Genomic DNA, 52,207 nt, shown 5'->3' on the forward strand with positions numbered 1-52,207 from the left:
GCCGTCCAGGGAGCCACCACGGGTGACATTGGTGACGACGTACACGAGCGCCGGTACGGCCATGCCGCACAGGGCCGCCACCACGGGCAGCGCGGCTGCCTTGGGGTCGCGGAGGTCACCGGCGACGAGTTCGCGCTTGAGCTCGATGCCGGCGACGAAGAAGAAGATCGCGAGAAGGCCGTCGGCGGCCCAGTGGGCGATGGACAGATCGAGCCCGAGGGCCGCGGGCCCTATGTGGTAGTGGCTGACACTCTCGTAGCTGTCGTGCAAGGCAGGGACGTTTGCCCAGATCAGCGCGGTGACCGCGGCCAGGAGCAGCAGCACACCGCCGACTGTCTCGGTGCGCAGCGCGTCCGCGACGAAGGTGCGCTCGGGCAGGGAGAGACGTCCAAGAACCTTGCGGTTGGGGGCAGGGCGGGGCGCGGACAAGAGTGACCTCCGGTCGGGTAGGCAGCACGGAGTACATGCCGACCAGACTTCCCGGCACACCTGTTTGAGACAAAGTTTTGCTTAGTTTAGCTAAGGTGCGCCGGGAGGAATCAGGCGCATCTCACATTAGTCATAAAGAAGGCCGCCCGGCGTGTTCGCCGGGCGGCCCTTCGGCGGTCCGTGGACCCCCGATGGTCCTGCGGATCAGTCCTCGCTCGGCGCCGCCGGCAGCTTGGCCTGGATGAGGTCCATGACCGTGGAGTCGGTCAGCGTGGTGACGTCACCGAGCTCACGGTTCTCGGCGATGTCGCGCAGCAGACGGCGCATGATCTTGCCGGATCGGGTCTTCGGCAGCTCGGCCACCGGCATGATCCGCTTCGGCTTGGCGATCGGGCCGAGCGTGGCGCCCACGTGGTTGCGCAGCTCGGCGACCAGCGCCTCGGTCTCGGCCGCCGTACCGCGCAGGATCACGAACGCGACGATCGCCTGCCCGGTCGTCTCGTCGGCCGCGCCGACGACGGCCGCCTCGGCCACCGACGGGTGGGAGACGAGGGCGGACTCCACCTCGGTGGTGGAGATGTTGTGCCCGGACACGAGCATCACGTCGTCGACCCGGCCCAGCAGCCAGATGTCGCCGTCGTCGTCCTTCTTCGCCCCGTCACCGGCGAAGTACTTGCCCTCGAAGCGCGACCAGTAGGTGTCGATGAAGCGCTGGTCGTCGCCCCAGATCGTGCGGAGCATCGACGGCCACGGCTCGGTCAGCACCAGGTAGCCGCCACCGCCGTTCGGGACCTCGTTGGCCTCGTCGTCGACGACGGTCGCGGAGATGCCGGGCAGCGGGGTCTGCGCGGAGCCGGGCTTGGTCTCGGTCACGCCGGGCAGCGGCGAGATCATCATCGCGCCGGTCTCGGTCTGCCACCAGGTGTCCACGATCGGGGTGGCGTCCGCGCCGATGTGCTTGCGGTACCAGATCCAGGCCTCGGGGTTGATCGGCTCACCGACCGACCCGAGGACGCGCAGGCTGCTCAGATCGAACTTCGCGGGGATGTCGTCGCCCCACTTCATGAACGTACGGATGGCGGTCGGCGCCGTGTACAGGATGGTGACCCCGTACTTCTGCACGATCTCCCAGAAGCGGCCCTGGTGCGGGGTGTCCGGTGTGCCCTCGTACATCACCTGGGTGGCGCCGTTCGCGAGCGGACCGTAGACGATGTACGAGTGCCCGGTGACCCAGCCGACGTCGGCGGTGCACCAGTACACGTCGGTCTCCGGCTTGAGGTCGAAGACGGCGTGGTGGGTGTAGGCCGCCTGGGTGAGGTAGCCGCCGGAGGTGTGCAGGATGCCCTTGGGCTTACCCGTCGTACCGGACGTGTAGAGGATGAACAGCGGCTGCTCGGCGTGGAAGGCCTCGGGAGCGTGCTCGGCCGACTGCCGCTCGACGATCTCGTGCCACCACACGTCACGGCTGTCGTCCCAGGCGACCTCCTGGCCGGTACGGCGCACCACGAGCACGTGCTCGACGTTGTCGACCTTGGAGACCGCCTCGTCCACGGCCGGCTTGAGCGCGGAGGGCTTGCCGCGCCGGTAACCGCCGTCGGAGGTGATGACGACCTTGGCGTCGGCGTCCTGGATACGGGTGGCCAGCGCGTCCGCCGAGAAGCCGCCGAAGACGACCGAGTGGGCGGCGCCGATCCGGGCGCACGCGAGCATCGCGACGGCCGTCTCGGGGATCATCGGCATGTAGACGGCGACCCGGTCGCCCTTCCGGACGCCCAGCTCCAGCAGGGCGTTGGCGGCCTTGGAGACCTCGTCCTTGATCTCGGCGTAGGTGATCGCGCGGCTGTCGCCGGGCTCGCCCTCGAAGTGGATGGCGACCCGGTCGCCGTGTCCGGCCTCCACGTGCCGGTCCACGCAGTTGTACGCGACGTTCAGCTCGCCGTCCTTGAACCACTTGGCGAACGGCGGGTTCGACCAGTCCAGCGTCTCGGTCGGCTCCTTGGCCCAGGTCAGCCGGCGGGCCTGCTCGGCCCAGAAGCCGAGCCTGTCAGCCTTGGCCTGTTCATACGCCTCCGCCGTGACGTTGGCGTTCGCGGCCAGGTCGGCGGGGGGTGCGAACCTGCGCTCTTCCTTGAGCAGGTTGGCCAGGCTTTCGTTGCTCACGACATCTCCCTTTCCCAGGGTGTCCGTTGTGTCCCAGGCCACAGCTCATCAGACCCAGGGGCCCGATGACAAGGGCCGACGGGAAATTGGTTTAGACCTGTGTACGGCTCGGTGGTGACGTTGCTTTCGGCAGTCGGCGTCCCCCGTATCCACGGACGCTGACCTGGTGAAGTTCAGGGTTTGTTACCCCTCTCACACGAGAGGGGACCAGCAGGGGAAGGCATACGGGATCCGGGGCCCCGTCCAGCCGTTGCCGCCGCCCGGCGTGTCGCGGACGCGCAACGGTCGAGCTCACGCCCACGGCACCCTCCGCAACGCCGCCGCGCGCGCCGACCGCCGAACGCCTCGCGCTACGGCCCGCGCGACAGCCCGCGACCGGGCGCACCCCGGGGCACAGCGACTGCTGGAGCCGACGATTCCGTCACGCCCCGGAACGGCTCCCGGAAGGCGCACCGGGCCGTCATGCGGATGGCCGTGTCCGCGCCGGCCCCACCTCCGCCGCCGGGGCGGCAGCCGCCCCGGCCCCCTGCGGTGACGACCCGCGCACGCCCGCGCCGGGCTTGCATCCTCCCGCACCCGGAGACGCCGGTGCGCTGGAGCCCGGCGGACGCCGACGTCCCCGCGCGGGCGCCTGGGTGCCTGGGCACTGATGCGGGGGTGCCCGCCGACTGGCGACTCGCCGGAAGGCCCCGTCCGGCCGCTGCAAGCTGCCGCCGACGCCGACGCCGACGCCGACGCCGACGCCGACGCCGATGCCGGCCCGGCTTCTGCGGCGTCCGCGCCGAGACCGCCCCGCGCGGCCCCGTCGTCCGCTCCGGCGCGGACCCGCGTCTACGCCGGGCTGTGCAGTTCCTCCGTGTCGGTCACATGGTCGAACACCCCCGTGTCGGACGTCTCGGTGAGCAGATAGGCCTGGGCCTCGCCCACGTGGAAGTACATTCCGTGCAGCGCCAACTCCCCCTTCCGCAGAGCGCGGGCCACGGACTCGTGAGCCCGCAGATGCTCCAACTGCTGGACCACATTGGTCAGACAGAGCTGCTCGACCGCGTCCGCCGGCGCCCGCCCGGCGAGCCGCGCCCACGGCCGGCCGCCGTCGGCCATGCGCTCCAGGCTCGGCAACCCGTGCCGCAGCCACCGCTTGAGCGGGGTCTGAGCCCCTCCGGGCTCGGAGTTGAGCAGCGCCTGCATGGCCCCGCACCCGGAGTGCCCGCACACCGTGATGGACCGCACCTTCAGTACGTCCACCGCGTACTCGATCGCGGCCGCCACCGAGTCGTCCCCGCTCTCCTCGCCGGGCAGGGGCACGAGGTTGCCCACGTTGCGCACCACGAAGAGGTCACCGGGACCACTGGAGGTGATCATCGAGGTGACGAGACGCGAATCGGCGCAGGTGAGGAAGAGCTGGGAGGGCCGCTGTCCCTCACGGGCCAGCCGCGCCAGCTCGCCCCGCACCAGTGGAGCGGTGTTGCGCTGGAACGCGCTGATGCCGCGCGCCAGTTCGTGCCCGCTGGATCCGTGTACACCGATCCCACCGGCCCGACCGATGCCACCGGCCCCACCGGCCCCACTGGCCCGACCGGCCACACCGGAACCGTTGTCCGTGCCGGGGCCGGACGGGGACTCGGCGTGCTCGGACGGGGGCTGCGGGCGCTCGCACTGGTGGTTGCGCCAGGGCGTCCAGGGGCTGCAGCGGCAGCCGTGGGGAGCGGTCGCCTCGGCGGCCTCGGAGCCGGCGTGCGGGTCTGCGGCGGCCCCGGGTTCGGCGATGCGGACTCCGGCGCGGCGGCCGGTCAGCTCGACGGAGCCTCCTTGCGCGGTGTGCGTGTTCTGCCAGTCCTGCAAGGACTCGTACGCCGCGTGGTCCATGAACGACCCGTCCAACTCCACGACGGCCCGGGTCCCTTGGGGCACGAGGTGCAGGGCGCGACTGAGCCGCGGCACCGCGAGGAACGTCAACTGCCCTCTGACATGTACGTAATGGACTCCTTCCTTCTCGTCGTGGGTGATGCGGGTGCGGGCGAGGCGGTGCAGGGAGACGGCGACGGCTACGGCGATCCCCAGCGTCACGCCTTCCAGGACGCCGAGGGAGACCACGCCGGCGAGGGTGACGGCGTAGACCAGCACCTCGCGGTGGCGGGTCACCGTGCGGATGTGGTGCAGGGACACCATCTGGATGCCGACGGCCATGACCAGGGCGGCGAGCGAGGCGAGCGGGATGAGCTCCAGGATCGGGACCATCAGCAGCGCGGCAACTACTACAAGAACGCCGTGCAGCATCGTGGAGTTCCGGCTCACGGCACCGGCTTGGACATTCGCGGAACTGCGCACGGCCACACCGGCGACGGGCAGCCCGCCGAGGCCGCCGGAGACGATGTTGGCGGCCCCCTGGCCGAGCAGTTCGCGGTCCAGTTCGGCGCGGCCCACGCGGAGGGGCAGGCCCGGGCGTGCGGCCACCAGCTTGTCCACGGCGACCGCGCCGAGCAGCGACTGCACGCTGCACACCAGGGTGGTGGTCAGTACCGCGGCGACCAGGCCGAGCACCGGGCCCTCGGGGAGCCCGGCCAGGGCATGGCTGCTCCAGGACGGCAGGTCGACCTTGGGCAGACGGAGCCCGGCGAGCGAGGCGGTCGCGGTGGCGCCGGCGACGGCGATCAGGGCGGCCGGGATCTTGCGCAGGAGGCGTCCGGCCCGGCCGGGGATCCGCGGCCAGAGCAGCAGCAGGGCGAGGGTCAGCGCGCTCGTCGACAGGGCCGCCGGGTGCAGGTCGGCCAACTGGGCGGGCAGGGCGCGCAGGTTGTCCGGGACGGAGCTCTGCGGCGTGCCGCCGAGGACGATGTGCAGCTGGGCGACGGCGATGGTGACGCCGATGCCGGCCAGCATGCCGTGCACGATGGCGGGGCTGACCGCGAGCGCGGTACGGGCCACGCGCAGGAAGCCCAGGCCCAGTTGGGCGAGTCCCGCGAGGACGGTGATGGCGCAGGTGGTCCGCCAGCCGTAGCGCTGGATGAGGTCGGCGGTGACCACCGTGAGACCGGCGGCAGGGCCGCTGACCTGGAGCGGGGCGCCGCCGAGCCGTCCGGCCACGAGTCCGCCGACGGCGGCGGCGACGAGACCCGCCTGGAGGGGGGCGCCGGTGGCCAGGGCGATGCCGAGGGACAGGGGGAGGGCGATCAGGAAGACCGCGATGGAAGCGGAGACATCGGCACCGGCGACACGCAGGCGGCGCCGGGGCGGGGGCGAACTGTGGGGTGTGCGGGTGCGCGGGGGCCGAGTGGGGTCGGTGGCGCGGGTGGGGACGCAGGCTGACATGGTTCCCGTCTCCTCCGGGGCGGCGCGGTCGCGGGTGGGGCGGTCCCCCGTCGGGTGACGGGGGTCGGGGTCGCGGCCGTGGGGCACGGCGTGCAGCGGCGGGATGGATCAACGCTCAGTAAATGGATCGTAATGGAGAGTAAAGGGCGAGCATAGATTTTCCAGGCAAATGGGTGAATACCTGGCCCGTAAGAGTGATGCGGATCTTTGATCGGCTTGTCGTACTAATTCCTTCTCGGTCCCGTGCGACCTTGGCGGCGCTGTCGGCACTTCCGGCAGATCACCAGAAAACGCCCTTGCCGGCGTTGGCCTGAGAGAAGGAAGAGGTGGGCGGAACATGGCCGCCACCCAGAGGATCGCCGCGGGCGCCGTGGTCGCCGCGGTCTGTGCCGCATCGCTCGCCGGCTGTGCCCTCGGCACCGACGGTTCCCACGAAGGGGCTCCCGGCCCGCAGAAGGCGAAGCCGGCCCAGGCGCCGCCCAAGAAGAGCCCGGTCCGCCTGATCGGGGACGGCTCGACCTCGTACACCGGCGCCCAGCCGCACCTGCCCAGACCCGAACGGCTGAAGCCCGGTCAGAAGCCGCCGCAGTTCGTGGTGTTCTCCTGGGACGGCGCGGGCGAGGACGGCCAGCGGCTGTTCTCGCACTTCCGCAAGGTCGCCAAGGCCAACAACGCGACGATGACGTACTTCCTGAGCGGCGTGTACATGCTGCCGGAGCACAAGCGCGACCTGTACCGGCCGCCGCAGCACTCCCCGGGCCGCTCCGACATCGGCTTCAACGACGAGCAGGGGATCGCCGACACCGTCGAGCAACTGCGCGGGGCGTGGCTGGAGGGCAACGAGATCGGCACCCACTTCAACGGCCACTTCTGCGGCAAGGGCGGCGGCGTCGGCGAGTGGTCGGTGCAGGACTGGAAGGACGAGATCGCCCAGGCGAAGCAGTTCGTGAAGTCCTGGAAGACCAACACCGGCCTGACGAAGGCGTCCCCGCTGCCCTTCGACTACGACAAGGAGCTCATCGGCGCCCGCACGCCGTGCCTGGAGGGGCAGAAGAACTTCATGCAGGCGGCCCGCGAACTGGGCTTCCGCTACGACACCAGCGGCGTCAACAACCAGGTCTGGCCGAAGAAGAAGGAAGGCCTGTGGGACCTGTCCATGCAGCTCGTGCCGTTCCCCGGCCACTCCTACGAGCAACTGACCATGGACTACAACTTCATGGTCAACCAGTCCGGCACCACCAGCCAGGGCGACCCGGACAAGTACGAGTTCTGGGGCGACCAGATGCGTGACGGACTGCTCGGGGGCTTCCACCGCGCCTACGACGGCAACCGCGCGCCCCTGATCATCGGCAACCACTTCGAGTCCTGGAACGGCGGCACCTACATGCGGGCCGTCGAGGAGGTCATCGAGCGGGTGTGCACCAAGGCCGAGGTGCGCTGTGTGTCGTTCCGGCAGCTCGCCGACTGGCTGGACGCCCAGGACCCGAAGGTCCTGGCGAAGCTCACCACCCTGAAGGTGGGCGAGGCCCCGCAGGAGGGCTGGGCGTCCTTCCTGGCGGGCCGCCCCGCCCCGGCGCCGAAGGGCGTGCCCGGGGCGCCGGCGGCGAAGCCCTGACCGTCACGCCAGGGCGGTGACGCTCTCCCCGAGGACGAAGGAGGGGTCGACCTGCGCGGCCAGGTCGGCCCCCGTCCGCTCGTTGCCCCACGACTGCGCGTTCTTCAGGTGGAAGTGCACCATCTGGCGGGTGTAGCGCTCCCAGTCCCGTACCTCGTACGTGGCGTCGGCGGCCGACTGCAACTCCCGCAGGGCGCGGCGGTTGGCGTCCTCCAGGCGGTCGAACCGGGGCGGGCGGCCCTTCTCCATGGCGCGCACCCAGTCCGAGTGCCCGACCGTCACGAGCAGGTCGTCCCCGACCTCGGCGCGGAGGAAGTCGAGATCGTCCCGGCCCTGCACCTTGTTGCCGACGACCTTCAGGGTGACGCCGAAGTCGCGGGCGTACTCCTTGTACTGGCGATAGACGGAGACCCCCTTCCGGGTCGGCTCGGCGACGAGGAACGTGATGTCGAAGCGGGTGAACATGCCGGAGGCGAAGGAGTCCGAGCCCGCGGTCATGTCCACCACGACGTACTCGTCACGACCGTCCACCAGGTGGTTCAGGCACAGCTCCACCGCTCCCGTCTTGGAGTGGTAGCAGGCGACCCCCAGGTCGGCGTCCGTGAAGGGCCCGGTGACCATCAAACGGACGGCGCCGCCGTCGAGTTCCACCGGCCGGGCGCAGGCCTCGTAGACCGGGTTGTCCTCGCGCACCCGCAGCAGGCGGGAGCCCTCGCCGGGCGGGGTCGTCTTGATCATCGTCTCGGCGGACGCGATGCGGGGGTTGGAGCCGCGCAGGTAGTCCTTGATCAACGGCAGCCGGTCGCCCATCGCGGGCAGCGCCGCCGCTTCGCGCTCGTCGAGGCCGAGTGCCGCTCCGAGGTGCTGGTTGATGTCGGCGTCGACCGCGACCACCGGCGCTCCGGCTGCCGCGAGATGCCGGATGAACAGGGAGGACAGGGCCGTCTTGCCGCTGCCGCCCTTCCCGACGAAAGCAATTTTCATGTTCACCAAGCGTAGTGGCGCGGTGGCTGTGGGTGCTGTGCGGACGTGAAGAAGGCCACTCGATCGTGGGGCGGAGGCCCGGGGTGCGTAATGTCGTACTCATGAGTACGACAGGTGCTGACGCCGATCCGCTCGCGGCGCTGGGTTCGCTGCCCGGGGTGGCCGAGTCCGTGGAGTCCGTGCGCAAGGCCGTGGACCGGGTCTACGGGCACCGGATCATGCGGCGCCGCAGCAACGAGATCACCTCCGAGGCGGCGCTGCGCGGCGCCCGTGGTTCCGGGGCGCTGTCCGGTGCCGACTGGGCCCTCGAAGAGGTGCGCCGACGTACCGACTTCAGCGGCGACGACGAGGCGCGGGTCATGGGCGCGGCCCTGCGGCTGACCGCCGAGGCGGGCCAGCTGCTGTCCATCTGGCGGCAGTCGCCGCTGCGGGTGCTGGCGCGCCTGCACCTGGTGGCGGCGGCGTCCGACGGTCCCGAGGTCGGGCGGCCGCGGCAGGCGGGCGAGCCGGTCGACGAGCCGTTGGTCGAGCTGCCGCTGCCGGGCGCGTCGGAGGTGCACGGCCGGCTGGAGGGCCTGTCCGAGCTGATCATCGCGGGGGGTTCCGCCCCGGCGCTGGTGACGGCCGCCGTCGTGCACGGCGAGCTGCTCGCGCTGCGGCCCTTCACGTCCCACAACGGCCTCGTCGCGCGCGCGGCCGAACGCATCGTCCTGGTGGGCAGCGGCCTCGACCCCAAGTCCGTCTGTCCGGCGGAGGTCGGCCACGCCGAACTCGGCCGGGCGGCCTATCTCGCGGCGCTCGACGGGTACGCCTCCGGCACGCCGGAGGGCATGGCGGCCTGGATCGAGCACTGCGGCAAGGCGGTCGGGCTCGGTGCGCGCGAGTCCACGGCGGTGTGCGAAGCGCTCCAGCGGGGCGCGGCCTAGAACGAAACGGCCCCCTCCGAGGAGGGGGCGCAACGGGCTGCGGCGGTACGAGACTCCGTACCGCCGCTGGCATGTCCACCGGGTTACCAAGCGTCCTCGATATGTTGCCCATCAGGTCGGGAACTTTGCCCGTCACCTGGTGCGGCTGGCCCGTAATCGACGGGTCGACGTCGCGTGGGTGCCCAGTGTTCATGCTCGGTCCGTGGGGCCAACATGCGTTTTAAGGTGATCCTCTCGGATGTCCTTGGTCTCGCGGGCCGTTGAATCCTTTGTACTCCAGGTGTGGAGCAAGCGGAAGTCCTGGCTGCAGTTCTTTACTTTTAGGTTCAAACAGGATGTAAACGGACGCCGATACTTCGAACACCCTGGGCGCGGTGGCGAACGCGCAGCTCACACCAGTGCGGCGCGACGGCGGCTGGCGTACCAGACGAGCCCCGCGGTGGCCGCCGCGGCCCCTATGGCCGCCGCCGCGACGAGCGCCGGACGGGTCGGTACGGAGAGCGCGGGCAGCCGCTGCTTGAGCCGCACCGGCCGGTGGAAGTCCAGAATCGGCCACCCGCGCGCGAGTGCCTCGCGGCGCAGTGCGCGGTCCGGGTTCACGGCGTGCGGATGGCCGACCGACTGGAGCATCGGCACGTCGGTCGCCGAGTCGCTGTAGGCGTAGCACCGGGAGAGGTCGTAGCCCTCGGACTCGGCCAGCTCCTTGATCGCCTCGGCCTTCGTCGGACCGTACGCGTAGTACTCCACCTCGCCGGTGAAGCAGCCGTCGTCGCCCACGACCATGCGGGTGGCCACCACCCGGTCCGCGCCGAGCAGTTCGCCGATCGGCTCGACCACCTCGGCGCCGGACGTGGACACGATCACCACGTCGCGGCCGGCGGTGTGGTGCTCCTCGATGAGGGAGGCGGCCTCGTCGTAGATGATCGGGTCGATCAGGTCGTGCAGGGTCTCGGCGACGAGTTCCTTGACCTGCTGGACGTTCCAGCCGCGGCACAGCGCGGACAGGTACTCGCGCATGCGCTCCATCTGGTCGTGGTCGGCGCCGCCCGCGAGGAAGACGAACTGGGCGTACGCGGTCCGCAGGACGGCCCGGCGGTTGATCAGTCCGCCTTGGTAGAACGACTTGCTGAACGTGAGCGTGCTCGACTTCGCAATGACCGTCTTGTCCAGGTCAAAGAAGGCAGCTGTGCGGGGCAAGGAGTGGTTTTCCACAACCCCGAGCATAGGCGCAGCCCATTCGGCGTAAGGTGGGGCGCGTGGGTTTGCCTGAGAGGGCTCTCGGGTACACCATGGAAGTCACGGATCGTTCGCGACCGTGCTAACCCGGCCCGGCTCCTCCCCCCCCGAGTCGGCCGTGGAGACGACCCCCGCTCTCCCCCCCGGCGGGGGTCGTCGCATGTCCGGGTGGGTTTTTCCGTTCTGTACGCGACCGCGAGGTCGCATCGAGGCGGCTGCGGCCGCCTCTTCTGCATGCCCATGATCCGTCACTCTCGGTAGTCGGCGCGCTGCGCTGCGGAAGTCGTACGGAGACCAGTACAGGGGTCACCGGTATGGGTGACGGCGATATTCACAACCGCCGAGTTGTCCACAGTTTTCGACCAAGATCCACACGATTTCCGGCATCGCTGCACTGTGATTCCCACGCGCCCCGCCGGCTTCGAGTTCATGGCCGGTTCCGGTTAGTCGGGCGTGTTTGGCCGGTTCGTATCGGCCGCCCATATGGAGACCGGTCGCCCGGTTCTCCACACCTTTGGGAATCGCGGGGCCGCAGTGGCTGCGCGAGAGACGCAGCGAAGGGGGACCCGAGCCGTGACCGCAGCCGTCACACACGATCCGCAGCCCGCCGCCTCCGGGCGGCCGAGCGCACCACTGATCGTCACCGAGGACGCCGAACTCCTGGACGACCTGCTGCGCCTGTGCGCGGCCGCAGGTGCCACCCCCGAGGTCCACCACGGAATTCCACGGCCCAGAGGAAGCTGGGAGGCCGCGCCGCTCGTCCTGGTCGGCGACGACGCCGCACGCCGTGTGCGCGGGGCCGCCCGCAGGGGCGGAGTGGTGCTGGTCGGCCGGGACCAGGACGACTCCGGGGTCTGGCGCCGGGCCGTCGAGATCGGCGCCGAGCACGTCCTGATGCTCCCCGACGGGGAGCAGTGGCTGGTCGACCGGATCGCCGACGTGGCCGAGGGAGTGGGCCGGCCCGCCCTCACCGTGGGCGTCATCGGCGGCCGCGGCGGGGCCGGCGCGTCCACGCTGGCCTGTGCCCTTGCCGTCACCTCCGCGCGTGAGGGACTGCGCACCCTGCTCGTAGACGCCGATCCCCTGGGAGGCGGACTCGACGTACTCCTCGGCGGCGAGACGGCGGAGGGGCTGCGCTGGCCCGCGTTCGCCGCCTCGCGCGGGCGGGTCGGCGGCGGCGCCCTGGAGGAGTCGCTGCCCCGGCTGCACTCCCTGCGGGTGCTCAGCTGGGACCGCGGGGACTGCGTCGCCGTACCCCCGCAGGCCGTACGGGCGGTGCTGGCCGCCGCCCGCCGCCGTGGCGGCACCGTCGTGGTCGACCTGCCGCGCCGTCTCGACGACGGGGTCGCCGAGGTGCTCGCCCAGCTCGACCTCGGCCTCCTCGTGGTCCCCGCCGAGCTGCGTGCCGTCGCGGCAGCGGGGCGCGTCGCCTCCGCGGTCGGGATGGTCCTGGGCGATCTGAGGGTCGCGGTGCGCGGCCCGTACGCGCCCGGGCTCGACGACCGTGAAGTGGCCCGGCTCCTCGGACTGCCGCTGGCCGGCGAGGTGCCCGTCGAGCCCGGACTGCTGCGGCCCCGGGGGAGCAAGTCCCCTCCGGCCGCGGCCGGCCGCGGAGCACTGGCCCGCTTCTGCAAGGAGTTCTGGGAGCGTGCACTGACCGAGGCGAGGACGTCGTGAGCGCCCAGCCGGGTGCGGAGATGCCTGCCGCGCTGCTCGACGGGGTCCGGCGCAGGCTCGCGGAGAGCGGGGCCGAGCCGACACCCGCGCGCGTGGCGCAGGCCCTGCGCGAGCAGGGGCGGGTGCTCGGCGACACCGAGGTCCTCGGGGCCGCCGACCGGCTGAGGTCGGAGCTCATCGGCAGCGGACCGCTGGAACCGCTGCTCGCCGACCCCTCGGTGACCGACGTACTGGTGTCCGCCCCGGACCGGGTCTGGGTGGACCGCGGCCGCGGACTGGAGCTGACCGGCGTCTCCTTCCGTGACGCGGCGGCCGTACGACGCCTTGCGCAGCGCCTGGCCGCGGTGGCCGGACGCCGGCTCGACGACGCGCGGCCCTGGGCCGACGCCCGCCTGCCCGACGGAACCCGCCTGCATGCCGTGCTGCCCCCGGTGGCCATCGGCTGCACCTGCCTGTCGCTGCGAGTGGTACGGCCGCGCGCGTTCACCCTCGACGAGCTGGTGGACGCGGGCACGGTGCCGCCGGGCGGGGACCGCGTCCTGCGGGCGCTCGTCGAGGCGCGGCTGTCCTTCCTCATCAGCGGCGGGACGGGCAGCGGCAACCCCAATATATGACTGAGACACCACTACAGTGATCTTGCTCGGAGAGGCTTCGGGGGTGGCGAAGAAACACCTCTGACCTGGGGCTTTACAGCGCACTTCCGCGTTCCTTCTGGGCGCCTTCGAATCGAAGGGGGCAGCAAAAAAAGCGGCCCCGGCCGGGACACAGGTACCGGCCAGGGCCGCGGTGGGCCGCCCACTCCCGGCGCTCAGCGGGCGCGGGAGCGGAGGGGGGCTCCTTGGTGAGGCTGCCGCTTGCAGGTGCTGCCCTTGTGGACGAACAGCACCAGCGGAGGGCCGCTCGCGCGGTCGTGGGTGTTCGTGTCGTAGGGCTCGCCGGGCAGGATGCCCTTCTGGCAGCGGCAGCAGATCCGGACACCTTCGTACATCAGTGCTCCCGCCCGTTGAGCTGCTCGTAGTGATCGCACAGCGCGTTCAGAACCCGGGCGAGACGGCGGGCGTGTCCGGGGAGCCCACCGAATCTGGCGGCCGGCCCCGCACGGAGCTTTTCGCGGGCCTCCCCGAGGCAGGCGAGCACGCAGTAGCGGGGAATGCAGTGCCGGGGCAGCTTCCGGGCCGCCTGTTCGACCTCGGGCACCAGCAGTTCGATGTGCCCGCGGAGTTGGAGAAACAGCGTCTCCATCTCGTCGGGTTCCAGCACAAGCAACTCGAACGCGACGTCCGGGTCGAGGAGCCGATCGATGACGTCCCGCATCGTAGCGATGTCCGGCGGCGCCTGGTCCTGGTCTTCGGCTGTGGGCGGGTGGGCTGTAGCTTGCCTCATGTCGGCGCTCCTCAGCAGCGTTGGCCGCGCCCCGGGAGACCACCATCTCGCCGGGGTCTTTTCGTAACTCCCGACGCTAGAAGCGCGGTGTGCAGCACAGCCAGCGATGTGCAGATGTTTGCAAGACTGGTTTCACGTAGGGGTGTTGGCGGGTCTGCGCCCTTGACGAGTGTCCCTCCCCGCGGAATGGTGCCGCAAAGAACTGCACAACTCGTGAATGGGGGTTGAGGTGTCGCTACTGTTCATCGGGATCGATCCCGACACCGGCAAGGCAGACAGCCCAACAGTGTGGGTCGACCAGGAGAAGAAGGAACTCGTCTTCCAGGGCTGGAAGCCAAGCGCCGAACTCGAAGCAGAATGCGCCGCATTCGAGGTAGAGGGGCACGCGAAGGGCATCCCGGACGGAGAAGCCGTGATCCGTGTTCCAGCGAGGATGGTCCACATGATCCGGGAGGCGTGCGATGCCGTCGAGCGTGCCGACCTTCGATGAGCTGATGGCCGGCTGCACGAGCTCCGCCGTGCACCTGGAGATGCGCGACCACTACGGCGTGGGCGAGGAGGCCGACGACTTCAGCACCTGGCTACGCACCGGACAGCGGGATACCGATCCGGCCTCGGAGTACTGGGCACCGTGGGTTGACCTGATCACCCGGGCCGTCGCCCGCGGTGTGGTCGTGCGACGCGCCCGGATCGTGTCCGAACCTGTCAGCGACTACATCCGGTACGAGCACGCCGGGACCGTCGTCAACGTGATGGCAGGGGAGCAAGTTCGCTGGCTTCCGCGTCGGCGTGCCTCCAGCATTGCCCTGCCGGGCAACGACTTCTGGCTGCTCGACGAGCGCCTGATCCGCTGGAATCACTTCACCGGAGACGGTGCCTCCGCGGGCCCCGAGATCTCAGAGGAACCCGCGGCCGTCAAACTGTGCGCGCAGGCCTTCGAGGCAGTGTGGGAGCGCGCCATCCCCCACGACCAGTACGAGATCCGCTAGCAGACACGCACCGGTAGGCCAGTTCATGTCAGTCTCCCCGTCCTCGTCCGCCCAAGCCGCGCGGGAGGCCGTCGCCAGACGCCTGCGCGACCTGCGCAAGGAAGCAGGGCTGACGATCGTCGAGCTGGCCTCCGCGTGCGGCTGGCACTACTCGAAGACCTCCCGCATCGAGAACGCTGTCACCGGTCCCACAGCCAAGGACATTCGCCGCTGGTGTGCCGCCACGGAGGCCGAGGGCCAGGCTCAGGACATCATCGTCCAGTCCCTCAACGCCGAGTCCATGTACCGGGAGTGGCGCGACCAGGTCCGTACTGGACTGAAGCACCTACAGGACAGCCGCGTGCAGTTTTACCGGGACACCGAATTGTTCCGCGTGTACTCGTCCACGCTCGTCCCGGGCCTGCTGCAGACAGAGGGCTACGCAGCCGCCGTGCTCGGCATCGCCGTCCGCACCGACGATCTCCCCATCGACGACAGCGCCGAGGCCGCACGTGCCCGGGTCGAACGCTCTCGCATCGTCCACGAGCCGCGTCGCCGCTTCGTCTTCCTCATTGAGGAAAGCGTCCTTCACTACCGGCTCGGCGACTCGGACGCGATGGCCGCACAACTCGGCCATCTACTGACCGCCGGCGCGCTGCCCACGGTTTCCCTCGGCATCATCCCGATGGCGGCGCCCGAGCGGACGCGATGGCCCGAAGAGACGTTCCACATCTACGACGAGAAGCTCGTAGCCGTGGAGCTTGTCTCCGCGCAGATCAATGTGACGCAGCCGTCCGAGATCGCCCTGTACGTGAAGGCGTTCGAGCAACTGCGGAGCATGGCTGTGTACGGTGCTGACGCGCGGGCCCTGATCCTGCGTGCCATCGAGGCTCTGCACTGACTCCGGGCATGGCGAATCGCCCCCTTGCACGGCCGTGGTGGCCGTGCAAGGGGGCGGGGGTGGGGTCAGGCTGCGTGTTCGGCGAGGTGGTCGTCGAACCGCTGCTTGAGCGCGCTCAGCTCCTGGGCGGTGTCGTCGACCTTCTGCTCGGTGCGGTGCACCGTGTCCTTGATCGAGCCGCCCCCGTTCGGCACGAGTTCCTTGACGGCCTCCGCGGTGAAGACGATACGGCGCAGTACCAGCCACACCCCGCGGGCCAGCGCCCCGAGAGCGAGCAGGGACCCGGCACCCACGCCGAACCATTCGAGCAGATCCACGGGCCGCTCACTCTCCTCTGTCGTCGGTGCGCAGCCAGGCGGGCAGCAGGGTCTGGACGCCCGGGACGGCCATCACACGGGCGAAGCCGCCCGCCACCGCGAGAGCGCCGGCCACCCACGGCAGGGCTTCCGGAATCCCGGAGGCGTCCACGACGGCCGGGAGCACCACGGCCACGCCGAGGGCGGTCTGGAGGATGGTGCGCAGGGTGCGCTTCGTCGAGTCCTTGAGCATGGGGGCCTCGCTGTCAGGTGTCGATGAGGATGAGGAAGGCGTGGCCGAGCCACGTAAGAACGGCAACGACCACACCCACGACCAGGGCGAGTTGGCCGTCGGCGGTCAGTGCCCAGGTGCCGCCGCCGGACAGGGCGGCGAGCACCAGGCCCAGGAGGAAGACGGGCATGGTTCAGTCCCCCGTCAGCTTGTCGCCGAGTTCGGCGAGCGCCGCGCGGGCGCCGGCTTCGGCGGCGGTCTGGATCTCGGCCGCGGTCAGCCCTCCGCCGGCGGCGAGCGCGGTCACCGCGGAGGAGAGGGCGCCGAGCTGCGCGGCCATCGCGGCGGTGGTCTTGTCAATGCGGCGGATGCGGGTGGTGTTGTCCTTGACGTGCGTGCCGAGCGACCAGTAGTGGCCAGGGTGGTCCGGATCCGGGTTGTAGTCGGCGGCGTCCTTGGGCGCCCTCCAGATGCCGTCCTTGCTGGCGAGCAGCTTGATGTCGTCGACGGTGAGAGCCACGGGGTCCTCCTCGGGGGTGGGGCGTGGGGCGCCGTTCTGCACCCACGCGTACAGGGCGGGGCCGGGGCAGGCGGTCGCATAGCCGTCCCGGTGGCCCTTGATGTCGGTTCCGGCGCCGTGCTTGCGCAGCAGCTCGATCCCGTCGCGGATTGCGTGCAGCATCTCGGGGGTCGGCTCGGTCAGGCCCTCGTCGCCGATCAGGCCGAGGATCGCGTAGTGGGCGCGGTTCAGTTCGGCGTTGCCGTTGGCGCCGGTGCGGCGGCCGAGGCCGCGGCCCTCCAGCAGGTAGCCGTGCGGGCAGGCGCCGTAGTTGTAGGCGATGTCGGAGTAGTTCTCCACCTTGTTCGCCAGGTGCGACTTGCGGATCGCCTTCCACTCGGCGATGCACGCGTCGTGGTCGGCGAGCAGCCGCGTGGAGACAGCCGTGCCTTCGTAGTGGACCTTCACGCCCCGGGTGGTGGCCTGCAGCGGGGCGGCCGAGGCAGGCCAGCCCAGTTGCGCGCGCGTGACGAGCTGCATCAGCTCGTCTCCTTCGGCGTCTTGTCCAGTGCGGCCCGCACCGCCGCGTCCTTGGCCTCCAGCAGCTTGCGGAGCGCGACCGTCAGCTCCGGCCCTTCGAGGTAGTCCTCCTCGAGGAGCGCCCATGCGAGGGCATGGAAGCGGCTGGAGACACCGCGCAGCAGAGGCGGCAGGTGGGTGTACTCGAAGTAGCGGAGGATGCCGCTCACGCTGGGATGGGGCATTGACATGGGGGCCTCCAGGGCATGAGAACGGCCCCGGCCAGCGGCGCGGGGCGGGCGGGCAGCGGGGCGGGTCAGGGTTCGAGGCGCAGGTAGCGGGCGTAGGTGGTGGCGGCGAGGGTGGTGGCGTTGGCGTTGCTGGTGTCCTGTGCGAAGCGGAGGGTGAGTTCACCGGAGCCGGTGACGGTGAGTTCCTCACGCATCGCGTTCGGGGACTGGGAGGTGAAGTGCTGCACGTTGCGGTCGGTGGTCATGCTGCTGCGGTGCATCTGCAGGGCCGTGGAGGTGAGCACGTCGCCGGTGGTGGCCTGGCCGTGGCCCCATACCCAGCGCCCGTCGGCGTCGGAGACGCTGCCCGCGGAGACGTTCCAGTCCCATTTGATGCCGCCGCCGAGGGATGTGTAGTGCAGGAACAGCTTGATCGAGGTGAGGCCCTCGACGGGGATGACGATCGCGCTGTCGATGAGGGTGGTGGAGCTGACGACCGGCTGGGCTGCGCCTTGTGAGACGCGGTGCCACTGGATGTTCATGAGGTCGTCGGGGTAGAGGATCTGCCCGGCGTAGAACGGCAGCGCCATCGAGGTCTCCTATAGGGCGAGGACGTGGGAGGCGGGGCCCGCGGGCACGCGGGTGGTGCCGCCGGTGACGGCGTAGGTCCAGCCCAGGGGCTTGGTGCCGCGCCAGGCGGTGGCGGTCAGGGTGATGGCGGTGCCGGTGTCGTGGACGGTGACGGTGCCGTACTGGCCGCGGGCCGGCCACATGCCGCCGTCGTACTGGGTGGTGTAGCTGCCGGGGGTGGCGTCCAGGGAGGCGCACACCATGTTGGGGAAGCCTCCGTAGGCCTCGCCTCCGGAGCCTGCACGGCCGGAGTCGATGGCGTTGACGTGCTTGTCGGCGGAGACCATGACCATGCGGTTCAGCCAGCCGTGCCCGTCGAGCATGGCGATGATGTCGGCCTGCTCGTCGGGGTACCCGCCCCACGTGTCGGAGCTGGGGCCGAGCCAGGGGTTGGGCATCAGCCACACCAGGGCGGCCGCCGTCGAGGAGCCGAGGAGGGTGTCGAGCCAGGCGAGTTGCGGGGCGCCGAGGAGCGTGGAGCCGGCCACCCGGTCCGAGCGGGAGTCCGAGGCGACGAACAGCACCCTGCCGATCTCGAACGAGTGGTAGATCGGGTTGTCCCCGGCCCCGGCGGGCAGCGGGTAGGAGGGGACGCGTTCGCGGTAGACGGTGCGCGCGTTCGCGCGGCCCGGGGCCGTGCTGTCGCTGTTGTTGGGGCCGTAGTCGTGGTCGTCCCACACGTACACCCAGGGCACTTCGCGGTAGAGCGCGGCCTGGTTCGGCTGGCCGTAGATGTCGTCCCACATGGTGCGGTACTGGGTGGCTGTCGCGGCGGCGGACAGGCCGTGGTTGCCGGAGCCGAGGTCGTAGTAGCAGATGTCCCCGATGTGGCAGAAGCGCCGCCAGCCCTCCGCGAGCGCGCGGGTGCGGATCGTGTCGTGGACGGGGTGGTTGGACAGCCGGGAGGGCGCGGACCCGGTGACGCCCGGGTACATGGGCGTCAGGCCTGCGTCCCCGCCCACACCGACGGTGAAACTGGCGGGCTGGCCGAGGGGCGGGTCGGTGAGGAACTGCCCGGTGACCGAGGCGTCGATGACGCCGTTGTCCTCGACCTGCCAGTAGTAGCGGGTGTCCGCCGTCAGGCCGGTCACGTCGACCACGGCGGTGCCGGTGGCGGTGACCGGCGTGGACGCGGTGTAGGCGGGGCTGGTCATGGCGGGGCTGGTGGACACGGCGATGCGGACCGGGCCGGTGGTCACCCGCACCGCGCACCGGGCGCTGGTGTCGGTGACCGCGCCGGCGCTCATCCAGATCATGCTCATCCGCCCACCGCCCGCCGCGCGTACTGCACCCGGGTACCGGCCGCATGGCTCTTGGTGACGCCATTGAGGGACCGGTTGACGGTGAACGTCTGCGGGGATGTGGAGCCGGTGATGGCGGTCACCTCGACTACCTCCCCTCCGAGCCGGGCGGCGAGCGGGAACATGGCCGCGTGGTCGGTCGAGTTGATCCACGGCTGCCGTCCGGTGTCGGTGGCGATCAGCAGCTCGGTATCCGTCTCTCCGGCGGGGGCGGCGAGTTCGGAGCCCTTGGTGTGCAGGCGGCCGCGGACCCGGTCGCCGAGGACGAACGTCTCCCAGGGGGAGGCGGGCACGCACACGAACGTGACCGGCCAGCCGTTGGAGTTGGCGGCGTCGGAGATTCCCACCACGAGGAGGTCGACGTCGTCGACGGAGTAGTCCGGGTCGAGGTTCGTGATGCGGATCTTGTCGCCGATGTCGGTGCGCAGGATCGCGTCGATGAGCTGGTGGACGCGGTCGCCTGCGAGGTTGAGGGTGATGGCCGGGTAGCGCATCTCGTCGACCGTGGCGACGTGCACCCGCCAGGACGCATGGTCGGGCAGGACGTCGTCGGAGGACAGCGACAGGTCCACGCTGGTGGTCTTGCGGCCGATGCCGTCCGGCGGATCCTGCACCGACTGCGGGCCCTCGGTGAGCTCGTAGGTGTATTCCGAGCCGTCGATGCGCTTGGCGGTCAGCACGTTGAACGGTGCCTTGTCGTCGTCGCGGGGGCGGATCGCGTCGAACAGGCCGGCCGAGAAGTCGAGCACCAGCGTGGGTTCTTGGTTGGTCAGCGAGGACGCCGACCGGTACGCCAGCTCGGGGGCGTCGCGGCGTTCGAACAGGATGCCCATGTCGGTGCGCTCGATCTCGGCAAGCAATGCCAGGAACGCGGCCGACTTCTGCACGCCGAGGCGCGGCTGGCGCAGGCCGTCCATGGCGACCGACAGCGGCACGCCCTCCTCGGCGGCCAGCCGCAGCAGCCGGTCGCGGGCCTTCTCCCCGTTCCAGCCGATGTTCGCGTTCCCCGAGTTGGCGTAGGCGGCGAGCGCGTTGGCGACGGCGAGGTGCCCCATGACGGTGCCGCCCAGGTCGCCGACGATCGAGCCCAGGGTGAGGGTGGTGCAGCGGCCGATGGACGTTCCCGCGAAGGTGTCGGTGTGGGAGACGCCGGGGACGGTGTCGTCGACGGTGAGACCGGGCTCGAAGCGGTTGGTGATGCACCTGATGGTGACGGTGCCCCCGCTGACCGACAGCTCCAGCACGACCGCCACGGTGCGACCGTTGACGTCGAAGGCGACCGTGTTGTCACTCAGGGTGGCGCCGTCGTCGTCGAACGCGGCGAACCGCAGGTCTCCGCCCGGGGTGATCCAGATGTCGACCTGGTGGGCGGTGCCGGTCAGGTAGGCGCGCAGCAGATGCACGGTCGCCGTCACCCCGCCCGCAGGCGCGGCGAGGAGGAACCGGAAGGCGCACTCGCCGGTGTCGGTGTAGGCGGGCACGGTGAAGTCCAGGCGGCCGATGGCGAACGTCGGCAGCGCATCGGAGGCGAGCCAGGCCGCCGAGTTCGCGGCCATGGACACCTTGCCGCGGACGGTGCCTGCGGGGCCGTTGGGCAGGCCGCTGGCCACGCGGAGGGCGGCGGAGGAGTCCTCGCAACTCCAGTAGCCGACGATGTTCTGCCGGGTGGGGCTGGACAGCTCGCGGAACAGCGGGGAGCGCAGCTTCTTCGTCCCCGACGACAGGCGGCGGGTGATGCCGGCGGGGGCGATGGCCAGGGTGCGCAGGCTGCCGGACTTGTCGCGCTCGGGCGTCCAGTCGGGCACCTCGCCGTGCAGACGCACATGCCGGTTGCTGAACGTTGTCTCGTGCGCCGTCCAGGTCAGGCCGGCCGCGTCCTGGAAGCTGCTGGCGCCGACGGAGGCGCGGGCGGTGTCGACGTCGAGCAGGACGGGCCCGTTGATGCCGTCGCGCAGCTGCAGCCGGTACAGGCGCCCGGCCACACCGGGGTTGGTCGAGGTGGGCCGGGCGCCGAACGCCACGGGGATCGGCGGGTTGTGGATGCTGGTGGGCACACTCGCCAGCAGCGGCTCACCCAGCAGCCGCCAGGCCGAGTCGTCGGTGGCGCCCGCGTCCAGGCCGGTGTAGAAGCGGGCCTCCAGTACGCCGTCGGCGTTGGCCACGTCCAGGGTGACGCGCACGGCCAGGCGCTGCCCGTTGTGCGCGGGCAGGCGCGCGCCCGGGGTGGCGAACAGCTGGGTGGTGCCGTCGTCGCTCCACAGCAGGGTGGGCGCCCCGGCCGAGGTGATCTGCAGGGACCAGCCGCGCTGGTTGGTGCTGTGGTCGTACCGGTTGGCGATGTTCGTGGAGACCCCGGTGTCCCACACATCGGGCGCGATCTCGGCGCGCAGGTCCAGGTCCCCGGCGAGGTCGAAGGCGGCCGAGGACGGGGTGGACAGGTAGGAGGAGACGGCGCCGGTGGTCTCCGCCCACACCGACCCGGCGTCGTAGCCGTAGCGGATCGGCGTGAACAGGCCGACCTCCCCGAACAGGGGGCTGCCCGGGTTGCGGCGGGAGAACATGCTGTTGGTGTTCAGCAGGGTCATCGTGCCCGCGCTGGGGCCGGCGGAGTCCCGCTCGCCGCTGCGCCCGCGGGTGGCGGTGAACCCGGCCGGCTCGCGCATGCTGAGCGGGTTCCAGGTGCCGGCGTAGTGCAGCTCGGCCCACATCGGCGGCGGAAGACTCGGCATGGCTGGCTCACCCTTCGTTGAGGTTCGTGACGTCTCCGTCGAAGTCGATGCGGATGCGCTCCTTGAGCCAGTCCAGGAACGGATCGTGGCCGTCGAGGCGGACCGTCATCACCGCGGGGCCGGCCATCGCGGCGGCCGGCACCGCCGAGCGGGTGGACAGCAGCCGGTCCAGCGCGGACAGCGGCATGACAGCCTCGTCCTCGCCGCCCTCACCGATCATCGCGAGGGTCGGGCGGGTGACGATGCCGCCCTCGGCGAGGAACGGAATGTCCGGCGTGTGCAGCGTGAACGAGGGGACGTCCACGCCCATGAAGCTGCCGCCGCCGATCGTGAACGACAGCCCGTTCCAGGCGCCGATCACACTGTTCAGGGCGCTGCGGAAACCGGACGGGATGGCGCTGAACATGCCGGACACCGCCTGCGAGACACGGCCCGGCAGGCCGCGCAGCCAGGCCACCAGCTCCAGCGCCTTGGCGATCGCCCAGTCCTTGGCCTGCCCGAACCAGCCGCCGATCCGGCCGGGCAGGGCGGCCATCCAGCCGACCGCGGCGAGGATGCCGTTCACGGCGCCCTCGATACCGGCACGCACCGCCGCCCACACCCCGAGCACGATCTCGCGGAACGTCTCCGACTTCTGCCACAGCGCGACGATCCACACGATCAGCGCGACGATCAGCAGCACCACGATCGTGATCGGGTTCGCCAACAGCGCCGAGTTCATCGCCCACTGCGCGATCGCGGCGACGGCCAGGGCCGCGGCCAGCGCGAGCACGACGGGGATCAGGATCTGCAGCAGCCCGGGATGCTCCTTGAGCAGCTCCGAGACGAAGCTGAGGACGGGCAGCAGCATCTCGCCCAGCGTCATGGACACCGTCCGCATGATCGAGTCGAACTGCTGGGCCGGGGAGTTCTCCAGCGCCGCGTTCGCCTCCGCGGCGGCTCCCGTGACGTTGTCCAGGCCGGTCCCCGCCAGCGCGGTCGCCGGGTCCATCGCCAGCAGCGCGGACGTGGCCTCGCCGGCCATGTCACCGAACAGGGCCACCCCGAGCTCGGCCTGCTTGGCCGGGTCCTTCACCCCGCGCAGCGCTTTCAGGGTCAGCCCGAGGGCGTCGGCGGCGGGCTTGCCGCCCTTGTGGATGTCCGCCAGCATGTCGCCGGCGTCCAGCTTCAGCGCCTTGAAGGCCTCCGCGGCGCGGTCGCTCTCCTCGGTAGTGATCCGGGCGAACTCGTGCAGCACGTCGCCGGCCTGGTCGATGTCCCTGCCGCCCGCAGCCACGAACTGCGACATCAGCCCGAAGCTGGTCTGCGCGTCCAGGCCGATCTGCTTGAAGTGCTTGCCGTACTCGGCGACCACCGCGGGGATGTCGCCGCGCATCGCCTCGGGGAACTCCCGCGCGGCGACCGTCATCACGTCGAAGGCCTCCGTGGCGTCGTCCGCCAGGCCCTGCTTGACGAGCTGCCCGGCCGCCTTCGCGGACTCCCCGACATCGACCTGCAGCCGGTCCGCCAGGCGCAGCGCGCTTTTGGACATCTCCTGCAGCTCGGCGTCGGCGAAGTCGCCCAGCTCGCCGAAGGAGGACGTCACCGCGCCGACGGCGTCCCCGACCTCGCCGAGGGACTGCCCCCACCCCTGGGCGAACACGTCCCCCGCCATCTGACCGGCCCGCGCCGCCTCGTCGGCGGTCAGCCCGAGCTGGTCCTGTAGCTGGGTCTCCACCGAGCTGATGTCCATCGCGGACTGAAGGCCCGCCACGAACGCTGCCCCGAGCCCGACCGCGGCGATCCCGCCCGCCGCAGACAGCCCCGTCAGCCGGTTCTCGATACCGGCCGCACCGCGGTCGATCTCCCCCTCGGCCTCCGACATATCGACGCCGAGCCGCACCAGAAGCTCATCCAGAACCGCCATGCGCCACCGCCTTCCTGCGTGTGCGCCTGATGCGCTGGGCACGCTGCTGGTCGTCCTGGTCGTACTGCCGCTGCAGGTCCTTGACGATGGCGAGCATTTCCCGGCCGGACTGGCGCGGCCGGTCCGCGTGCGACCACGTCATCAGGTGATCGCGCAGGACGGTGTGGCGTCCCTTGCGCAGGTGCGGCTTGATGAGATCCATGCCGAGCCGGGCCAGCAGTACGTCCGTGCGGCGCGGCGTGATGGGCCCGTAGAGGTTCTGGTAGGCGACCAGGTGCACGATCTGCTCGTCGCTGAACCGGGCCATCACCTCGTCCGGCGGCAGCTGGTAGGAGACGGACAGGTCGTACAGGAGCTTCAGCTCCGGTCGCCGCCGGAGTTTCCCTCGGCGTCCTTGACCTTCTGCTCGAAGTCCCGGTCCTCGCCCGAGAGGTGACGGCAGAGCTTGAACAGGCCGTCGACGGTGCCGCCCGACTTCTTCGAGAGGATGGCGATGCCCTCGGCCAGGTCGGGGAAGACCTTCTCCGCGGTGCCTGGCTCGTACAGGCACTTGGCGACGATCTCCGCGCGGTTGGACTTCACCGCCATCTCCGCACCGCCCCTGCCCTCAGAGAAGCGGAGCTTGTTCAGCTTGTTCTGGTAGGCCTCCCAGTCGCCCGAGGGCAGGCCCCACACATCGACGGTCACACCCCACTCGGGGATCTCCAGGCCTTCCTCGGTCTTGATGTCCTGCGCGGCGCGGATGGCTTCCTTGATGCTGCTCACGATGGGGTGCTCCTCCGCGCTGGTCAGACCCCGGTCGGGGTCAGGGTGGGCTTGCCGCTGATCTTGAAGGTGACCTCTCGGGCCATCTTGTCGTCGAGGGGGAACTCGTCCCCGATATCCGAGATGCCGGCGGAGAACTGCCAGGTGTGCTCGTCCGGATCGCCCGGCAGGATCACCAGCTGGTAGTCGCGCAGGTCGTCTTCCTCGAAGTCGGCGTCCAGGGCCTGGTGGGTGGTCTCCCCGGGCCGGTAGTTGATGGTGGCGGTGACCTCGCCGCCGTCCTTCATGCCCTTGACGAACTCCCGGTACTTGTCCGGGGAGTCGTGCGCGGAGACGTCGATCATGTTTCGGGTGCGGGACGGCCCCGACAGGGACTCCACCGAGGCGATCGTCACGAACACCCCGCCGCCCGTGCTGTCCCGCTTGAGCTGGGTCCCGGTTGCGTCCTCACCAGCCATCGCCGGTCACTTCCTCTCTTCTGCTGTCTGGTCTGCTCGCCGGTCAGGGCTGCACTTGGGTCAGCACCCGGAACGAGACGGGGATGTGCCGGATGTCGCCCGGCGGTTCGGGATCGGTCAGCGTCTGCTGCGACACGAAATACGTGGCCACGTGCCGGTGCCCGGCGATGCTCAGCGGCCGGTGCTCCAGCAGCGCCCGCAGCCGGTTGGCGATCGTGCGGGCCTGGTGGAAGCCGCGGTACTGGGACCACACATGCAGCGTGATCACGGTGTTCGAGCCGTGGCTGTCGTGGCTGTTGTCGGGGGTCTCGACGGCGTCACCGGTCTCGATGTACGGGAAGGTGTCCTTCTCCTCCACCCAGTCGGCGACCACCGGCACCAGGCTCATCAGCTCGACGTCGGCCCGCAGCAGCGCCAGCACCGCATCGTTCACCGGACCGGCCGCCGAGGCGGAGACGGGCATGCTCACCGGATGTGCCTCCTCACCTCGTCGCGCAGCCGCTGCACGAACTGCGTGCCCGCCCGCTCCAGCGCCGGAATCAGCGTCGGGTTCGCGGGCAGGCGGCGGGTGCCGCGCTCGTGGAAGACCGCATACAGGTCGTCCTGGTCGCGCCAGCCCACCGACGTCTGCAGGCCCTGTTTCTCGTAGGTGGCCCTGACGCTGGTCTGCAGGTTGCGGGAGTCGACGCGCACATGGCGGCGGACGTCTCCCACCATGAGGCCGGCGGAGTTCTCGTTCTCGGCGCGGGCGGCCTGCTTGAGCTGCTCGGGCAGTTCCCTCAGCCGCCGTTCAAGCCGCTCCAGGCCGACGATCTCCACGCGCGCCCTACGTCGGGCCATCACCGTCCCCCTGTCTCTCGACCGCGTCGGCTGCCTCACGCAGCAGGGCGGCGAACCGGGGGCAGTCCAGTTGCGTCTCACCGTCGTCGGGGGTGTAGGTGGCGATCGGGTAGTCCCGGCCGGCGATCCGCGCGAACAGCTCGATCTCCACACGCACAGTGAGGTCAGCCACCGCTCACCGCCGCTTGGCCAGCTGCATGCGGATCGCGTGCAGTTCACCCGCGACGGCCAGGAGGGCGAAGGCGACCGCACGCGGCACGTCCACGTCCTTCTCACCGAGGCCGAGGAACTCCTCCGCCCGGCGCCGGCACTCCTGCGGCTCGGCCTGGGGCAGTCCTGTCATGGGTCAGGCCCCCAGCTCGAACGCCGCGACGGTGACGAGGTTGACGCCGTCGTAGGTGATCGCGGCGCGGCCGTTGGCGCCGCGGTAGACACCTGCGAGAGGGAGGATGCCGTGGTCGCCGGCCGCCACCACCAGCGAGGCGTCGGCGACGGCCAGGCCCTTGACCGTGCCCGGCGTGGCCACGGTGACCGTGTGCGGGGCGGCGTCCCCGTTCGCCACGTACAGGAAGCGGCCCGGGCCGACGGGGGCGGTGTCCCCGCCCGCCGCGGCGTCGACCGCCTGGGCGGCGACATCGGCGATGCCGGTTGCCACCGGCACGGGGGTGAGGCTGAGGTCAGCCATGTCCTTCTCCTTCTGCCTGGATCAGCTCGACGAGAGCCTTGGAGTAGACGGGCGTGGACGGCTGCACCACCGACTGCACCCGGAACACCTGCGCATTGCCCAGGGCGTCGGTGCCGCGCAGTTCGTCGCCGCGGCGCACGTCCGCACGCGGCAGCAGGAAGACGTCGTGGGAGTGCCGGGACGTGGTCTGCGCGGCCACCAGGCGCTCGGTCGGGGACGGCTGGTCGACCTTCGCCCGCACGCTGCCCTGCAGCACGTACTCGACGACCTGCCCGCCGTGCCCGTCGTCGGTGGCCGTGGGCCGGTGCACCGTCAGCTGCCGGTTCAGATAGCGGCCGATACCGGCGCGGCCCCTCACCGGAACGTCACCATGGTCGCGCTGCCGCCGAAGCGGGCGGCCAGCCGCTCGCGTTCGTAGTCGGGCAGCTCCATCACGGTGATCAGGCCGTGGCTGCCGTAGGTGACGGAGTAGTCGCCGAGGCGCTCGGCGCGGATGTCCCCGGCGGCCAGGCCGGCGCCTTCGGTGTCGGCCCGGTAATCGGCCAGTGCCGCCGCAGCCATCCTGCACACCAGGTCGACGATGTCCGGCGGAACGGGGGTGAGGCCGTGGGTCTGGACGATGTCGACCTCGGACGGCTCGCAGCCGGGCGACCAGCCGCCCGCCCGCCACAGGCGGTGCGAGCGCAGCCGCCAGTCGGTGACCGTCTCGCCGTCGATGGCCACCGATGCCACGGACAGGATGGGCGGGCCGGGCAGAGTGAGCCACTGCCCGGCGGGCCCCTCGACGGAGAGCGTGGACGTGGTCTGCGAGATCGGCACACCGGCCGCCTCCCGCACGGCCGTGGACGCCACGTACAGGTAGGTGGTGGCGACCGTGGCCTCCTCGTCCGGCACGGTCAGGCCGCGGGCGGCGAGGTCCGCGGTGGTCGCCAGCGCTGCAAGCGCCACAGTGCCACCTCCTTCCCGGTCAGGACACCATCGCGATCAGGTCGTCCTTGGTGTATGCCTCGGCGTCCTCGCGGGACAGCAGGCCCTTCTTGACGATGTGGTCGATCCACTCGGGCTTGGGGGCGTCCTCGCCGGGCCGTCCGTCCGCGGCCGCCGGAGACGTGCCGGCTCCGGGCTGCTCGGGCAGTTCCTTCAGCGCGGCCAGCGTCATCGCCTCGGCGGTCTCCTCGGGAAGGGCGTGTGCGGACATGGCCCACAGCACCCAGTCCGCCTTGGAGGCGCGGCCGCCGGGCCGCGGCACCAGGCCCTCGGTCAGTGCGCTGCCCTGCACGAGCGCCGGGGCCGGGACGCCGTAGTAGGCGGAGCCGTCCGCGTTGACGCGCACCAGGTGGCCGCGCTCCAGGCGTTCCGCGATGGCTTCGGGCAGGGGCAGGTCCATCGTGAAGACGGCCCCGCCCTCCCCGCGCACATGAATCGTCTCGGCCATGTCAGGTGTTCCTCGGGATCTTGAAGGCGGTGATCGTGGCGTCGGCGGTCTCCGCCTCGATGAGCATCGAGCCGTCGGACTGGACGAACCGGCCCGACTCGAACGGGCCGATGAACTGCACACCGGTCGTCGCGGCGACGGTGACGACGAGGTCGCCCTGCCCGGCGGCGAGCGCGGGCGGGTGGTCGCCGGCCTTGATGGTGATGTCCTGCTCGACGCCGGTGTTGACCACGCGCAGCACGGTCAGCTCCGGGAAGGCGTTGGAGATCTGCATGTTGTCCGTCGGGGCGACGACCGTCGTGGTGCCCGCAGGCTGCGCCAGGTTCCCGTTGGGGACCAGGTTGGAGTAGGGGATCTGGGTGGTTGCCATCGGTCAGCTCTCCGATCAGGCGGCGGGGTTGATGAACGCGGCGGCCAGGTGGTCCGGGCGGATGACCTTCGCCCCGTACAGGGCCAGGCCCTTGACCGCGTCCTCGAAGGAGTTCTCCGGGCGGTACGCCTCGGTCTTGTTGATCTGCTCGGCGAACGTGACGGCCTCCTTCACACCGGCCTGCACGACGGTGGTGTCGCCGGTCGGCACGGGGCAGTTGTTCGACTCGTAGATGTCGAAGTTCGCGGCCCGGCCGACGAAGCCGTTGCGCAGGCCCTGGTCGGTAGCGGCCTTGTCAGCGGCGATGAACCGGTCGTCGAGCAGCAGGGAGGCGTAGAACTCGGGAGGCACGATGACGTACCGGCCCATCTTCGGCACGTCCGCCTTGGTGAGCTTCGTGCGCAGCGGCACGAGGACCTTGTCGTAGGCGTCGGTCGGCGTGGTGTACGTGTCGATCGGCGAGCCGACCACGTTCAGGAAGTTGCCCGCGGCGATCTGCGTGTACAGCCCGGCGACGTACTGGTCGATGGTGTCGGCCAGCGCGTAGGCGGCCTCGCTCATCGCCTGGGGGATCAGGTTGGACTTGGCCTGCCGCTTGTCGACGTCGTCGATAGAGAACGCCCAGTACTTCGACTGGTCCACGACCAGGGTGCGCTGACCGGTGGTCAGGCTCTCCGGCGTGATCGTCGTCGAGCCGGGCACGTAGGTGCCGATCGCCGGACGGGACACCGACGTGATGCGCACGGTGTCGCCCGCCTCGGCGATGTCGCCCTCGTAGTCACGGTTGACGACGGTGGGGCTGGCGTAGATGAGTTCCTTGCGGGTCGCGACGAGCAGCCGCGAGCTCCAGATCTCGGGAACGAAGTTCCGCACGGTCATGGGGGATTCCTCCTGGCTAGCTGCCGCCCATCAGGTCGTCCAGGCGGCCGTCGATGCGGGCCTGGTCGATCTGCTCGGGCGTCATGGATTTCAGGTCTGCTCGGGAGAGCTGCTTCGGCCGGGACGCCTTGCGCGCCGCTCCGCCGTCGCCGGAGCCCTGGAACCGCTGACGGCTTTGCGCTGCCAGGTAGGGCTTGTCCTTGAGGAGATCGGAGATGGCCTCCTCGATCTCCTCGGGGTCGATCTCGCCGTCCTCGCCGACCTCGAACTGGTCGAGGTCGAGGAAGGTCAGCGCGTCCTTGGGGTCCGCGAGACGGCCCTTGGCTGCGGCGCGGATCTCGGCCTTGAGGATGCGGGTGTTCGCCTTCGCCATCGCCTCGGTCTCCGCCTTGCGGCGGGCCTGCTCGGCATCGTCGACCCCGTCCTTCTCCGCGAGCTTCGCCTCCAGCTCGCGCCGCTTGTCGCGCTCGGTACGCCACTTGCCCTTCATGGAGGCCAGCGCCCGCCTGCCCTTGTCGCCGAGCTGGTCGGCACCCTCGGGGTCCGCGTCGTCGTCCCCGCCGCCGCCGTCGTCGTTCCCGCCGTCGGAGTCGTCTCTGTCGTCGGCTCCGGTGCCGTCCCCGTCGTCGTCGGCGCCGTCGTCCTGGCCGTCGTCATCGTCGTCGTCGGAGCCGGAGCCGCCTGCGCCCCCGCCGTCGGCGTACAGGCACGGGTCGAAAGGGCCCGTGGCGTAGGGGTGGGCCCAGCCTGCGGCGTGGCCACGGCGGGGCAGGGTCGATGCATGCATGTGTGTCTCCCGTTGCGGGGTGTGGGGCCGGGCGTTGCGCGCGGCCCAGGTCAGGCGATGAAGCCGTGCCGGGTCAACAGCCGCACCGCGTGGTCGCGGTCGTCGGCGAGCCGGTAGATCTCCTCCGGCATCAGCCGCGGAGTCTGCGAGACGCGGTAACGCTGGCCCTGCACCTTCTGCAGGTTCTTCAGCCGGGACCCGGCGAAGCCGCGCGAGGTGATGCCCTCCGAGGTGGCCTGCACGCGGCGGCCGAACACGGTCGCGGACGTCATGCCGCGGCGGGCGTTGACGACCTGCGCGATGTCCGCGCCGTCCTCGATCGCCTTCGCGCCGGCCTCACCGAACGTCTTGCGGCGCACCTCGGGCGACATGGCGTCGAAGGCGGCCTTCGGGCTGGTGGCGGTCGGCCGGTGGTCGGCGGTGACCGGGTCCATCGAGCACTTGCACTTCGGGTGGCGCTGGAACGCGCGCGACACCGACGACTCGATCCCGGCAAGGATCACGCACCTTGAGCAGGCGCCGCCCTCCACCACCCGCACATACGACTTGATGGCCGGCCTCGACACCATGGCGACCTGGTCCGCGGCGCGGCCAGCGTCCGCGACCGCGGTCTGCACAACCACATCGAGGAGGGCCTGGCCGCGGACCAGCGACTGAGCAACCGGCCGTCCGGCGGTGACCAGGCGCAGCGCCGTCCACATCGGCGCCATCAGCACGCTGGCGAGGGGCCGGCCGCCGCCGTCGACACCGACCAGCGCCGCAGGGACCAGGCGGCCGGACTCCGGCCGGTCCGGGTCGTCGCCGAGCAGCTCGTCGAGCCAGGGTTCGGCGCCGCGTGCGGCAGCAAGCTGCCCCGCCGCCACAATCGCCACCAGCCGGGCCAGCAGGGCCACCCAGGAGGTGTAGATGTTGTCCCGGTCGATGTCCCGCCACACACTGCGCGCCGCCCGCCCGGTCGCCTCCGCGAGACGCGCGCGGGCTTCCATGTGCGCGACCGCCTCCGGGGTCGGGCTCACGCCCCAGCCTCCGGCTCCTCGTCCTCGGCCGGCTCGTCCTCGTCCGCCTGGTCGTCGCCGGGCCCGGGCGCCCCGGCGGTCAGGGTGCGGGTGATCTCCGCGACCGGGTCCATCTCCATCTCCCGCTCCCGCATCGCCGCGACCTCGGCCACCTCGGTCGGGGTGAGCCCGTAGCGCAGGGCCAGCCACTCGAAGGGGAAGCCGAGCTGCTTCAGCTTCAGCAGCGCGTCCGCCATCTGCGCGTGGCTGCGGGATTCGGTGTCCGCCCACAGCACCCGGCCCGACCTGAGCGCCTCCGCCTTCGCGGTCTCGCCCTTGGCCAGGGCGATCAGCCGCGCGACTTCGCGCAGACCCTGGCCGTACCAGAGGATCTTCTCGTCGCACCGCTTCACCAGGCCTGTCTCCGCGGCGAGCAGGGCGCCCTCGGCGAGGTTGGCCATCTTCCCGATCAGATAGTGCTGCGGGGTCCGGGTCTGCGCGGCCAGGTGGCCGACGGCGACCTCCAGGATCCCGGTGTACATGGCGAGGTTCGCGGCCGGCCAGGAGTCGATCCGCGCATCCTTGCCGGTGATCCACGCCACCCGGTCGACCATGAACTTGTCCAGGTCCACGGGCTGCTTGCCGATGATCTCCCCGGCCGAGTTCATCTTCGGAATCGTCGGCCGCTCCGCGCCCATCACAACGCGCTGCGGGAACGAGGCCGCATCGCTCGCCGTGAACAGCTGAGCCCACACCAGGTTGATCGCGTCCTGCATCGCGACGACCCCGCCGATATCGCTGATCGGGTCCTCGACCAGCATCGGCTTGTTCGGCAGCTCCACCATCGGCACGACGCCCATCGGGTTGGGCTGCGGGTTCGGCTCATCCGCCATCTCCCGCGGCCGCCACCGCCTCAGCTCCTCGTCGACATCCGCCATCTGCGGCGACTTGTCCTGCTGCTGCAGCGGCCGGGAGAACTTCCACACCTCGTCCTTCAGGTACAGCGTGGCGAAGTCCCGGTTGCCGTCCTGCCACCGCTTCAGCGCGGCCCGGCGGTTGCGGCGCGAGCCGGGCTCGTAGACCACGACCGACTGCGAGGCGTCCTCGAACGTGACCACCGGCATGTCCGGATCGTCCGGGTCACCCCACACCAGCACGAAGCACCGCGCGGCCGTGACAGCACCCAAGAACCCCAGCTGGGAGTCGGCGTCGAGGCCGTTGACCTGCCACACCCGCCACAGATCCTTGTCCGCCTCCGTCTCCCCGTCGGCCAGGAAGCCCGTAACGGTCAGCCGCTCGACGGGACTGTCGGCGACGACCTGAGCCCAGTTGTCGGAGAAGTCCTTGTAGCGGGCACCGTGGAACTTCGCGAACTCCGGGGAGGCGAACTTCAGCGGATGCTTGCCCCGGTAGTAGTCGTTGTACAGGTCGATCTTCCCGCGCCTGCGGATCAGCTCGTTCTCCAGCAGCGCCACCAGCTGAAGGGCCTGCCCCTCCGTCGCCATCAGGCCCTCCTCAACTGCCGTAGTAGTAGGACGTCTCCGGCTCCGCCAGGCCCGCGGCGATCACGTCACCGAGCGCCTCATGAGCCAGGACCGAGGTGACCGTCACGTCGATCTTCTGCGCGGGGCCGGCCTTGCGCAGGACGTACCGGTCGGCCGGGCGCGCGGCCGCGCGCGTGTTGCCGATGTGGTCGTAGGTGATCGGACAGCCGTCGTGCGTGAACGCCGCGCCGTCGCTGTTGCGCTTGAGCACGTCCGTCTTCAGCCGCTCGCACGCGGCATGCATCGCGATGAGCCGCCGCGTGTGCCAGCGGATCACCCGCTCCTCCCCGTACTTGTCGACGAACTCGTCCATCTCCGTCTCCCAGTACGGCGGATCCCCGTACATGCGGACCACGTCGTAGCGGCGGAAGAGCTGGTCGACCGCCGCGCGCACCTCCGCGCGCGGCACCTGTCCGTCGTAGTCGGCCGGGTTCCAGATGGTCGGCTCATCGTTCGGCCCGTACAGCGGGGTGAACTGGTAGCCGTCCATCGTCTCGGCGCGGATCGCCGTCCAGTCGTCGACGTCGGAGCCGTCGAAGCCGAGGACGATGCGTGTGCCCGGCGGCACCCGCCGCTTCTTCGCCTTCGCCGCCCACTTCGCGACGTCCAGCCACGAGTCAGACCCGGCGACGCACCGGTTGCCGTAGAAGCGTTCGGCCTGAGCCGGATCCAGTTCCATGATCTCGGCGCACTCGGCCTCGATGGCGTCGAGGTCCACGTGAGCCGAACCCGCGTACACGTGGCGGAAGATCTTCCGCCGCTGCCGCTTGTCCTTGAAGGACAGGGACTTCGGGGCCTGCGGGTGGTACTTGAAGATGTCCCGCCGCTTCGACTCGCTCGTGGTCTGCGCCACCGACTTCTCGCCCGGGTCCCAGGCGTTGGTGGTCTCCATGGAGCGGCCGCCCATACCCGCGGCGCCGCGGCGCTGGGTCTCCGCGACCCGGCGCAGCTTGTTCTCCTTCGTGTACAGGCCGGTCTCGTCCTGCATCGCGAAGATGATCGGGTTGCCCAGGCGGGACATCGCCGAGGAGGTGACCGTGTCGATACGGCCGTCCTCGCCGATGCGGGTGAATTCCTCACCCACCCGCAGCCGCTCGGCGAGCGGCCCCTTCTTCACCATCGCCTGCAGCGGCCGGTACACGTTGGCGACCTGGTCCTCCGACGTCGCCGTGAGCTGGATCAGCGGTGTCGGCCACGGCGTCCCCATCGGCTCGCCCGGCTCGTACTCGTACCACCAGCCGCACCCGCAGCCGTTGTCCGTGCACAGGAACCGCTCACCGCCGCGCGCCCACCCGCTGAAGACGACCGGCCCGGCACCCTCGGCCAGGACGATCGTCGCCGACCACGGGCCCTTGCCGGTCTTCTGCGGAGCCACCACCTGCGAGCGCCGGTAGTGGAACGCCGGCGCCAGCTGCCCCAACCGTGCTTCCGGGCGCACGCGGTAGTGGTTGACCGTGCACCACAGCTGCCACGGGTACAGCTCCATGGTCTCGCCCGCGCGGAACCCGTCCGGGATCGGACAGTGCGCCTCGATCCAGTCCGGCACGACCCACAGGGTGGGGAAGTCGACGACGAACTCGGCGGCCTCCGGCTCACGCCCCCTGGCCACGGAACGGAACCACCTTCATGCGGTCACGCGCGGACTTCCGCCGCGGCCCCGGTTCTTCCGCCCCGCTCTCCACGACGGTCGGGACCGTACCGGGCTCACCCGGGGAGATCTTCCACCGGTTGCGCAGCATGCCCTGCACCGACAGCCCGAGACTGTCGAGGTACTGCCGCGCCAGCTTCCGGACGTCCACCTTGGCGTCCGGCTGCTCGGCCTCCGCCAGGCAGCGCACGAACAGCGCCACCTCGAACTCCTGGCTCAGCTCCTCCCACATCACCGCCTGCGGCCGCTCCCACAGCTCGTCCCACAGCCGCAGCTCACGGTCCGTCGGCTCGGTCAGCGGCCACTCGGGCGGCAGACCAGGGCGGCCCTCATAGGGCAACAGCGTCCAGCCGGCCTTGTCCGAGGGCCGGTTCCGGCGCAGCGCCATCGGGTCGGGGGCCGGACCGGAAACGACGCGGGCTCCTCCACGGGGCATGGTGATCACTCCTCCGAGCCGCGTTGCGCAGCGTCAGGGGCCGTCACCTTGCGTGACGGCAATGGACCCTTTGAACCTGACCGACCATCCAGAGCCCTCCCCCGCGCCTGACGGCCCCCAGCTGGTTGGGGGTCACCCCCCAGGGGCCGATCACAATCCGTGACTCAGGTTCCCCAGGTTTCGGCTGCGGTCTTGCGCGAGTGGTGGCGCTTGCTCATGGCCTGCCAGTTGCTGGGGTCGAAGCCTCGCGGTCCGAGGGGGCCGAGGCCGTCGATGTGGTCAACCTCGGTCGCCAGGTCCCGTTGGAGCATGGGCAGGGCTGAGCACTCGGTGCACTCGCACCAGGGGTGGTCTTGCAGGTACTCGGCGCTGGCTCTCTGCCATGCCCTGCCTCGGCCTGCGTTCCTGTGCTGTGGTCGCCTGGCTCGGGCTTTGGCCTGACAGGCAGGGCAGCGTCCGCCCGGGGTGAGAGCGGGACAGCCTGGTGTGGGGCAGACCTGCATGGCCTTGCGAGCCATCAGGTTCGTTCTCGCTCGCGCAGCAGGTGAGCCACGTTGAGCCACGAGTCGGCGAGGCCCTCCAGGCGCTCCATGAGCGGCAGGTTGGTCAGTTCGATCTCGGCGCGTTCGAGGAGGCGTGAGGCGTTGGCGATGGCCTGCTCTTCGGTCGGGATGGTCACGTACTGCACCTCCCGCGTGTGGGTTGGTCCGCGCAGGGCGTGCGCCAGCAGCAACCCGCATGGTGTGAGCGATGGGTTGGCCCTGCGCGGTGCCTGTGGGGTGGGGTCGTGGTGGCACCGGCGGGGCTCGAACCCGCGACCTCTGGGTTATGAGCCCAGCGAGCTACCGACTGCTCTACGGTGCTACGACGACGGCCCCGCTTGATGGCGGGGCCGTCGGTGTCTGTGGTGCCGCGTGTGGGCACAGTGGTGCACGGCGATCGTCACACAGGCTCTGACCTGCGGTCAAGCGGATGCGCGTTCCCGGCGTTTGGCGGCGATGGCGGCGACGTCGCGGGCGGCGTACCAGGGGTGTCGTTCGGTGCCGCCGGAGCGGGTGAGCTGTCCGCGGTAGACGAGGTTGCGCAGGGCGCCGGCGGTGATGCCGAGGGCGTGGCGGGTCTGTGGGGCGGTGAGGTGGCCGGGCGGGGCGTAGAGCTGCTCCATGACCCCATGATGCGGCAGCGGTGTCGGCTGCGGGCGGTGTCCGGGAGGCTGGTTGCGGTGGGATACGGGCCGTTCGGTGAGGGGCCCGAAACTCGAAACTGTGCAGGTGGGGTCCGATATCGGGGGCGAAACCGGTTTCGGATCAAGGTGAAACCGCTGGGGTGATCCGAAACCGGCTGACGGACTCCTATTCGCCGTCCTCGGCGGGCGGGATGTCTTCCCATCGGAGGCCTTTGGCGCCGCCGCAGCAGTCGCGGATGGTGAGCTGTCGGGTGGACACCTTGAACGGCTTCAGGGCGGCGGAGAGCGCTGTGGAGGCGCCTGCCGCGTCCATCTCCGTCCACGGCTTGTACAGGTCGGCCCGGTACGCGGCGAGGGCCTCCACGAGGCGGTGGGAGTGCACCGTCTCGACGCCGTCGGGCCAGATGGCCCGCAGGTGGTCGAGGACCGTCTCGACGTCCTGCTCGGCGACCTGGGCGCCGACGGACTGTCCGGACAGGGTGCCGGCCGCCATGCGGAGGGCGAGTGCGCGCTTGGCGATGTCGTCGGCTTCGGTCTGCTTGATGAACGCGGCGCGGACGGTGATGCCTTCGCGGCCGCGGGCGAGGATGCCGGTGCCCTGTTCGTCGATGCTGATGTCGGTGGCGCGCAGGCCGCGGTCGTAGGCGCCGGTGCCGAGGACGTTGTTGTTGGCGCGCCAGTCCATGACGGCGAGGCACAGCCGGGTGCCGACGGAGCTGGACACAGAGCTGGGCAGGGACGGGGCGTCGGGGTTCTGGGTGAGGAGGATGAGGATGATGCCGTAGGCGCGGGCCTTCTTGATCAGCCGTGTGGCGAGGGCTGCGGCCTCGTCCTTGTAGTCGTCGTGGGTGAAGAGTTCCTGTACCTCGTCGATGACGATGACGCGGGGGCCGAGCTGCTGCTCGGGGTACTTCTCGGCGAGCGCCCGGGTGACCTTGCGGCCCTCGGGGACCTCGGAGGCCGGGAGGGAGCGCACGAAGGCGGCCCTGCGCTGGTACTCGGCGATTCCGGCGCGCATGCCGGCGAGGGCGGCCTCCAGGTCCTCGTCCTCGTCGCCGGACACGTAGCGGTGGCAGATGGGCTTGACGGAGTCGAGGTCGCCGGAGCCCTTGAGCTCGTAGATCCACAGTTCGGCGGTGGGGTCGAGAGCGACGCCGAGGACGATGGCGAGGGCGCAGGAGGTCTTGCCGGATCCGGGGATGCCTCCGACGAGGAGGTTGGAGTACATGAGGGTGATCTCGACGAGGTTGCCGCGCGGGTCGAAGCCGAAGGGGAGCGGCTCGTAGACGTCGGCCTGGCCGTCCTTCATGAGGGGCCACAGCTTGCGGCCGGCCTTGGCGGGGTCGCGTTGGGCGACCCAGAGGACGAGGCGGCCGGGGTGGGCGGTGCGGTCGGCTTCGGGCCACACGGTGCTGATGGGTCGGCGCATGGCGGCGGCGAGGGCGGCCCGCTTCTCCAGGACGGCGGTGGCCTCGACGCCGGGCGGGAGGTCGACTTCGGCGCGCCAGCCGGGGCCGTCGCGCATGACTTCGGAGGCGAACTCGACGCCGCGCTTGCCTTTCTTGCCTTCGATGCCGATGGCGGCGAGGGCGTCGAAGACTTCGGTGGAGTCGAGGCGCCGCATGACGTTCGAAGCGACGTAGCGGGTGATGAGGGGCTTGTCGCCCTTCTTCCCGGCGACACCGACCAGGGCGGCGGCGGTGACGGCTGCTGTGAGGGTCCAGCCGGGCACGAGGAAGCCCGCGATGAGGGTGGTGATGCCGGTGGTGGTGGCGACGGCCAGGGAGGCGATGCGGCGGGGGCGGACGCGGCGGGAGTGCTCGCGGGAGAGGGCGAGCCAGGCCTCGACGTCGGCGGATGCGGCGGCCTTGGCCTCGACGGGGCGGGCTTCGGTGTCGGCTACCCACTTGCCCCAGCGCACGAGGAGGCGCCCGGCGCCGCGGGGGGAGCGCAGGAGGAGGCGGGTGAGGTAGACGGGTGCGCGGAGGGTGTGGAAGCCGGTGACGTGCGCGTAGTAGGAGATCGTCCAGCGGGCGGTGGTCTTGAAGACGTCCCAGCGGCGCAGGGCGGCGGGGACGACGGGTGGGGCGTCGGCGAGGTAGGCCTGCCGTTCGGCGATCCACGTGCCTTCCGGGGGCGCCTGCTCGGGCGGGTCGACGGGGCGGGGTTCGGCGTTGTGGACGACGTCGATGATGGTCTCGGTCAGGGTGTCCGGGGCGTGCGGGGGTGCGTCCTTGTGGAGTTGGACGACGTTGTTCGTCATGCTGGGGGCTCCGGTCGCTCTCTGGTGGTCCGGGGCCCGGGGACGGCCGTTGACCTGGACAGTTGGGGGCCGTCCCCGGGGCGCGGCTACTTGCTGTTCTTGCGGCGCTGCGCCTGCTTCTCGATGCGGGCGACGCGGTCCTGAAGGTCTTTCAGGACGCGGCCGGAGCCGTCGTCGGCCATGCCGCGCTTCGCCATGCGGGCGACGAGGCCGATGACGCGGAGCTTCTCGCCGGTGGTGAAGTCGGAGAAGGTGATGTCGTCGTCGGCCATGGTCAGTCCTCCTGCTCGTCGTCGGCCTCGGGCTGGGCCACGAACGGTCCGTCCAGGGCGCCGTTGGCGAGGCAGTTGGGGTCGTCGTCGCTGTGTCCGCAGTCCGGTGAGACGGTGTCGTCGCTGTATCGGAAGCGCATGAGGTTCCTCCTTGGTCGCGGGCCGGTCTGTCCGGCCCCACCGCGCCTCTGCGTGGGCTGCTGCACCACGCAGGGGACGGAAGGGCAGGTCAGCGGCCCTTGCGGTAGTCCTCGTACATGCCGCGCAGGATGAGGGCGACGATCGCCGCGGTGCCGCCGAGGATGGCGAGTGCGAGGGACGCGAAGGCGATGCCGATGCCGCCGACGCACACCGCGCAGGCGATGCCGAGCCACTCGCCCGCGCTGCGCCGCTGCCTGGGCTGCGGGTGCTGGCAGGTGTGCGCGGGGGCCTGCGCCTGCTGCTGGGTGAGCTTGGCCAGCTCCATGGCGGCCATGGCCAGCTGCACGGCCGCGGTGTCGGTCTCGGCGGCGCGCACCGCCTTCTCGGCCTTGTCGAGTGGGGTGGGCTCGCTCACCGCGCCCACCTCGGCCGGCGCAGGTGGGGGCGGGCGATGAGGCCGAGGGCGAAGGCGACGACGACCGGCTGCGAGGCCACGGCCGCGACGACCGTGGTCACGAGGGCGAGCAGGGACGGGAAGAGCAGCAGGAGCCCGAGGAGGGCGCCGAGGATGAGCCAGCGCATCACGCGTACCCCCCGTTGCCCTCGTCGCGCATCACGGTCGTATCAGGCTGCGGTGGCGGCTTCTTCGCGGCCCGGGACAGGGCGGTGCGCACATAGGGCTCGGTCACGACCAGGCGGCGCTGCTCGCGGAGCCGCTCGACGATCTCGCGGGCTGATGCGTCCGGACCGAGGGCTGATGCGGCTTCCTCGATCGCGCCCTGCAAGTCGAGCGGCTCCAGGGCGTTGACCTGCGGCGCATCAGGCGCATCAGGGCGATGCACCTCGTACTCGGCGGGCCGCTGACCGAGGACGAGGGCGACCTGGACGGCGTCGACCACTACCCCGTAGGAGACGAGGAGGGAGGCGAGGTCGGCCGGGGGCATGTCAGGCTGCGCATCATGGGCGATGCGGACCGCATCAGCGGGGTCCATCTCGGCGAACTTCCTGCGCAGGACGGTCTGCGCGGAGTGCCTGCCGGGCTCGGGCCTCACCGGCGGGGCGCCGCCGTGCTCGATGTGGTGGACGGCGCGCGCCTTCACGGTCTTGCCTGCCAGGGCGGGGGCGAGGGCCCAGGCCCAGCCGCCGAAGGCGGGCGGCCGGTACGGCTGGTCGCCGCGCTCGGCGCGGACGCGGGCGCGGGGCCCGGCCCACGCCATCTCCGAGACGGCGAGCAGGCCGATGGTGGGCACGGCGAACAGGGCGGCTGCGGGGACGCCGCCGCCGATCAGGTCGGCGTGGGTGATGTTCAGGTACACCGACACCGCGGCCATGAACAGGGCGGTGGCGCGGGCGCCGAACGCGGACCGGCCCTCGGCGGCGGCCTCGGAGGCGAGGTGGAGGCACATGTAGGCGATGCCGTCGAACACGGCGACCGCGGCGCCGGCGATGCCGGTGGGGGCGTTGTAGTGGCGGGCGACGGTGTAGAGGGACCAGCCGGTGGTGAGGACGGCGGCGAGGGAGACGACGCCCATGGCGAGGCGGCGGGCGGTGCTGTTCATGCGTCACCTCCGGCGAGGATCCGGGCGAGTTCGCGGCCGAGGGCGCGCAGCTGGTCGGCGGCTTCGACGAGGTCGGTGGCGAGCTGCTCGACCTCGTCGGGGGTGTACGTGAGCGGCTCGATGGTGGACTCGACGTACAGGCCGATGGTGCGGTCGATGCTGGAGAACGGGGCCTGGGTGAGCGAGGCGCGGAACACCTCGCGGCCGTCGGGGGCGATGACGTGTTCGGGCCCGTTGTGGGAGATGTCGACCTTGTATCCGGCGCGGGTGCTGGTGTGGCCGGTGCACCAGTCGGGTTCGTCGATCTCCAGGGGCTTGGTGACGAAGACGTTCACCACTGCGGTGCGGGGCTCGGTGCTCACTTGGCCTCACCACCGCGGGGCGGGTCGCAGACCGGGCAGGCGTGCGCGAAGTCCGTCGACTCGTGGCAGCGGTCCACACACCACCGGCACCACGGGGTCTCGCGGTGGCGGGCTTGCCCGTCATGCCGGGTGTCGGCCGGGTCGAAGGGGCGGTGGCAGCGGCGGCAGCGGTTCTTGGCGCGTTCGGCGGCCTCGGTTTCCTCGGCGGTGAGCTTGTGGCGGAGCCAGTCGGCGTTCCAGCCGATCCGGTCGGGGACGTCGAGGCCGTCACGGAGGACGACCTGGGCGAGGCCTGCACGCTCCTTGAGCCGCTCGTCGTGGTCGGGGACGCCGTAGTCGAGGGTGAGGGCGTCCCGGACGGCCTCCAGGAGTGCGCGCAGGTCGCGGGCCTCGGTGGACGCGGTGGGCTTCTTCGTCATCGCGCGTCCACCGCCTCGGCGTCGAGGGCGCGGAGCAGGAGGCGGAGGGCTTCGCGGGTGGCGCCGTAGGCCTGGGCGTAGGCGAAGACATCGGCGCGGTTGCTGCTGTCGTCGTAGGCGTCGAGCATGCGCTGGCCGATGCGCACGGCGACCTGGAGGTCGGCGGGCTCGCGCAGTTGATCGCGGATGCGGTTGGCGGCCTGGCTGTAGAGGGGCTCGTCGACGGGGATGTTGCTGCTGGGCGCAGCGGGCATGGGAAGATCCATGTCAGCCGTTCTCCTTGCTTGCATCAAGGGTTCGGTCAGGCCCTCGGTCGGTGTTGGTAGCACCGCCGGGGGTCGCTTGTTTCCACCGGTCAAGGTGGCTAGCCACCACCGTAGCAGGGCGGTAGACCGGTGGCTAGCCGCCATGCGAGGATGCGGTATGCCCTCAGTCCACAAGCACCCCGCCAAGGCATTCCGCCCCGACCCCGAGCTGTACGAGCGGGCCAAGGGCGCCGTGGCTGAGGTCGGGTCGGACATGCAGTCGCATCTCGTCGGCTTCCTCCGCTGGCTCACGCACGAGACCGACGAGCTGCCCGAGCGTCCCGCCAAACCGAAGTAGTAGCCCCCTCAAGCGCTCTCCCGCGGCTGGTAGTGCCACAGCAGCAGCAGGTCCTGCTCGGTCTGGTACTCCGTCCCGCACCACCGGCACCGCACCGGCTCACCGGGCAGCCGGGACAGTTCGGCGCCGCACACCGTGCCCGCGTCATCCGTCACCGCCACGCATGTACCGAGCCGCTGCCGTCGGGGCGGAGGGGCGCCGACGATGGCGAGCATGCCGCCCTCCAGCTCCCGCACCTCCCGCGCCAGATCGCCGGCCGCCGGGTAGTGGGCGGCGATCCACTCCAGCTCCATGCCGAGCCAGCGGCAGGCGGTCATCAGCCGCCGGTCCATGCCGCCCTCGACGGGCGGCGGGCTGTGGCGGGGCCAGCGCACCCGCTGGACGTCCGCCCGCCAGGACTCGACGATCAGGACGACGCCGCCCTGGCGGAGGTCGATCACGTCCTCGTTCACCGGGGAGCGAGGGCCGGCCGCGGCCTTGGTCGCCACGATCTCGCCCATGCTGGTGCGGCGCGGCACCAGGTGTTCGGCGAGCTCGGCGAACAGGGCGGGCAGCTGCTCAAGGCGTCCGGCGAGGGCGAGGGTGTGCCGGTGGCAGAGGTGCCCGTGCTCCAACTGCTCGCCGCACAGTCCGCAGGTCGCGTTCACAGTCCCTCCAGGGGCAGTTCGGCCTGACCGCCGTTGCGGGCGGCCTCGCGGGCGGTGCAGCGGCGGCAGATGTCCGGGTGGTGGATGCCGAACGAGCCCAGCAGCACGGCCCGCGTGAGCTTGATGTGCTCGGCGAGGGTGCCGTGGGCGGCCATGTCGTCGATCGCTTCGTCCGTCATCAGCGGCTCGTCGAGCGGCACGTGGCAGCCGCACGGACATCCGGCCTCTCCGCCGATGCCGAGCGCGGCCAGGTGTGCCCAGCACGAGCCGTGCAGGTGCCGGCGGCAGGCGGGGCAGATTGTCGTGTTCTCCCCGAACGGGACGACGACCTTGCCCGGCCGCAGTTCGGAGTCCTGGGGCCGGTAGCCGCGGCTGCGGCCCGCGCCTCGGGTCACCGCGCACCTCCCTCGGTCGGCGGGTACCGGTCGGGCCACAGCTGGTGGAGGTAGGCAGCCGCCTCCGGGGACAGGCCCGGCGAGCGGGTCCCGTCCGGCCACGCTCCCGGCCGTGACCGGGGCACCAGCGGCGTGACGGTCTTGGTGCGCTGCTTCGGTGCGGCCGCCGTGACGGGCACACCGGCCGCCATCAGCAGCAGCGCGGCCAGGTCGCCCTCGGCGCGGGCCGCGGCGATGTCCTGCTCAGTCAGGCCGTTCATGTCGCCGCCATGTCGACGACGGATCCGTAGTGCCCCTGGAAGGCCGCTGTGATCGTGGTCCGGCTTCCCGCGCGGTGCTTGTCGAGGATCAGGTCGATCTCTCCGGCCCGCGGGGACTCCGGCTCGTACATGTCCGGCCGGTGCAGGAGGATCACGATGTCCGCGTCCTGCTCGATCGAGCCGGACTCCCGGAGGTCCGCGATCGTGGGCCGCTTGTCCGCGCGCTGCTCGGAGGCCCGGTTCAGCTGGGCGAGGACGATCACCGTGATGCCGAACTCCTTCGCGAGGAGCTTCAGCCCGCGCGAGAGCGCGGACACCGCGACCTGCCGGTTCTCGGCCTTTGGTGCCTGCATTAGCTGGAGGTAGTCGACGATCAGGAGGCGGAGGCCGGCCGTGCGGATCAGGTGACGGACCTTCCCCCGGAGCGAGGCGAGGGTGACCTGTGTGGCGTCGTCGATGTGCAGCGGGGCCGTCTTGATGCGCTCGGCCGACTTCAGCATCCGGGCGACGCCGAGGTCGTCGACGGAGCCGGTGGTGATGTGGTGCAGCGGTACCCGGGCGTCCGCGGCGAGGATGGTGTTCATCACCTCGTCGCCGCCCATTTCCAGCGTGCAGAACAGCGTCGGGATCTTCGCGCGGATCGCGGCAGCGCGGGCGAGTCCCAGTCCGAACGTGGTCTTCCCGGCGCCGGGTCGGGCGCCGACGATCACCATGCGGCCGGGGGCGAAGCCGCCGCCGGTGACCGCGTCGAGGTCGACGATCCCGGTCGGGATCCGGTCCGCGAGGGTGGGCGGGGTGACGGCGCGTGCGAGCGCGGCGCCCAGGAGGTCAGCCGCGAGGACGGTTTCCGAGGAGGTGTTGCGGCTGAGCACGCTGTCCAGGGCGGTCTGGATGGCGGGGATGTCCTCGGCGGGGTCGAACGCTGCGGAGCGCGCGCGGACGGCAGCATCGCGGCCGACCGCGAGGAGGCGGCGGGCGACGGCGGCCTCGGCGGTCTGCTGGGCGTAGTACGCGGCGGCCGAGTACGACGGCTGCGCGTAGTCGTAGAGCACCGCCAGTTCGCTGACGCGGGGCGGGGCCACCGGCAGCTCTCCGGCCGCCTTCCATGCCTGGAGCTGCCGGTCGACGGCCTGCCAGCGGATCTCGCCGTCGGTCAGGGCTTGGCGGATCTCGTCGACGGCCTTCCACACCCACCGGTAGAGGGGGAACTCGAAGTCGTCCGGGCTGAACTCGTCGGCGAGTTCGTCGATCAGGTCGGGCCGGGCCATGACCGAGGCGGCGAGGATCTGTTCGGCCTCGGGTGCGGTGAGGCCGGGCGCGGCGGCCGTGGAGTTCGTCATCGGGTGCCGCCCTTGCGGCGGTCGTCGCCCTCGATCAGCACGACGTTGCCCCGGCACATCTCGGCGAGGCGGGAGGCGACCCGGGGGCCGATCACGTCGGTCAGGTGGCCGGGCAGCACGTCGGATGTGATGACGACGGGGCGGCGGTTGATGTACCGCTCGTCGAAGATCTCGAACAGGCGCTCGCGCGTCCAGTCGGAGGCGCGGGCGGCGGCGAGGTCGTCGATGAACAGCAGGTCGGCAGTCTGGCATTGCTCGACTAGGCGCCGGCCCTCGGCCTGGGCGTCGGGGCGCAGTCCGTCGAACAGTGACGTGGCCCGGGTCGTGGCGATCACCGGAGAGCCCTTCCACGGGGTGTCGGGGTCGTGGGCGTGCTCCAGCCACAGGCGGCATACGCGCCACGCGGTGTGGGTCTTGCCGACACCGATGGCACCGGTGAGGAACAGGCTTGTGGAGTCGGTCCGGTTGACGGCCCAGGAGCAGGCGGCTTGCTCGATGGCGATGTGGCCTTGGTATAGGGCCGGGATCTTGGTGTCGAAGCGGGCGAGGGACTCGTCGCGGCGCTCCTGGAGCCAGGAGTCGCGGGCGCTGGGGGTGTCGTCAGAACTGGAGTGCATCGCGCTTCTCCTCTTCGGTCAGGTGGCGGGGGGCCGTGGGCGGGCCGGACAGGGAGCCAGCGGGACTGGCCGGCTCGTCGTCGTAGCAGCCCTTGTTCAGCCATGTGGCCGGGTGCTTGGTGAACTTCGCGGGCTCGCCCTGGCGTTCGCGGGCGTAGTGCCGGGCGGCCTGGAGGATCCGCTCCGGGGGCACGCCGTCGCTGAGGGCCCGGTTCCAGGCGCGGACGGCGTCACGCTTCTCGGTGCGCCGGGGGTATGCCTTCCAGAAGTCGGCGAAGGCGTCGGGGTTCACGGGCTCGGCCGGGCGGCTGGCGGCAGGCCGTCGCGTCGGCGCCTTCGCGGCAGCAGCGGGTGCTGGTTCGTCGAAGAGCGCGCCGGTGGCGGAGCCGGTGTCTCCGGCTTCAGCCGGAGATGTAGTTGTAGTTACTGAGGTGGTTTGAGTGGTAGGGCCCCCCGGGCGGGGGACCTTTTGGCCCCGGGCGGGGGACCTTTCTGGGGGATTGGTCTCCCCAGTGGGGGAGCTTTCCTCGGGGTTGGTCCCCTGGGCGGGGGACCTTTCCGGGGTATTGGTCCCCTCAGTGGGGGACCTTTCTTCGGCTGGAAGGTCCCCCACTGAGGGGAGCTTCAAGGCGGGGCATTCACCCTCGTCCGGGATACGGAACGTCGTCTGGTGTCCGGCGCAGGCGAACAAGGTTCGCCCCGCTTTGTCCAGGATGGGTGCCCCGTCCAGGTCGGTGATCGGCTGGCGCAGTTCAATGCCCGCGGCGGACAGCTTGCCGAGCACCTTGCCGACCTGCTTCCAGCTGGACAGGCCGGTGCGTCGGACCACGGTCTCCATGAACTTCGGTCCGTAGGCGACCCTGGAGTCCTCGCGGGCCTGGTCGGCGATCTCCAGCGCGACCAGGCGTTCGCCGGAGGACAGGCCGGCCGGGAGCCGGTCGGCGAGCCAGCGGCGCAGTTCGTATCCCATCAGCGGCCTGCCGCAGGCAGGTAGGCCCGCGCGCTGTTCCCTGGCGCGATCGTCGGACCCATGTTGATCAAGGCTTGCTCTTTTCGTGCGTGGCCGACGGGTGACGTGTGGGGCTTGTGGGGCTCCAGGAGGCTGCTGGAGCCCCACAAGCGACCCGGGTTAGCCCGGAGGGTGCCCGGCGGGCTGTTCGGCCGCCTGGCGGGCGTGGTCGGCCGTGAACAGGCGCACGTAGCGGGCGACCTCGGCGTGGATGATCGGGCCGAGGACGTTCCCGGCGGGGGCGTGGACCTCGATGCGCCGGGCGGTCAGGAAGAACGCGGCGGCGATGGACCGGCCGAGGTCGATGTTGTGGCGGACGGCGTCGGCGCCGAGATGCACGATGACGGTGTCGCAGTCGAGGCTGCGGCGGGTCTGCTCGCGCAGGGCCTCGGCGACCTGGCGGTGGCTGTCGTAGCGGCCGGTGAGGTCCAGGTCGAGGACCAGGCGCACGGCGGCCTCGGTGTGCTGCGTGGTCACGCTGCCTCCCGGGTTCTCGCGGCGGGCTGGTGGAACGCGGTCCTGATCACGGCCCGCTGCTCGTCCGACAAAGGCGGCGCCTGGTCGACGATGCGGTCGATCCGTGCCCAGTAGGCGTCGTTCATGGCGTCGTCGTCGAAGCGGCGGGGACGGTCGAGGCGGGCCGGGCGGCCGGAGGTGCCTCCGGCCGCCGCGGCGTTCGTCGGCGCCGTCACGCGCACGCTCCGGACTTCTCGCCGCGCACCTGCTCCAGCAGCTCGACGTACTGCCTGGCGACTCCGGCCGGGTCCTGGGTGCGGTCGATGTCGTCGAACATGATCCCGATCGCGTCCCGGAGCGGGCTGCCGACCGGCTCGCCGTTGTACGTCTCCCGCAGCCGGTCGAGCTCCGGGCCCTCGGTGTACGTGGCGTAGATGCCGAGGAACTGCCGGGCCGCCATGGCGCGGGCCTGCTCGGAGTCGAAGGCGACCGGCGGCATCTGCTCCGGGTCATAGGCCATGCGGATCTTGTCGTCGAACTCGCGGAACACCATGGGGATGCCGGGGGACAGCTCGGCCTGCTCGACCATGAGCCGCTTCGCGGCGGTGGTCGTCATGCCGTCACCCCCGCCCCACGCCGCTCGGCGCGCACCTTGTGGATGATCTGCAGCACGCGCTTGGGGTCGACGGTGCACTCGCGGTCGCCTGCGACGAACCAAAGCTCGTCGGCCCTCCACTCCAAGCGCATGACGCGGCCGTCCACGACCTCGTCCATGAGCAGCTCCGGCTCGGGGGCCGTGATGGTCTGCTGCGTCATCGCCGCACCCCCTCGGGAGCCAACTGGCCGAGGTGCTCGGCGCGCAGGCGGACCAGGTCGGCGCGAGTACGCCGCAGGGCGTCCAGCTGTCTGGCCAGGACGTCGATGACCATGGCGAGGCTGTCCGGGTCGAGGCCGACGATGTGCTGGTCCTCGACGATCTCCAGGTTGACGTGCGGGAGCCGGTCCGCCATCGAGGTGGCCAGCGGCTTGACCTCGATGTGCGCGGACAGGACGCTGACGTCCTCCGGGAAACCTCGGGAGTCGACCGGCAGGCGGGGCGCCCCGTTGGGCCTGGTCCAGCACATGATGTCGTCCGGGTGCTTCTTCTGGTCCGCGTCGACGATGTCGTGCCGGATGACGCAGCCCGGCATACAGGTGAAGGAGAGCGGGTCCCCCGACTCCTTGTCGAGGAACGTCCAGGAGCGGGGCTGGGCGGGCGCGATGGTGTCGGTGGTCATCGGGCAACCCCGTTGATGCTGGTCTGCAGGTCGTAGTGACGGCCGAGTTCCTGCCAGGCCGTGTCGAAGAGGTCCCGGTCGCGCATCGTGTACACGGCGACGTCGCGGAACACGCCGTCGATCGGCCGCTTGATCTTCTGCGGGGCGTTGCCGTACCGGGCCCGATATAGGGCGGCGACGGTCCGGCCGAGCTTCACGCGCGCGGAGCGCAGGTCGGCCGCCGAGGAGACGCCGGCCTCCTTCAGGTACTCGTCGCAGGTGATGGTGATGTCCTGCGGGTCGACGTCCGGCTCCTCGCCGTTCATCCGCGCCAGCTCGGTACGAGCCATCGCCTCGACGTAGGAGGAGTTGACGAGACCGAACTGCTTCGCAACGCCCATCGCGGAGAGCCGCTCCTGGGCGATGCGGGCGCGCTCGACGCCGTCGAGCTGGGTACGGAGATGGTCGACCTGATCGAGGGTGGCAGTCGGGTTGATGGCGCCGCCCATGGTCCAGTAGTCGTTGACAGCCGTGGTGGTCTCGCGCTGGTAGGCGATGAGCGTCGGCCGGACCTCGGCGGCGACCTTCGCCTCGTTGACGGTCGCGAGCCACATGAGGAATGTGGGCACGTCGACCGCGGCCATCTGACGGGTCTTGCCGTCCTCGGCAACCGTGGGGATATCCCTACGGTTGGCCCACGAACGGTCTCGCAGCTTGCGGAGCTGCGTGGAGTAGTCGAGGCCGATCGCCTCGACGGCCGGGCGGAACACGATATGCGGCTGGCCGTCGACCATGACGGTCTCGACGGAGCCAGCGGACAGGTTGATCGTGGCGGGCGCGGTGGGGACGCGGCGCTGGTCACTCGGAGTCGACGGCAAGGCCGACGACATGGTTTTCTGGTGCATAGAGCTGTTCCGATCTCTTACTTCGCGGTAGGTGCGGATTGCTCGACAGGAGAGGCCGCCTCGCACGCGGCCTCTTCGTCGTTTCTGGCAGACGGCCCCGCCTCGCACGCGGGACCGGCACCGTGACTCGCCGTTGCAGCGAGCAGCTGTTGGTCAAACTCTTCGATCGAAGCTGCGGGGTAGAGGAACCGCCGTCCGACCTTCGTGCCCTTAGGGCCGTAGCCAATGTGCCGCCAGTACCGCACCGTGCTTGGTGCTGTGCGGTAGCGGGCCGCCACTTCGGCAGTGGTGAAGTACACCATGATCAACCTTCTCGGGGATGTGTATCAGGCACCTCTAGGGACGCCTGATACTCCTGAAGGATGCAGCGCAGTCCGAGTCGTGTCAACCTTCACCGGGGTGACGTGCTGTTGATACACCGCTACCATCCATCCCTATGGAGGATGAGCGCCAGCCAACGCCCCCCAGCGCATCAAGTGAGGACAACTGGTCTATCAACGAGCTTCGGACTGTCTTGGGTGCACGCCTGCGGAGAGCGAGGATGGCCAAGGGGCTGTCGCAGCAGGCCGTCGCTGACGCCATGAGCGCCTACGGCTTCAGTTGGCGCCAGACCACCGTGGCGAAAACGGAGGCTGCAGACCGCCCCGCCCTGTTCGTCGAGGTCGTGGCACTGTCCCGCATCTTGAACCGGGACCTGAGAAGCTTCCTGACCGACCGCACAGAATTGGACGACCTGAAAGACGAGTTGGCGCACGAGTCGGAGGAGATGCGGGAACGCGTTCTGTCCGCTGAATTCGCGGTTGAGGCCGCGCGTATGGAACAAGAGCGTGTGGCGGTTGAAGAAGGAGTTGCGCTAGCTATTAGCGAGTACACCTACAGTGGTGACTCGGGCCCTCTTCGCGCGTCAATCGACATCTTTGCGGAGTCTCGCTGTTTTGAAATGGAGACCTGCAGGAAAGCGCTAATCGCGGCCGGCGTGCCTGATGAGGTCATCAGGCACGCCGACTCGATCGCTCTGCATGAGGCGGCGACCGTAATTCATTCCTCCGGTCGAGTTTCCAGGGAAGAATACCTGTATGGTCACAAGCAGGAGGAGGTTGTCGAAGCAGCGGGAATGTTCCTCGACGGTCAAACTCTACACATGCGCTTCCTGGGGCTGCTGAAAGGTGAGCAGGTGTACAGATTCTATTTTGCGCAGTTGCTGGTGGATATTGTCGCCGAGTGGACGGAGCCGCGCGAAATTTAGCGGAGTCCTCGCAGCCAGCGGAACACCACGGCGTCGTAGTCGAAGTACCCGCCGTCTGGCATCCGTCCCGGCCGTGGCGTCTTCAGCGTCACCTCGACCAGCGACCGAAGCACCGTCCGCTGCCGCTCTAGCCCGAGCGCCTTCCACGCTTTCCGCACGTCCGGTGCCCCCACCAGATCCACCAGCGGATCCCGCGTCGCCGCGCGGGCCAGCTGCTGCGTGATCCCCTCCAACTGGGCGCGCGCAGTGTCCGTGCCCTCTGCGAACGCCATCTCGTCGATCTGCCCGCCGCCGTACATGCTCGCCAGGTTCCGCATCCGGCCGCGGATCTCCTCCGCCTCCGCCTGCAACGCGGACACGTCGACTCCGTCCGGAGCAGGCTCCAGCAGCTCGTGCGCGTCCTCGCGTGACAGCCGCTCGACGATCGTGTCCTCGACGTACTGGTCGACCTTCTCGGCCCGCCGGCCGCCGCCGTGACCGGTCGGGCACCGGTAGCTGGGGTACTGACGGCCGCCGGACTGGGTCACGGTCATACCCGTACCGCACCCCTCGCGACCGCACCGGTACAGCAGCGAGCCCACCCACTTCGGCTGCGCGCCGCGGTTCACCGCCCGCTCCGGGTTCCTCAGAATCGCCACGACGGCCCTGTACTTCGCCTCGTCGACGATCGGCTCCCACTGCCCACGCCCGACCTCCTCGCCCCTGTAGACGGCGATCCCGGCGTTCCTGGGGCGCAACAGCATGTCCCGCATGTCCTGGTGGGTGACAGGGTTCCCGCGGGTCGTCGTGACCCCCTTGTCGGCGCACCACTTCACCAGTGACCGGATCGACCCGCCGGACAGGATCTCGTCCGTCCAGAAGCGCAGCGCCTCGGCCTCCTCGGGCACGGACTTCAGCATGTCGAGCTCGGGCACCTCGACCTCGTCGCCGGTCTTCCGGTCGGTCTTCTTGCGGATCTCGCCGGTGGGTACACCCCAGCCGAACGGGCGGATGCCGCCCATCCACTCGCCCTTCAGCGCCTTCTGGCGGCGGGCACGGGCGACGCGCTCGCCCTTGTGCTCGGACTCCTGGCGGGCGACGGCGCCGAGGATCCGCGCGGTCATCCGGCCGGACGGCGTGGCGAGGTCGACGGTCCCGGCCTGGACGGTGTGGGTGGCGATGCCGCGGCGGTCGGACAGCTCGATGTACTCCTCCAGCTCGACGATGGAGCGGGTGAGCCGGTCCGTGTGCCAGACGATGACGATGGTGGCCTTGCCCTCGTCGAGGTCGGCGAGCATCCGGCGGTAGTCCTTGCGGAGCTTCCCGGAGAACGCGGACACGTCGTTGTCGACATACACCTCGACGACTTCCCAGCCCATGCGTTCCGCGAGGGCCTCGCAGTCCTCGCGCTGCCGGTCGACGCCGAGGCCGGCGCCGGTCCGGTCCTGCGAGATACGCACATAGATCACGGCGCGCGTGCGGGCTGTGCCTGCGGCAACGTCGGTTGCGCTGCGGAGATTCGGGCTCATGTCCGCCAGCATGCCAGTCCAGTGGTGTTGCTGTCTCAAGTTCGGGAAGACCACCCTGCTGAGCGCGCTGCTCGGGCTGGTCGGGCCGGGCGAGCGGATCGTCCTCGCGGAGGACTCGGCGGAGCTGCGGCCCGACCATCCGCACGTCGTACGCCTGGAGAGCAGACCCGCCAACCAGGAAGGCGCAGGCCTCGTCACCCTCCAGGACCTCGTGCGGCAGGCCCTGCGGATGCGTCCGGACCGGCTCGTCGTGGGCGAGGTGCGAGGGCCGGAGGTGGTCCATCTGCTGGCCGCGCTCAACACGGGCCACGAAGGCGGCTGCGGGACCGTCCACGCCAACGCGGCGGCCGACGTACCGGCCCGGCTGGAGGCGCTCGGCACCGCGGCCGGGCTCGACCGGGCCGCCCTGCACAGCCAGTTGGCGGCCGCGTTGTCGGTGGTCCTGCACCTCGCACGGGACCGGGCCGGGCAGCGGCGGGTCGCCGAGGTCCATGTACTCGAACGGGAGCCGTCGGGGCTGGTGCGCACGGTACCGGCACTGCGGTGGGGCGAAGGGGCGTTCGTTCCCGAGCGGGGGTGGGAGCGGCTGCGGGGGCTGCTTCGCGGGGGTGGCGGGTGCGGGGTCGATGGGGAGGGCGGGGGTGGATCGGACTCAGGGGGTGCGGTGGTGATCGGGAGACGTGAGGTGGCGACGGGGTGTCGGTCGGTGGGGCGTGGTGGTGAGGGCGGTGGGTGAGGCAGTGGTGGGTGCGCAGTCGGTGTGTGGGGGCCGTGGTGGCGGGGCCGTCGGGGGTGCGGTGGTGGGTGTGGTGCTGGGGGCGTGGGCCGGGGCCAGGGCCGGGGCCGAGGGCTGTGTGGTGTCGGTGGCGAAGGGGGTGCAGGGGTGATCGGGACGGGTGACGCAGTGGCCGGTGCGGTGCTGGTGTGCGCGGCCGTGACCGCGTGGGGGCTGGGTGAACGGCGTTCGCAGGCTCGGCGGGCTCAACTGCTG

68 protein-coding genes, 1 tRNA gene and 3 pseudogenes (2 of these 72 cut by a window edge) are annotated in these 52,207 nt (G+C 70.7%); 11 read left to right on the forward strand and 61 right to left on the reverse strand.

Going from position 1 to position 52,207, the window contains the following annotated elements:
• From nhaA to ICC28_RS08615, 3 genes are all read right to left on the reverse strand, one after another.
• A protein-coding gene (gene nhaA / locus ICC28_RS08605; protein WP_188287833.1) for a Na+/H+ antiporter NhaA crosses the window boundary here: on the reverse strand, positions 1–429 show its beginning. Its footprint begins 1,008 nt before the window's first position; the window shows 429 of its 1,437 coding nt (coding positions 1–429); it begins with the start codon at positions 427–429; its stop codon lies beyond the left edge, outside the window.
• A 204-nt stretch (positions 430–633) separates the two neighbouring features.
• Entirely contained in the window at positions 634–2,589 is a 1,956-nt protein-coding gene (gene acs, locus ICC28_RS08610) for an acetate--CoA ligase (protein ID WP_188287834.1), read from the reverse strand.
• A gap of 831 nt (positions 2,590–3,420) precedes the next feature.
• Positions 3,421–5,898: a bifunctional SulP family inorganic anion transporter/carbonic anhydrase gene (locus ICC28_RS08615; RefSeq protein ID WP_188287835.1), complete on the reverse strand. Its 2,478-nt coding sequence runs from the start codon at positions 5,896–5,898 to the stop codon at positions 3,421–3,423.
• 337 nt (positions 5,899–6,235) lie between these two features.
• Between ICC28_RS08615 and ICC28_RS08620 the strand changes: the two genes are divergently transcribed.
• Positions 6,236–7,513 (forward strand): hypothetical protein, encoded by a 1,278-nt coding sequence (locus ICC28_RS08620; RefSeq protein ID WP_188287836.1) that lies wholly within the window; start codon positions 6,236–6,238, stop codon positions 7,511–7,513.
• 3 nt (positions 7,514–7,516) lie between these two features.
• Here the strand turns inward: ICC28_RS08620 and ICC28_RS08625 are convergent, their stop codons facing one another.
• On the reverse strand, positions 7,517–8,497 hold the full coding sequence (locus ICC28_RS08625) for an ATP-binding protein (protein WP_188287837.1): 981 nt from the start codon (positions 8,495–8,497) through the stop codon (positions 7,517–7,519).
• Positions 8,498–8,598: 101 nt separating this feature from the next.
• On the opposite strand from ICC28_RS08625, the gene ICC28_RS08630 reads away from it, so the two are divergent.
• A complete protein-coding gene (locus tag ICC28_RS08630; protein WP_188287838.1) occupies positions 8,599–9,423 on the forward strand; it encodes an oxidoreductase in 825 nt (274 codons plus the stop codon).
• A 390-nt stretch (positions 9,424–9,813) separates the two neighbouring features.
• Here the strand turns inward: ICC28_RS08630 and ICC28_RS08635 are convergent, their stop codons facing one another.
• Positions 9,814–10,647, reverse strand: a complete 834-nt coding sequence (locus ICC28_RS08635) for an HAD family hydrolase (RefSeq protein WP_188287839.1) — start codon at positions 10,645–10,647, stop codon at positions 9,814–9,816.
• 585 nt (positions 10,648–11,232) lie between these two features.
• Here ICC28_RS08635 and ssd point away from each other — a divergent pair.
• Together ssd and ICC28_RS08645 are read left to right on the forward strand one after the other, a co-directional pair.
• A complete protein-coding gene (gene ssd / locus ICC28_RS08640) occupies positions 11,233–12,336 on the forward strand; it encodes a septum site-determining protein Ssd (RefSeq protein ID WP_188287840.1) in 1,104 nt (367 codons plus the stop codon).
• Positions 12,337–12,356: 20 nt separating this feature from the next.
• Positions 12,357–12,947, forward strand: a pseudogene (locus ICC28_RS08645) (ATPase, T2SS/T4P/T4SS family); the annotation flags it as partial.
• Positions 12,948–13,144: 197 nt separating this feature from the next.
• On the opposite strand, the gene ICC28_RS08650 reads toward ICC28_RS08645, so the two are convergent.
• Positions 13,145–13,324 carry a hypothetical protein gene (locus tag ICC28_RS08650; RefSeq protein ID WP_188287841.1) on the reverse strand — a complete coding sequence of 60 codons (180 nt, stop codon included), beginning with the start codon at positions 13,322–13,324 and terminating at the stop codon, positions 13,145–13,147.
• Positions 13,324–13,719: a DUF6415 family natural product biosynthesis protein gene (locus ICC28_RS08655; RefSeq protein WP_188287842.1), complete on the reverse strand. Its 396-nt coding sequence runs from the start codon at positions 13,717–13,719 to the stop codon at positions 13,324–13,326. Before ICC28_RS08655 ends, ICC28_RS08650 begins: the two co-directional genes overlap by 1 nt.
• 229 nt (positions 13,720–13,948) lie before the next feature.
• Here ICC28_RS08655 and ICC28_RS08660 point away from each other — a divergent pair, with 229 nt between their 5' ends.
• From ICC28_RS08660 to ICC28_RS08670, 3 genes are read left to right on the forward strand one after another with little or no spacing between them, the layout of a single operon-like run.
• On the forward strand, positions 13,949–14,209 hold the full coding sequence (locus tag ICC28_RS08660; protein ID WP_188288055.1) for a hypothetical protein: 261 nt from the start codon (positions 13,949–13,951) through the stop codon (positions 14,207–14,209).
• Positions 14,181–14,708, forward strand: a complete 528-nt coding sequence (locus ICC28_RS08665) for a DUF6879 family protein (RefSeq protein WP_188287843.1) — start codon at positions 14,181–14,183, stop codon at positions 14,706–14,708. Before ICC28_RS08660 ends, ICC28_RS08665 begins: the two co-directional genes overlap by 29 nt.
• 25 nt (positions 14,709–14,733) lie before the next feature.
• Entirely contained in the window at positions 14,734–15,588 is an 855-nt protein-coding gene (locus tag ICC28_RS08670) for a helix-turn-helix domain-containing protein (protein ID WP_188287844.1), read from the forward strand.
• 65 nt (positions 15,589–15,653) lie between these two features.
• Here ICC28_RS08670 and ICC28_RS08675 read toward each other — a convergent pair whose 3' ends face one another.
• The 40 genes from ICC28_RS08675 to ICC28_RS08870 all read right to left on the reverse strand — a co-directional run bounded on the left by ICC28_RS08675 (position 15,654) and on the right by ICC28_RS08870 (position 41,240).
• Positions 15,654–15,905, reverse strand: coding sequence for a hypothetical protein (locus ICC28_RS08675; protein WP_188287845.1), 252 nt, complete (start codon positions 15,903–15,905; stop codon positions 15,654–15,656).
• A gap of 7 nt (positions 15,906–15,912) precedes the next feature.
• Positions 15,913–16,137 carry a hypothetical protein gene (locus tag ICC28_RS08680; RefSeq protein WP_188287846.1) on the reverse strand — a complete coding sequence of 75 codons (225 nt, stop codon included), beginning with the start codon at positions 16,135–16,137 and terminating at the stop codon, positions 15,913–15,915.
• A 13-nt stretch (positions 16,138–16,150) separates the two neighbouring features.
• Positions 16,151–16,306, reverse strand: coding sequence for a hypothetical protein (locus tag ICC28_RS08685; protein ID WP_188287847.1), 156 nt, complete (start codon positions 16,304–16,306; stop codon positions 16,151–16,153).
• A gap of 3 nt (positions 16,307–16,309) precedes the next feature.
• The gene (locus ICC28_RS08690) at positions 16,310–17,155 is read right to left on the reverse strand and encodes a peptidoglycan recognition family protein (protein WP_223188548.1); all 846 of its coding nucleotides are present in this window, start codon (positions 17,153–17,155) and stop codon (positions 16,310–16,312) included.
• Complete coding sequence (locus ICC28_RS08695) at positions 17,155–17,364, reverse strand: hypothetical protein (RefSeq protein ID WP_317453982.1); 210 nt, start codon at positions 17,362–17,364, stop codon at positions 17,155–17,157. Before ICC28_RS08695 ends, ICC28_RS08690 begins: the two co-directional genes overlap by 1 nt.
• 86 nt (positions 17,365–17,450) lie before the next feature.
• Positions 17,451–17,954 carry a hypothetical protein gene (locus ICC28_RS08700; protein WP_188287848.1) on the reverse strand — a complete coding sequence of 168 codons (504 nt, stop codon included), beginning with the start codon at positions 17,952–17,954 and terminating at the stop codon, positions 17,451–17,453.
• Positions 17,955–17,963: 9 nt separating this feature from the next.
• Positions 17,964–19,256, reverse strand: coding sequence for an alkaline phosphatase D family protein (locus tag ICC28_RS41070; protein WP_188287849.1), 1,293 nt, complete (start codon positions 19,254–19,256; stop codon positions 17,964–17,966).
• A complete protein-coding gene (locus ICC28_RS08710) occupies positions 19,253–22,024 on the reverse strand; it encodes a hypothetical protein (RefSeq protein ID WP_188287850.1) in 2,772 nt (923 codons plus the stop codon). Before ICC28_RS08710 ends, ICC28_RS41070 begins: the two co-directional genes overlap by 4 nt.
• 7 nt (positions 22,025–22,031) lie before the next feature.
• Positions 22,032–23,930, reverse strand: coding sequence for a phage tail tape measure protein (locus ICC28_RS08715; protein WP_188287851.1), 1,899 nt, complete (start codon positions 23,928–23,930; stop codon positions 22,032–22,034).
• Positions 23,914–24,237: a hypothetical protein gene (locus ICC28_RS08720; RefSeq protein ID WP_188287852.1), complete on the reverse strand. Its 324-nt coding sequence runs from the start codon at positions 24,235–24,237 to the stop codon at positions 23,914–23,916. Before ICC28_RS08720 ends, ICC28_RS08715 begins: the two co-directional genes overlap by 17 nt.
• A 50-nt stretch (positions 24,238–24,287) precedes the next feature.
• Entirely contained in the window at positions 24,288–24,695 is a 408-nt protein-coding gene (locus ICC28_RS08725; RefSeq protein WP_188287853.1) for a hypothetical protein, read from the reverse strand.
• Positions 24,696–24,718: 23 nt separating this feature from the next.
• Complete coding sequence (locus ICC28_RS08730) at positions 24,719–25,153, reverse strand: phage tail tube protein (protein ID WP_188287854.1); 435 nt, start codon at positions 25,151–25,153, stop codon at positions 24,719–24,721.
• 43 nt (positions 25,154–25,196) lie between these two features.
• Entirely contained in the window at positions 25,197–25,616 is a 420-nt protein-coding gene (locus ICC28_RS08735; protein WP_223188601.1) for a DUF3168 domain-containing protein, read from the reverse strand.
• Between the two features lie 2 nt (positions 25,617–25,618).
• Complete coding sequence (locus ICC28_RS08740) at positions 25,619–25,993, reverse strand: hypothetical protein (protein ID WP_188287856.1); 375 nt, start codon at positions 25,991–25,993, stop codon at positions 25,619–25,621.
• Positions 25,980–26,165 (reverse strand): hypothetical protein, encoded by a 186-nt coding sequence (locus ICC28_RS08745; protein ID WP_188287857.1) that lies wholly within the window; start codon positions 26,163–26,165, stop codon positions 25,980–25,982. The genes ICC28_RS08740 and ICC28_RS08745 overlap by 14 nt, the downstream gene beginning before the upstream one ends.
• Before the next feature lie 3 nt (positions 26,166–26,168).
• Entirely contained in the window at positions 26,169–26,336 is a 168-nt protein-coding gene (locus tag ICC28_RS08750; RefSeq protein WP_188287858.1) for a hypothetical protein, read from the reverse strand.
• Positions 26,337–26,339: 3 nt separating this feature from the next.
• A complete protein-coding gene (locus ICC28_RS08755) occupies positions 26,340–26,678 on the reverse strand; it encodes a hypothetical protein (RefSeq protein WP_188287859.1) in 339 nt (112 codons plus the stop codon).
• Positions 26,671–27,036, reverse strand: a complete 366-nt coding sequence (locus ICC28_RS08760; RefSeq protein ID WP_188287860.1) for a head-tail adaptor protein — start codon at positions 27,034–27,036, stop codon at positions 26,671–26,673. The genes ICC28_RS08755 and ICC28_RS08760 overlap by 8 nt, the downstream gene beginning before the upstream one ends.
• Positions 27,033–27,626, reverse strand: coding sequence for a hypothetical protein (locus ICC28_RS08765; RefSeq protein WP_188287861.1), 594 nt, complete (start codon positions 27,624–27,626; stop codon positions 27,033–27,035). The genes ICC28_RS08760 and ICC28_RS08765 overlap by 4 nt, the downstream gene beginning before the upstream one ends.
• Positions 27,627–27,645: 19 nt before the next feature.
• Positions 27,646–28,113: a hypothetical protein gene (locus ICC28_RS08770; RefSeq protein WP_188288070.1), complete on the reverse strand. Its 468-nt coding sequence runs from the start codon at positions 28,111–28,113 to the stop codon at positions 27,646–27,648.
• 1 nt (position 28,114) lies between these two features.
• Positions 28,115–28,483, reverse strand: a complete 369-nt coding sequence (locus ICC28_RS08775) for a hypothetical protein (RefSeq protein ID WP_188287862.1) — start codon at positions 28,481–28,483, stop codon at positions 28,115–28,117.
• A 15-nt stretch (positions 28,484–28,498) separates the two neighbouring features.
• Positions 28,499–29,362: a P22 phage major capsid protein family protein gene (locus ICC28_RS08780; protein ID WP_188287863.1), complete on the reverse strand. Its 864-nt coding sequence runs from the start codon at positions 29,360–29,362 to the stop codon at positions 28,499–28,501.
• Positions 29,363–29,378: 16 nt separating this feature from the next.
• Positions 29,379–30,149, reverse strand: coding sequence for a hypothetical protein (locus ICC28_RS08785; RefSeq protein ID WP_188287864.1), 771 nt, complete (start codon positions 30,147–30,149; stop codon positions 29,379–29,381).
• A 50-nt stretch (positions 30,150–30,199) separates the two neighbouring features.
• Positions 30,200–31,165 carry a hypothetical protein gene (locus tag ICC28_RS08790; protein ID WP_317453983.1) on the reverse strand — a complete coding sequence of 322 codons (966 nt, stop codon included), beginning with the start codon at positions 31,163–31,165 and terminating at the stop codon, positions 30,200–30,202.
• Positions 31,162–32,649: a phage portal protein gene (locus ICC28_RS08795; protein WP_188287865.1), complete on the reverse strand. Its 1,488-nt coding sequence runs from the start codon at positions 32,647–32,649 to the stop codon at positions 31,162–31,164. Before ICC28_RS08795 ends, ICC28_RS08790 begins: the two co-directional genes overlap by 4 nt.
• A 10-nt stretch (positions 32,650–32,659) precedes the next feature.
• Positions 32,660–34,297 carry a hypothetical protein gene (locus ICC28_RS08800; RefSeq protein ID WP_188287866.1) on the reverse strand — a complete coding sequence of 546 codons (1,638 nt, stop codon included), beginning with the start codon at positions 34,295–34,297 and terminating at the stop codon, positions 32,660–32,662.
• Positions 34,281–34,772 (reverse strand): hypothetical protein, encoded by a 492-nt coding sequence (locus tag ICC28_RS08805; protein WP_223188549.1) that lies wholly within the window; start codon positions 34,770–34,772, stop codon positions 34,281–34,283. The genes ICC28_RS08800 and ICC28_RS08805 overlap by 17 nt, the downstream gene beginning before the upstream one ends.
• 164 nt (positions 34,773–34,936) lie before the next feature.
• The gene (locus ICC28_RS08810; protein ID WP_188287867.1) at positions 34,937–35,083 is read right to left on the reverse strand and encodes an HNH endonuclease signature motif containing protein; all 147 of its coding nucleotides are present in this window, start codon (positions 35,081–35,083) and stop codon (positions 34,937–34,939) included.
• A gap of 206 nt (positions 35,084–35,289) precedes the next feature.
• Positions 35,290–35,451 (reverse strand): hypothetical protein, encoded by a 162-nt coding sequence (locus tag ICC28_RS08815; protein WP_188287868.1) that lies wholly within the window; start codon positions 35,449–35,451, stop codon positions 35,290–35,292.
• 109 nt (positions 35,452–35,560) lie between these two features.
• A tRNA-Met gene (locus ICC28_RS08820) sits at positions 35,561–35,636 on the reverse strand.
• Positions 35,637–35,736: 100 nt separating this feature from the next.
• Complete coding sequence (locus ICC28_RS08825; protein WP_188287869.1) at positions 35,737–35,937, reverse strand: hypothetical protein; 201 nt, start codon at positions 35,935–35,937, stop codon at positions 35,737–35,739.
• 187 nt (positions 35,938–36,124) lie between these two features.
• Positions 36,125–38,221: an FtsK/SpoIIIE domain-containing protein gene (locus tag ICC28_RS08830; RefSeq protein ID WP_188287870.1), complete on the reverse strand. Its 2,097-nt coding sequence runs from the start codon at positions 38,219–38,221 to the stop codon at positions 36,125–36,127.
• Positions 38,222–38,307: 86 nt separating this feature from the next.
• Positions 38,308–38,493, reverse strand: a complete 186-nt coding sequence (locus tag ICC28_RS08835; protein WP_188287871.1) for a DUF6257 family protein — start codon at positions 38,491–38,493, stop codon at positions 38,308–38,310.
• Positions 38,494–38,495: 2 nt separating this feature from the next.
• Positions 38,496–38,633 carry a hypothetical protein gene (locus ICC28_RS08840; protein ID WP_188287872.1) on the reverse strand — a complete coding sequence of 46 codons (138 nt, stop codon included), beginning with the start codon at positions 38,631–38,633 and terminating at the stop codon, positions 38,496–38,498.
• 89 nt (positions 38,634–38,722) lie between these two features.
• Positions 38,723–39,049 carry a hypothetical protein gene (locus tag ICC28_RS08845; RefSeq protein ID WP_188287873.1) on the reverse strand — a complete coding sequence of 109 codons (327 nt, stop codon included), beginning with the start codon at positions 39,047–39,049 and terminating at the stop codon, positions 38,723–38,725.
• Positions 39,046–39,216, reverse strand: coding sequence for a hypothetical protein (locus ICC28_RS08850; RefSeq protein WP_188287874.1), 171 nt, complete (start codon positions 39,214–39,216; stop codon positions 39,046–39,048). Before ICC28_RS08850 ends, ICC28_RS08845 begins: the two co-directional genes overlap by 4 nt.
• Positions 39,216–40,193 (reverse strand): hypothetical protein, encoded by a 978-nt coding sequence (locus ICC28_RS08855; RefSeq protein WP_188287875.1) that lies wholly within the window; start codon positions 40,191–40,193, stop codon positions 39,216–39,218. The genes ICC28_RS08850 and ICC28_RS08855 overlap by 1 nt, the downstream gene beginning before the upstream one ends.
• The gene (locus tag ICC28_RS08860) at positions 40,190–40,555 is read right to left on the reverse strand and encodes a DUF6907 domain-containing protein (RefSeq protein WP_188287876.1); all 366 of its coding nucleotides are present in this window, start codon (positions 40,553–40,555) and stop codon (positions 40,190–40,192) included. The genes ICC28_RS08855 and ICC28_RS08860 overlap by 4 nt, the downstream gene beginning before the upstream one ends.
• Positions 40,552–40,974, reverse strand: coding sequence for a hypothetical protein (locus ICC28_RS08865; RefSeq protein ID WP_188287877.1), 423 nt, complete (start codon positions 40,972–40,974; stop codon positions 40,552–40,554). Before ICC28_RS08865 ends, ICC28_RS08860 begins: the two co-directional genes overlap by 4 nt.
• Positions 40,971–41,240: a hypothetical protein gene (locus ICC28_RS08870; protein ID WP_188287878.1), complete on the reverse strand. Its 270-nt coding sequence runs from the start codon at positions 41,238–41,240 to the stop codon at positions 40,971–40,973. Before ICC28_RS08870 ends, ICC28_RS08865 begins: the two co-directional genes overlap by 4 nt.
• Positions 41,241–41,397: 157 nt before the next feature.
• Between ICC28_RS08870 and ICC28_RS08875 the strand changes: the two genes are divergently transcribed.
• Complete coding sequence (locus tag ICC28_RS08875; protein WP_188287879.1) at positions 41,398–41,577, forward strand: hypothetical protein; 180 nt, start codon at positions 41,398–41,400, stop codon at positions 41,575–41,577.
• Positions 41,578–41,585: 8 nt separating this feature from the next.
• Here the strand turns inward: ICC28_RS08875 and ICC28_RS08880 are convergent, their stop codons facing one another.
• The 13 genes and pseudogenes from ICC28_RS08880 to ICC28_RS40415 form a co-directional block, all read right to left on the reverse strand.
• Positions 41,586–42,224, reverse strand: a complete 639-nt coding sequence (locus tag ICC28_RS08880; RefSeq protein ID WP_188287880.1) for a hypothetical protein — start codon at positions 42,222–42,224, stop codon at positions 41,586–41,588.
• On the reverse strand, positions 42,221–42,619 hold the full coding sequence (locus ICC28_RS08885; RefSeq protein WP_188287881.1) for a hypothetical protein: 399 nt from the start codon (positions 42,617–42,619) through the stop codon (positions 42,221–42,223). The genes ICC28_RS08880 and ICC28_RS08885 overlap by 4 nt, the downstream gene beginning before the upstream one ends.
• Entirely contained in the window at positions 42,616–42,879 is a 264-nt protein-coding gene (locus ICC28_RS08890; protein WP_188287882.1) for a hypothetical protein, read from the reverse strand. The genes ICC28_RS08885 and ICC28_RS08890 overlap by 4 nt, the downstream gene beginning before the upstream one ends.
• A complete protein-coding gene (locus tag ICC28_RS08895; RefSeq protein ID WP_188287883.1) occupies positions 42,876–44,219 on the reverse strand; it encodes a replicative DNA helicase in 1,344 nt (447 codons plus the stop codon). The genes ICC28_RS08890 and ICC28_RS08895 overlap by 4 nt, the downstream gene beginning before the upstream one ends.
• Positions 44,216–44,836 (reverse strand): DnaA ATPase domain-containing protein, encoded by a 621-nt coding sequence (locus ICC28_RS08900; RefSeq protein WP_188287884.1) that lies wholly within the window; start codon positions 44,834–44,836, stop codon positions 44,216–44,218. The genes ICC28_RS08895 and ICC28_RS08900 overlap by 4 nt, the downstream gene beginning before the upstream one ends.
• Positions 44,820–45,806, reverse strand: coding sequence for a hypothetical protein (locus tag ICC28_RS08905; protein ID WP_188287885.1), 987 nt, complete (start codon positions 45,804–45,806; stop codon positions 44,820–44,822). Before ICC28_RS08905 ends, ICC28_RS08900 begins: the two co-directional genes overlap by 17 nt.
• Positions 45,807–45,965: 159 nt before the next feature.
• A complete protein-coding gene (locus ICC28_RS08910; protein ID WP_188287886.1) occupies positions 45,966–46,322 on the reverse strand; it encodes a hypothetical protein in 357 nt (118 codons plus the stop codon).
• Positions 46,319–46,537, reverse strand: coding sequence for a hypothetical protein (locus tag ICC28_RS08915; RefSeq protein ID WP_188288071.1), 219 nt, complete (start codon positions 46,535–46,537; stop codon positions 46,319–46,321). Before ICC28_RS08915 ends, ICC28_RS08910 begins: the two co-directional genes overlap by 4 nt.
• Positions 46,534–46,917, reverse strand: coding sequence for a hypothetical protein (locus ICC28_RS08920; protein WP_188287887.1), 384 nt, complete (start codon positions 46,915–46,917; stop codon positions 46,534–46,536). Before ICC28_RS08920 ends, ICC28_RS08915 begins: the two co-directional genes overlap by 4 nt.
• Positions 46,914–47,117 (reverse strand): hypothetical protein, encoded by a 204-nt coding sequence (locus ICC28_RS08925; RefSeq protein WP_188287888.1) that lies wholly within the window; start codon positions 47,115–47,117, stop codon positions 46,914–46,916. The genes ICC28_RS08920 and ICC28_RS08925 overlap by 4 nt, the downstream gene beginning before the upstream one ends.
• Positions 47,114–47,578, reverse strand: a complete 465-nt coding sequence (locus ICC28_RS08930) for a DUF6907 domain-containing protein (protein WP_188287889.1) — start codon at positions 47,576–47,578, stop codon at positions 47,114–47,116. The genes ICC28_RS08925 and ICC28_RS08930 overlap by 4 nt, the downstream gene beginning before the upstream one ends.
• Complete coding sequence (locus ICC28_RS08935; RefSeq protein WP_188287890.1) at positions 47,575–48,447, reverse strand: phage antirepressor N-terminal domain-containing protein; 873 nt, start codon at positions 48,445–48,447, stop codon at positions 47,575–47,577. The genes ICC28_RS08930 and ICC28_RS08935 overlap by 4 nt, the downstream gene beginning before the upstream one ends.
• Positions 48,448–48,602: 155 nt before the next feature.
• Positions 48,603–48,764, reverse strand: a pseudogene (locus tag ICC28_RS40415) (helix-turn-helix domain-containing protein); the annotation flags it as partial.
• A 239-nt stretch (positions 48,765–49,003) separates the two neighbouring features.
• Between ICC28_RS40415 and ICC28_RS08945 the strand changes: the two are divergent.
• On the forward strand, positions 49,004–49,708 hold the full coding sequence (locus ICC28_RS08945) for a hypothetical protein (protein WP_188287892.1): 705 nt from the start codon (positions 49,004–49,006) through the stop codon (positions 49,706–49,708).
• On the opposite strand, the gene ICC28_RS08950 is transcribed toward ICC28_RS08945, so the two are convergent.
• Positions 49,705–51,216, reverse strand: a complete 1,512-nt coding sequence (locus ICC28_RS08950; protein WP_188287893.1) for a recombinase family protein — start codon at positions 51,214–51,216, stop codon at positions 49,705–49,707. The two genes, ICC28_RS08945 and ICC28_RS08950, sit on opposite strands and share 4 nt — an antisense overlap.
• A gap of 43 nt (positions 51,217–51,259) precedes the next feature.
• On the opposite strand from ICC28_RS08950, the pseudogene ICC28_RS08955 reads away from it, so the two are divergent.
• Together ICC28_RS08955 and ICC28_RS08960 are read left to right on the forward strand one after the other, a co-directional pair.
• Positions 51,260–51,952 (forward strand): annotated as a pseudogene (locus ICC28_RS08955) (CpaF family protein); the annotation flags it as partial.
• Positions 51,953–52,099: 147 nt separating this feature from the next.
• On the forward strand, positions 52,100–52,207 hold the beginning of the coding sequence (locus tag ICC28_RS08960) for a type II secretion system F family protein (RefSeq protein ID WP_411158579.1). It continues 762 nt past the right edge of the window; the window shows 108 of its 870 coding nt (coding positions 1–108); the start codon lies at positions 52,100–52,102; its stop codon lies beyond the right edge, outside the window.

It is taken from the genome of Streptomyces sp. TRM68416 (assembly GCF_014596915.1).
Lineage (GTDB): Bacteria > Actinomycetota > Actinomycetes > Streptomycetales > Streptomycetaceae > Streptomyces.

What these genes read in the sequence shown, in the direction of transcription:
- ICC28_RS08615 (WP_188287835.1), bottom strand. Translation starts at nt 5,898, where the DNA reads ATGTCAGCCTGCGTCCCCACCCGCGCCACCGACCCCACTCGGCCCCCG.
- ICC28_RS08620 (WP_188287836.1), top strand. Translation starts at nt 6,236, where the DNA reads ATGGCCGCCACCCAGAGGATCGCCGCGGGCGCCGTGGTCGCCGCGGTC.
- ICC28_RS08625 (WP_188287837.1), bottom strand. Translation starts at nt 8,497, where the DNA reads ATGAAAATTGCTTTCGTCGGGAAGGGCGGCAGCGGCAAGACGGCCCTG.
- ICC28_RS08630 (WP_188287838.1), top strand. Translation starts at nt 8,599, where the DNA reads ATGAGTACGACAGGTGCTGACGCCGATCCGCTCGCGGCGCTGGGTTCG.
- ICC28_RS08635 (WP_188287839.1), bottom strand. Translation starts at nt 10,647, where the DNA reads ATGCTCGGGGTTGTGGAAAACCACTCCTTGCCCCGCACAGCTGCCTTC.
- ICC28_RS08650 (WP_188287841.1), bottom strand. Translation starts at nt 13,324, where the DNA reads ATGTACGAAGGTGTCCGGATCTGCTGCCGCTGCCAGAAGGGCATCCTG.
- ICC28_RS08655 (WP_188287842.1), bottom strand. Translation starts at nt 13,719, where the DNA reads ATGAGGCAAGCTACAGCCCACCCGCCCACAGCCGAAGACCAGGACCAG.
- ICC28_RS08665 (WP_188287843.1), top strand. Translation starts at nt 14,181, where the DNA reads ATGCCGTCGAGCGTGCCGACCTTCGATGAGCTGATGGCCGGCTGCACG.
- ICC28_RS08670 (WP_188287844.1), top strand. Translation starts at nt 14,734, where the DNA reads ATGTCAGTCTCCCCGTCCTCGTCCGCCCAAGCCGCGCGGGAGGCCGTC.
- ICC28_RS08680 (WP_188287846.1), bottom strand. Translation starts at nt 16,137, where the DNA reads ATGCTCAAGGACTCGACGAAGCGCACCCTGCGCACCATCCTCCAGACC.
- ICC28_RS08685 (WP_188287847.1), bottom strand. Translation starts at nt 16,306, where the DNA reads ATGCCCGTCTTCCTCCTGGGCCTGGTGCTCGCCGCCCTGTCCGGCGGC.
- ICC28_RS08690 (WP_223188548.1), bottom strand. Translation starts at nt 17,155, where the DNA reads ATGCAGCTCGTCACGCGCGCGCAACTGGGCTGGCCTGCCTCGGCCGCC.
- ICC28_RS08700 (WP_188287848.1), bottom strand. Translation starts at nt 17,954, where the DNA reads ATGGCGCTGCCGTTCTACGCCGGGCAGATCCTCTACCCCGACGACCTC.
- ICC28_RS41070 (WP_188287849.1), bottom strand. Translation starts at nt 19,256, where the DNA reads ATGAGCATGATCTGGATGAGCGCCGGCGCGGTCACCGACACCAGCGCC.
- ICC28_RS08710 (WP_188287850.1), bottom strand. Translation starts at nt 22,024, where the DNA reads ATGCCGAGTCTTCCGCCGCCGATGTGGGCCGAGCTGCACTACGCCGGC.
- ICC28_RS08715 (WP_188287851.1), bottom strand. Translation starts at nt 23,930, where the DNA reads ATGGCGGTTCTGGATGAGCTTCTGGTGCGGCTCGGCGTCGATATGTCG.
- ICC28_RS08720 (WP_188287852.1), bottom strand. Translation starts at nt 24,237, where the DNA reads ATGGCCCGGTTCAGCGACGAGCAGATCGTGCACCTGGTCGCCTACCAG.
- ICC28_RS08730 (WP_188287854.1), bottom strand. Translation starts at nt 25,153, where the DNA reads ATGGCTGGTGAGGACGCAACCGGGACCCAGCTCAAGCGGGACAGCACG.
- ICC28_RS08735 (WP_223188601.1), bottom strand. Translation starts at nt 25,616, where the DNA reads ATGCCCGTCTCCGCCTCGGCGGCCGGTCCGGTGAACGATGCGGTGCTG.
- ICC28_RS08740 (WP_188287856.1), bottom strand. Translation starts at nt 25,993, where the DNA reads ATGGCCCGACGTAGGGCGCGCGTGGAGATCGTCGGCCTGGAGCGGCTT.
- ICC28_RS08750 (WP_188287858.1), bottom strand. Translation starts at nt 26,336, where the DNA reads ATGACAGGACTGCCCCAGGCCGAGCCGCAGGAGTGCCGGCGCCGGGCG.
- ICC28_RS08755 (WP_188287859.1), bottom strand. Translation starts at nt 26,678, where the DNA reads ATGGCTGACCTCAGCCTCACCCCCGTGCCGGTGGCAACCGGCATCGCC.
- ICC28_RS08770 (WP_188288070.1), bottom strand. Translation starts at nt 28,113, where the DNA reads ATGGCCGAGACGATTCATGTGCGCGGGGAGGGCGGGGCCGTCTTCACG.
- ICC28_RS08775 (WP_188287862.1), bottom strand. Translation starts at nt 28,483, where the DNA reads ATGGCAACCACCCAGATCCCCTACTCCAACCTGGTCCCCAACGGGAAC.
- ICC28_RS08780 (WP_188287863.1), bottom strand. Translation starts at nt 29,362, where the DNA reads ATGACCGTGCGGAACTTCGTTCCCGAGATCTGGAGCTCGCGGCTGCTC.
- ICC28_RS08785 (WP_188287864.1), bottom strand. Translation starts at nt 30,149, where the DNA reads ATGCATGCATCGACCCTGCCCCGCCGTGGCCACGCCGCAGGCTGGGCC.
- ICC28_RS08795 (WP_188287865.1), bottom strand. Translation starts at nt 32,649, where the DNA reads ATGGCGACGGAGGGGCAGGCCCTTCAGCTGGTGGCGCTGCTGGAGAAC.
- ICC28_RS08805 (WP_223188549.1), bottom strand. Translation starts at nt 34,772, where the DNA reads ATGCCCCGTGGAGGAGCCCGCGTCGTTTCCGGTCCGGCCCCCGACCCG.
- ICC28_RS08810 (WP_188287867.1), bottom strand. Translation starts at nt 35,083, where the DNA reads ATGCTCCAACGGGACCTGGCGACCGAGGTTGACCACATCGACGGCCTC.
- ICC28_RS08825 (WP_188287869.1), bottom strand. Translation starts at nt 35,937, where the DNA reads ATGGAGCAGCTCTACGCCCCGCCCGGCCACCTCACCGCCCCACAGACC.
- ICC28_RS08830 (WP_188287870.1), bottom strand. Translation starts at nt 38,221, where the DNA reads ATGACGAACAACGTCGTCCAACTCCACAAGGACGCACCCCCGCACGCC.
- ICC28_RS08835 (WP_188287871.1), bottom strand. Translation starts at nt 38,493, where the DNA reads ATGGCCGACGACGACATCACCTTCTCCGACTTCACCACCGGCGAGAAG.
- ICC28_RS08840 (WP_188287872.1), bottom strand. Translation starts at nt 38,633, where the DNA reads ATGCGCTTCCGATACAGCGACGACACCGTCTCACCGGACTGCGGACAC.
- ICC28_RS08850 (WP_188287874.1), bottom strand. Translation starts at nt 39,216, where the DNA reads ATGCGCTGGCTCATCCTCGGCGCCCTCCTCGGGCTCCTGCTGCTCTTC.
- ICC28_RS08855 (WP_188287875.1), bottom strand. Translation starts at nt 40,193, where the DNA reads ATGAACAGCACCGCCCGCCGCCTCGCCATGGGCGTCGTCTCCCTCGCC.
- ICC28_RS08865 (WP_188287877.1), bottom strand. Translation starts at nt 40,974, where the DNA reads ATGACGAAGAAGCCCACCGCGTCCACCGAGGCCCGCGACCTGCGCGCA.
- ICC28_RS08870 (WP_188287878.1), bottom strand. Translation starts at nt 41,240, where the DNA reads ATGGATCTTCCCATGCCCGCTGCGCCCAGCAGCAACATCCCCGTCGAC.
- ICC28_RS08875 (WP_188287879.1), top strand. Translation starts at nt 41,398, where the DNA reads ATGCCCTCAGTCCACAAGCACCCCGCCAAGGCATTCCGCCCCGACCCC.
- ICC28_RS08890 (WP_188287882.1), bottom strand. Translation starts at nt 42,879, where the DNA reads ATGAACGGCCTGACTGAGCAGGACATCGCCGCGGCCCGCGCCGAGGGC.
- ICC28_RS08895 (WP_188287883.1), bottom strand. Translation starts at nt 44,219, where the DNA reads ATGACGAACTCCACGGCCGCCGCGCCCGGCCTCACCGCACCCGAGGCC.
- ICC28_RS08900 (WP_188287884.1), bottom strand. Translation starts at nt 44,836, where the DNA reads ATGCACTCCAGTTCTGACGACACCCCCAGCGCCCGCGACTCCTGGCTC.
- ICC28_RS08905 (WP_188287885.1), bottom strand. Translation starts at nt 45,806, where the DNA reads ATGGGATACGAACTGCGCCGCTGGCTCGCCGACCGGCTCCCGGCCGGC.
- ICC28_RS08920 (WP_188287887.1), bottom strand. Translation starts at nt 46,917, where the DNA reads ATGACGACCACCGCCGCGAAGCGGCTCATGGTCGAGCAGGCCGAGCTG.
- ICC28_RS08925 (WP_188287888.1), bottom strand. Translation starts at nt 47,117, where the DNA reads ATGACGCAGCAGACCATCACGGCCCCCGAGCCGGAGCTGCTCATGGAC.
- ICC28_RS08930 (WP_188287889.1), bottom strand. Translation starts at nt 47,578, where the DNA reads ATGACCACCGACACCATCGCGCCCGCCCAGCCCCGCTCCTGGACGTTC.
- ICC28_RS08935 (WP_188287890.1), bottom strand. Translation starts at nt 48,447, where the DNA reads ATGTCGTCGGCCTTGCCGTCGACTCCGAGTGACCAGCGCCGCGTCCCC.
- ICC28_RS08945 (WP_188287892.1), top strand. Translation starts at nt 49,004, where the DNA reads ATGGCCAAGGGGCTGTCGCAGCAGGCCGTCGCTGACGCCATGAGCGCC.
- ICC28_RS08950 (WP_188287893.1), bottom strand. Translation starts at nt 51,216, where the DNA reads ATGAGCCCGAATCTCCGCAGCGCAACCGACGTTGCCGCAGGCACAGCC.